This is a genomic window from Bacteroidota bacterium (genome assembly GCA_020402865.1).
Classification (GTDB): Bacteria; Bacteroidota; Bacteroidia; order Palsa-965; family Palsa-965.
The window spans coordinates 173,014-224,266 of sequence record JADBYT010000019.1 but is presented as its reverse complement, the minus strand read 5'-3'; the positions used below and the strand labels follow the sequence as shown (position 1 = coordinate 224,266).

At 49.1% G+C, this 51,253-nt stretch carries 48 protein-coding genes (1 of these 48 cut by a window edge); 35 read left to right on the top strand and 13 right to left on the bottom strand.

Annotation, left to right across the window (positions count from 1 at the left end; translation table 11 throughout):
* Positions 1–197: 197 nt before the first annotated feature.
* Complete coding sequence (locus tag IM638_14205; protein MCA6364186.1) at positions 198–704, bottom strand: transposase; 507 nt, start codon at positions 702–704, stop codon at positions 198–200.
* 247 nt (positions 705–951) lie between these two features.
* On the opposite strand from IM638_14205, the gene mutL reads away from it, so the two are divergent.
* From mutL to IM638_14160, 9 genes are all read left to right on the top strand, one after another.
* Positions 952–2,820, top strand: a complete 1,869-nt coding sequence (gene mutL / locus IM638_14200; protein ID MCA6364185.1) for a DNA mismatch repair endonuclease MutL — start codon at positions 952–954, stop codon at positions 2,818–2,820.
* Positions 2,820–3,479 (top strand): rhomboid family intramembrane serine protease, encoded by a 660-nt coding sequence (locus IM638_14195; protein ID MCA6364184.1) that lies wholly within the window; start codon positions 2,820–2,822, stop codon positions 3,477–3,479. Before mutL ends, IM638_14195 begins: the two co-directional genes overlap by 1 nt.
* Positions 3,480–3,483: 4 nt before the next feature.
* On the top strand, positions 3,484–4,362 hold the full coding sequence (locus IM638_14190; GenBank protein ID MCA6364183.1) for a rhomboid family intramembrane serine protease: 879 nt from the start codon (positions 3,484–3,486) through the stop codon (positions 4,360–4,362).
* 5 nt (positions 4,363–4,367) lie between these two features.
* Positions 4,368–5,519, top strand: coding sequence for an endonuclease/exonuclease/phosphatase family protein (locus tag IM638_14185; GenBank protein MCA6364182.1), 1,152 nt, complete (start codon positions 4,368–4,370; stop codon positions 5,517–5,519).
* Positions 5,520–5,839: 320 nt separating this feature from the next.
* The gene (locus IM638_14180) at positions 5,840–7,189 is read left to right on the top strand and encodes a 2-oxo acid dehydrogenase subunit E2 (protein ID MCA6364181.1); all 1,350 of its coding nucleotides are present in this window, start codon (positions 5,840–5,842) and stop codon (positions 7,187–7,189) included.
* A 131-nt stretch (positions 7,190–7,320) separates the two neighbouring features.
* On the top strand, positions 7,321–9,378 hold the full coding sequence (locus IM638_14175) for an OmpA family protein (GenBank protein MCA6364180.1): 2,058 nt from the start codon (positions 7,321–7,323) through the stop codon (positions 9,376–9,378).
* A gap of 140 nt (positions 9,379–9,518) precedes the next feature.
* Positions 9,519–11,633, top strand: a complete 2,115-nt coding sequence (locus tag IM638_14170) for a PD40 domain-containing protein (GenBank protein MCA6364179.1) — start codon at positions 9,519–9,521, stop codon at positions 11,631–11,633.
* 153 nt (positions 11,634–11,786) lie between these two features.
* Positions 11,787–12,944, top strand: coding sequence for a T9SS type A sorting domain-containing protein (locus IM638_14165; protein ID MCA6364178.1), 1,158 nt, complete (start codon positions 11,787–11,789; stop codon positions 12,942–12,944).
* Positions 12,945–13,122: 178 nt separating this feature from the next.
* On the top strand, positions 13,123–14,688 hold the full coding sequence (locus IM638_14160) for a PD40 domain-containing protein (protein ID MCA6364177.1): 1,566 nt from the start codon (positions 13,123–13,125) through the stop codon (positions 14,686–14,688).
* A 91-nt stretch (positions 14,689–14,779) separates the two neighbouring features.
* On the opposite strand, the gene IM638_14155 is transcribed toward IM638_14160, so the two are convergent.
* Positions 14,780–15,598 (bottom strand): SDR family oxidoreductase, encoded by an 819-nt coding sequence (locus IM638_14155; protein MCA6364176.1) that lies wholly within the window; start codon positions 15,596–15,598, stop codon positions 14,780–14,782.
* A 465-nt stretch (positions 15,599–16,063) separates the two neighbouring features.
* On the opposite strand from IM638_14155, the gene IM638_14150 reads away from it, so the two are divergent.
* Entirely contained in the window at positions 16,064–18,304 is a 2,241-nt protein-coding gene (locus IM638_14150) for a CotH kinase family protein (protein ID MCA6364175.1), read from the top strand.
* 9 nt (positions 18,305–18,313) lie between these two features.
* Here IM638_14150 and recN read toward each other — a convergent pair whose 3' ends face one another.
* Complete coding sequence (gene recN, locus IM638_14145; protein MCA6364174.1) at positions 18,314–19,969, bottom strand: DNA repair protein RecN; 1,656 nt, start codon at positions 19,967–19,969, stop codon at positions 18,314–18,316.
* A gap of 89 nt (positions 19,970–20,058) precedes the next feature.
* Entirely contained in the window at positions 20,059–20,943 is an 885-nt protein-coding gene (gene sucD, locus IM638_14140) for a succinate--CoA ligase subunit alpha (GenBank protein MCA6364173.1), read from the bottom strand.
* Between the two features lie 262 nt (positions 20,944–21,205).
* On the opposite strand from sucD, the gene IM638_14135 reads away from it, so the two are divergent.
* Positions 21,206–22,042 (top strand): T9SS type A sorting domain-containing protein, encoded by an 837-nt coding sequence (locus IM638_14135; protein ID MCA6364172.1) that lies wholly within the window; start codon positions 21,206–21,208, stop codon positions 22,040–22,042.
* A 77-nt stretch (positions 22,043–22,119) separates the two neighbouring features.
* Here the strand turns inward: IM638_14135 and IM638_14130 are convergent, their stop codons facing one another.
* Together IM638_14130 and IM638_14125 are read right to left on the bottom strand one after the other, a co-directional pair.
* Entirely contained in the window at positions 22,120–23,136 is a 1,017-nt protein-coding gene (locus IM638_14130; GenBank protein MCA6364171.1) for an RNA ligase (ATP), read from the bottom strand.
* Positions 23,137–23,170: 34 nt separating this feature from the next.
* The gene (locus IM638_14125; protein ID MCA6364170.1) at positions 23,171–23,521 is read right to left on the bottom strand and encodes a DUF2834 domain-containing protein; all 351 of its coding nucleotides are present in this window, start codon (positions 23,519–23,521) and stop codon (positions 23,171–23,173) included.
* Between the two features lie 357 nt (positions 23,522–23,878).
* Between IM638_14125 and IM638_14120 the strand changes: the two genes are divergently transcribed.
* From IM638_14120 to IM638_14065, 12 genes are all read left to right on the top strand, one after another.
* Positions 23,879–24,247, top strand: coding sequence for a single-stranded DNA-binding protein (locus tag IM638_14120; GenBank protein MCA6364169.1), 369 nt, complete (start codon positions 23,879–23,881; stop codon positions 24,245–24,247).
* A gap of 155 nt (positions 24,248–24,402) precedes the next feature.
* Positions 24,403–24,762: a single-stranded DNA-binding protein gene (locus IM638_14115; GenBank protein MCA6364168.1), complete on the top strand. Its 360-nt coding sequence runs from the start codon at positions 24,403–24,405 to the stop codon at positions 24,760–24,762.
* Positions 24,763–24,835: 73 nt separating this feature from the next.
* Positions 24,836–25,192, top strand: coding sequence for a single-stranded DNA-binding protein (locus IM638_14110; GenBank protein MCA6364167.1), 357 nt, complete (start codon positions 24,836–24,838; stop codon positions 25,190–25,192).
* A 106-nt stretch (positions 25,193–25,298) separates the two neighbouring features.
* Positions 25,299–25,697 (top strand): single-stranded DNA-binding protein, encoded by a 399-nt coding sequence (locus tag IM638_14105; GenBank protein ID MCA6364166.1) that lies wholly within the window; start codon positions 25,299–25,301, stop codon positions 25,695–25,697.
* A 162-nt stretch (positions 25,698–25,859) separates the two neighbouring features.
* Positions 25,860–26,759: an ABC transporter ATP-binding protein gene (locus tag IM638_14100; GenBank protein ID MCA6364165.1), complete on the top strand. Its 900-nt coding sequence runs from the start codon at positions 25,860–25,862 to the stop codon at positions 26,757–26,759.
* A 6-nt stretch (positions 26,760–26,765) separates the two neighbouring features.
* Positions 26,766–27,542: an ABC transporter permease gene (locus tag IM638_14095; GenBank protein MCA6364164.1), complete on the top strand. Its 777-nt coding sequence runs from the start codon at positions 26,766–26,768 to the stop codon at positions 27,540–27,542.
* 9 nt (positions 27,543–27,551) lie between these two features.
* Complete coding sequence (locus IM638_14090) at positions 27,552–28,616, top strand: histidine kinase (protein ID MCA6364163.1); 1,065 nt, start codon at positions 27,552–27,554, stop codon at positions 28,614–28,616.
* Positions 28,613–29,293 carry a response regulator transcription factor gene (locus IM638_14085; GenBank protein ID MCA6364162.1) on the top strand — a complete coding sequence of 227 codons (681 nt, stop codon included), beginning with the start codon at positions 28,613–28,615 and terminating at the stop codon, positions 29,291–29,293. The genes IM638_14090 and IM638_14085 overlap by 4 nt, the downstream gene beginning before the upstream one ends.
* 86 nt (positions 29,294–29,379) lie before the next feature.
* On the top strand, positions 29,380–29,910 hold the full coding sequence (locus IM638_14080) for a hypothetical protein (protein ID MCA6364161.1): 531 nt from the start codon (positions 29,380–29,382) through the stop codon (positions 29,908–29,910).
* 79 nt (positions 29,911–29,989) lie between these two features.
* Positions 29,990–30,700, top strand: a complete 711-nt coding sequence (locus IM638_14075; GenBank protein MCA6364160.1) for a tetratricopeptide repeat protein — start codon at positions 29,990–29,992, stop codon at positions 30,698–30,700.
* 78 nt (positions 30,701–30,778) lie between these two features.
* Entirely contained in the window at positions 30,779–31,180 is a 402-nt protein-coding gene (locus tag IM638_14070) for a hypothetical protein (protein ID MCA6364159.1), read from the top strand.
* 87 nt (positions 31,181–31,267) lie between these two features.
* Positions 31,268–31,987 carry a hypothetical protein gene (locus IM638_14065; protein ID MCA6364158.1) on the top strand — a complete coding sequence of 240 codons (720 nt, stop codon included), beginning with the start codon at positions 31,268–31,270 and terminating at the stop codon, positions 31,985–31,987.
* 610 nt (positions 31,988–32,597) lie between these two features.
* On the opposite strand, the gene IM638_14060 is transcribed toward IM638_14065, so the two are convergent.
* On the bottom strand, positions 32,598–33,422 hold the full coding sequence (locus IM638_14060) for an MBL fold metallo-hydrolase (GenBank protein ID MCA6364157.1): 825 nt from the start codon (positions 33,420–33,422) through the stop codon (positions 32,598–32,600).
* 111 nt (positions 33,423–33,533) lie between these two features.
* Between IM638_14060 and IM638_14055 the strand changes: the two genes are divergently transcribed.
* Complete coding sequence (locus IM638_14055; GenBank protein ID MCA6364156.1) at positions 33,534–34,931, top strand: MBL fold metallo-hydrolase; 1,398 nt, start codon at positions 33,534–33,536, stop codon at positions 34,929–34,931.
* Positions 34,932–34,988: 57 nt separating this feature from the next.
* Here the strand turns inward: IM638_14055 and IM638_14050 are convergent, their stop codons facing one another.
* A complete protein-coding gene (locus IM638_14050; protein MCA6364155.1) occupies positions 34,989–35,567 on the bottom strand; it encodes a hypothetical protein in 579 nt (192 codons plus the stop codon).
* 101 nt (positions 35,568–35,668) lie between these two features.
* Positions 35,669–36,232: a Crp/Fnr family transcriptional regulator gene (locus IM638_14045; GenBank protein ID MCA6364154.1), complete on the bottom strand. Its 564-nt coding sequence runs from the start codon at positions 36,230–36,232 to the stop codon at positions 35,669–35,671.
* A gap of 207 nt (positions 36,233–36,439) precedes the next feature.
* On the opposite strand from IM638_14045, the gene IM638_14040 reads away from it, so the two are divergent.
* From IM638_14040 to IM638_14005, 8 genes are all read left to right on the top strand, one after another.
* The gene (locus tag IM638_14040) at positions 36,440–37,684 is read left to right on the top strand and encodes an aminotransferase class I/II-fold pyridoxal phosphate-dependent enzyme (GenBank protein ID MCA6364153.1); all 1,245 of its coding nucleotides are present in this window, start codon (positions 36,440–36,442) and stop codon (positions 37,682–37,684) included.
* A 322-nt stretch (positions 37,685–38,006) separates the two neighbouring features.
* Complete coding sequence (locus IM638_14035; protein MCA6364152.1) at positions 38,007–39,407, top strand: DEAD/DEAH box helicase; 1,401 nt, start codon at positions 38,007–38,009, stop codon at positions 39,405–39,407.
* A 29-nt stretch (positions 39,408–39,436) separates the two neighbouring features.
* Positions 39,437–41,083, top strand: coding sequence for a DUF4836 family protein (locus tag IM638_14030; protein ID MCA6364151.1), 1,647 nt, complete (start codon positions 39,437–39,439; stop codon positions 41,081–41,083).
* An 8-nt stretch (positions 41,084–41,091) separates the two neighbouring features.
* On the top strand, positions 41,092–41,733 hold the full coding sequence (locus tag IM638_14025) for an ATP-binding cassette domain-containing protein (GenBank protein ID MCA6364150.1): 642 nt from the start codon (positions 41,092–41,094) through the stop codon (positions 41,731–41,733).
* Positions 41,733–42,935, top strand: a complete 1,203-nt coding sequence (locus IM638_14020) for a hypothetical protein (GenBank protein MCA6364149.1) — start codon at positions 41,733–41,735, stop codon at positions 42,933–42,935. Before IM638_14025 ends, IM638_14020 begins: the two co-directional genes overlap by 1 nt.
* 87 nt (positions 42,936–43,022) lie before the next feature.
* A complete protein-coding gene (locus IM638_14015) occupies positions 43,023–44,612 on the top strand; it encodes a DUF5106 domain-containing protein (GenBank protein ID MCA6364148.1) in 1,590 nt (529 codons plus the stop codon).
* Between the two features lie 29 nt (positions 44,613–44,641).
* Positions 44,642–44,875 carry a hypothetical protein gene (locus tag IM638_14010; GenBank protein ID MCA6364147.1) on the top strand — a complete coding sequence of 78 codons (234 nt, stop codon included), beginning with the start codon at positions 44,642–44,644 and terminating at the stop codon, positions 44,873–44,875.
* 70 nt (positions 44,876–44,945) lie between these two features.
* Complete coding sequence (locus IM638_14005; GenBank protein MCA6364146.1) at positions 44,946–45,407, top strand: hypothetical protein; 462 nt, start codon at positions 44,946–44,948, stop codon at positions 45,405–45,407.
* 2 nt (positions 45,408–45,409) lie between these two features.
* On the opposite strand, the gene IM638_14000 is transcribed toward IM638_14005, so the two are convergent.
* Together IM638_14000 and IM638_13995 are read right to left on the bottom strand one after the other, a co-directional pair.
* The gene (locus IM638_14000; GenBank protein MCA6364145.1) at positions 45,410–46,813 is read right to left on the bottom strand and encodes an N-acetylmuramoyl-L-alanine amidase; all 1,404 of its coding nucleotides are present in this window, start codon (positions 46,811–46,813) and stop codon (positions 45,410–45,412) included.
* Positions 46,783–47,202: a hypothetical protein gene (locus IM638_13995; protein ID MCA6364144.1), complete on the bottom strand. Its 420-nt coding sequence runs from the start codon at positions 47,200–47,202 to the stop codon at positions 46,783–46,785. Before IM638_13995 ends, IM638_14000 begins: the two co-directional genes overlap by 31 nt.
* A gap of 58 nt (positions 47,203–47,260) precedes the next feature.
* Here IM638_13995 and arfB point away from each other — a divergent pair, with 58 nt between their 5' ends.
* The 3 genes from arfB to IM638_13980 all read left to right on the top strand — a co-directional run bounded on the left by arfB (position 47,261) and on the right by IM638_13980 (position 49,982).
* The gene (gene arfB, locus IM638_13990; GenBank protein MCA6364143.1) at positions 47,261–47,665 is read left to right on the top strand and encodes an aminoacyl-tRNA hydrolase; all 405 of its coding nucleotides are present in this window, start codon (positions 47,261–47,263) and stop codon (positions 47,663–47,665) included.
* 197 nt (positions 47,666–47,862) lie between these two features.
* Positions 47,863–48,255 (top strand): phage tail protein, encoded by a 393-nt coding sequence (locus IM638_13985; GenBank protein MCA6364142.1) that lies wholly within the window; start codon positions 47,863–47,865, stop codon positions 48,253–48,255.
* A 35-nt stretch (positions 48,256–48,290) separates the two neighbouring features.
* A complete protein-coding gene (locus tag IM638_13980) occupies positions 48,291–49,982 on the top strand; it encodes a hypothetical protein (protein ID MCA6364141.1) in 1,692 nt (563 codons plus the stop codon).
* A 60-nt stretch (positions 49,983–50,042) separates the two neighbouring features.
* Here the strand turns inward: IM638_13980 and IM638_13975 are convergent, their stop codons facing one another.
* Positions 50,043–50,696, bottom strand: a complete 654-nt coding sequence (locus tag IM638_13975; GenBank protein ID MCA6364140.1) for a response regulator transcription factor — start codon at positions 50,694–50,696, stop codon at positions 50,043–50,045.
* Positions 50,689–51,253: the final stretch of a sensor histidine kinase gene (locus tag IM638_13970; GenBank protein MCA6364139.1), read on the bottom strand. 854 nt of this gene lie beyond the right edge of the window; the window shows 565 of its 1,419 coding nt (coding positions 855–1,419); its start codon lies off the right edge, out of view — the gene reads right to left on this strand; its stop codon occupies positions 50,689–50,691. Before IM638_13970 ends, IM638_13975 begins: the two co-directional genes overlap by 8 nt.

The following is a 51,253-nucleotide window of genomic DNA, read 5'->3' as shown; positions in this document are numbered from 1 at the left end:
GCGGGGATTTATCTAGGGCGCGGGGATTTATCTAGGGCGCGGGGATTTATCTAGGGCGCGGGGATTTATCTAGGGCGCGGGGATTTATCTAGGGCGCGGGGATTTATCTAGGGCGCGATGCATCGCGCCCTTACTGAAGATCCCGTCGGGGCGCGATGCGTCGCGCCCATGGTAGAGTGCGCGCCCGCGGCAGGGCGCTACTTTTTATAGTTTCGGGGGTTATTTTCGATATATCGCGCTACGTTTTCGAGATGACGGTTATCCCGGATGATTACATCATAGTAGCCCCGCTGCCACGCGAAGGTGATTCCGAGCTTCTTGGCATGTGTGGTCACAGCAGATTTATATCCGCGAATTACCGAAGCGAGATTCTTTCGCTGAGGACCAAACACATTACGACTATTCTCACTCCTTATGTCGCTGTTTATCTGATTGATCCCAATGCCTATCAGTGCATGCACATGATCAGGCATTACCACAAATTCAAAGAGATGCAGATCCATATCGGGGCGAAGTTCAGGCGATCGAAACCATTCGTGAAATGCAATTTCACCAATTGGCGAAAGTATCATTTCACCATCTTTTACCTGTCCGAAAAAAGGTGCCCTGTTTTCAGTATTCAACGTCAGGAAATAAAGACCGTTTCCGGAATAGTCCCACGTAGAAAGCCGAAGCGAATTGAGGCGTGCCGTATTTTTTGCCATTGCTGCATAAATACATCTTACAGTCTGAAAATCCGAAAGGCTGTTGAAAGAAAAACCTCTGAGAGCTTGTCAGGATTTTTTGCCGGTTGGCGAAGGATTAGCAGGAACAATTGTGGAAATAGCTGTATCGGGGTGAAGCTAAACAAGGTAAACCTGAACCGGGAAGTAATTGATATGCAGTTGGCACAAAATTACCCGATTTTCCTGCGTAAATTTGCGCTATCACGTAAACTGTCTTTTCGCCGGTATGTCTGATATAATCCGCCTGCTCCCCGATGCTGTAGCCAACCAGATTGCTGCAGGCGAAGTAATTCAGCGCCCAGCATCGGCCGTGAAGGAGTTGCTTGAAAATGCAGTTGACGCCGGTGCCACACGCATACAGCTTATTGTGCAGGATGCAGGGCGCACGCTCATTCAGGTGATCGACAACGGGAAGGGAATGACTGATACCGATGCACGTATTTGCTTTGAGCGGCATGCTACCTCTAAAATTTCCTCGGCCGATGATCTGTTCAATCTTCAAACGATGGGTTTCCGCGGTGAGGCACTTGCCTCTATTGCTGCTGTTGCACATGTGGAATTGCGCACCCGCCGGCCCGAAGACGAACTGGGCACCTGCATCCGTACCGAAGGAAGCAAAATACTAAGCCAGGAGCCGGTAAACTGCCCGGCCGGTGCATCGTTCAGCGTAAAAAACCTTTACTTCAACGTACCTGCACGCCGCAACTTCCTCAAGTCAGACGCTGCCGAGTTCCGCCACATTCTCGACGAATTTGAGCGTGTGGCGCTGGCCCATCCCGAAATAGCCTTTGTATTTCACCACAATAGCACTGAAGTGTTTCACCTTCAAACCGGCAACCTGCGCCAGCGCATTACCGGCCTCTGCGGCAATCCTTACAACCAGCGCCTGGTGCCGGTTGACGAGCATACGGACATTGTGCGCATCACCGGCTTTGTGGTGAAGCCCGAATACGCCAAAAAATCGCGCGGGGAGCAGTATTTCTTTCTCAATACCCGCTTCATTAAAAACAGCTACCTGCATCATGCCGTGCAGGGCGCATTCGAACAGCTGCTTCCATCCGAAACACATCCCGGCTATTTCCTCTTCCTCGAAGTCGATCCGAAAACCATCGACGTAAATATTCATCCCACCAAAACGGAGGTGAAGTTTGAAGACGACCGCTCGGTGTATGCCATTCTCCGCTCGGCAGTAAAACGGGCGCTGGGGCAATACAGCATTTCACCCTCGCTCGATTTTGAGCAGGAAATGAGTATCGAAATTCCTTACAAACCCACTGCACCCGTATCGGCACCGGGCATCCATGTGAATCCCGATTACAATCCGTTTGCGGCGGAAGAAAAAAGCGCATCAACACATGGCGGAAAAAGCAGCTACAACGGCAACGGACTTTCCGCACGCGATAAAAACAACCTGCAAAACTGGCAGCAGCTTTATGCCCTGCACACCGGCACGGAAACAGCCACAACGCCGCACAGCGAAACCACCGTGCAGCAGCAAAGTGCGTTTGACGATGAGCCGGAGCAAATAAAAGGTGCACAGGTGTGGCAAATTCACGACCGCTACATTGTAAGCACCATCAAATCGGGTGTAATCATCATCGATCAGCAGCGGGCGCATGAACGGATTTTATTTGAACGCTACCTGCGCGCGCTGGAGCAGCATGCCGCCTCGTGCCAGCAGGTGCTTTTTCCTGAAACGGTTGAGCTTACCCTGCGCGACGCCGCACTGCTTACCCAGTTGCTGGATGCCGTAAACGCCCTCGGATTTGATATTCGTCCGTTCGGACCGCGCAGTTTTGTCATACACGGCATTCCGGCCGGCACCGAAGAAAACGATGCGCAGCAGCTGCTCACAGGCATGCTGGCCGACTATCAGCACGCGCAGCAGGATGTGCAGCTGAACACGCACGAACAACTGGCGCGCGCACTGGCCCGCCAAACCGCCATACGCCCCGGCCGAAGCCTGAGCACCACCGAAATGCAGGCGCTTACCGACGAACTTTTTGCCACTTCCCTGCCCGCGCACGCACCCGACGGAAAACCAGCCGTAATTACCTTTGGATTGGATGAACTGGATAAACGATTTAAACGCTGATGTATAACCAACGTTCGCTCATACCGCCCGGTATTGTCGGTCATCTGATGATAATCAACATTATCCTCTTTGTGGGCTTCAATCTTATCTTTCGGATGAAGGGCGTTGATTTGAGCGAAAACCTCATGCTCTACAATCCGCTCCGCCCTGAATTCAAATTCTGGCAGCCGCTTACGTCCATGTTTCTACATGGCGATCTGGGGCATCTGGCAATGAACATGATTGGTTTATACTTTACCGGAATTATTCTGGAACGGGAGTTCGGCTCGTCGCGTTTTCTGGTATTTTACCTGAGCTGCGGACTCGGCTCGGCGTTTATTTATATGGGGTGGACGGCTTTAGGACTTCAGCAGGCGGTAAATGCAGGCGATTTGGATAAATTTATTCAGTTCGTCACCCCTAGTCTGGGTGCTTCGGGCGCTATATACGGATTACTGGTGGCGGTAGCCATTTTGTATCCGAAACTCCAGGTTCAGCCCTGGGGGCTTTTTTCCATGCCGCTGGGCATGCTGGTAATTATTTACGGAGCAATAGATGTGTTAATGGTTATTCTGAATACGCCCAACGACCGTATTGCACGTATGGCCCATATCGGTGGCCTGATAATTGGAGCCATTCTGACAGAAATTTACAGACGCAAAAGTCGTTTTTCAAAGTAAGTATATGAGTATAGTAGCTGACATCAAACGCGGAATGAGCGGGGTTTACAGTTCGGTAAACCGAATCCTGCTCATTAATGTGCTGGTGTTTCTGGTAGTGAATATTTCGGTCAATCTGCTTGCGCTGAATGATAAAGGTGAGCTGGCCGAAAGCATTATCAGCGCCATTAGTTTACCCGGTGCACCGCTAAAGGCCGTGATGTTTGTGTGGACATTCATCACCTATTCATTTGTGCATATTGATTTCTGGCATATACTGGGAAATATGCTGCTGTTCTGGTATCTGGGCCGCATGTTTTCCGATCATCTGGGCGGAGCGCGGCTTTGGGGGACTTATCTGCTTGGCGGTATTGCAGGCGGGTTGTTGTTTATTGTGGTTTCGCTGTTTATGAAGGGGGGCGACAATTTTATACTCTTTGGCGCATCGGCGGCTACAACGGCAGTGGTTGTGGGTATTGCAGCATTTACACCTGAATCGCTCGTGTATCCGTTTGGTATTCCGGTAAAGCTGAAATGGTTTGCGCTCATATCGTTTCTGCTGAGTTCTTTGCTCGAATTATCGGCCAACACCGGTGGTAAAGTATCGCACATAGGCGGTGCACTGCTGGGCTTCTGGTACGGCACACAACTCCGGCTGGGTAAACGCCCGCTCGAAAGTATGATGCACTGGTTTGCCCCGCGCCGCGAACGACGCAGCCGCAGCAAACTACGTGTAGAGCATGTACAACGCCCGCGCGGCATGAGCGATGAGCAATTCAACCAGAACAAAACCGTAATCCGCCGCCGTATTGATGAAATTCTCGACAAGATTTCACGTTCAGGTTACGACAGTCTGAGCCGCGAGGAGCGGGAGTTTCTGCAAAACAACCACGATAAAACCTGATAAGGTTGGAAACCACCACCACAGCAGTTGATCTGTCAGCCACACCGCCAGCCGCACGCAGAGGCTGGTTCGGCCGTGTGCTGCTTGGCTTAAACTGGCTGGCTATCGGTTTGCTGGCGGGCAGTTATCTCTCGCCTTACGTAAGTCCGGCCGTGTTCTGGCCGCTGGCTTTTCTCGGACTAATTCACCCTGCACTTATTCTGGTAAACCTGCTGTTTTTGTGCTTGTGGGCTTTGCTGCGCCGCAAACAGTTTATTTATCCCGCGGCTATACTGCTGCTGGGCTGGCCGCTGAATGGGCGCGAACTGCAACTGCGCAGTGAACACATAACCGAGCCGCGCAACACTTACAAATTCATGAGCTGGAACACCAAACTTTTTGATTTGTACAACTGGTCGAAAAACAACGAAACGCGCAACCGCATGCTCGAACTGCTGCATTTCGAACAGCCGGATATACTTTGTTTGCAGGAATTTTTCAACGAAGACCGGGGCAATTTCCGCAACCTCGACTCTGTAAAACGCCTGCTCAAAATGCCGTATGTGCATGTGGAATATACCTACACCCGCCGCAAAGACGATCATTGGGGTGTGGCTACATTCAGCCGCTTCCCGGTAATCAATCAGGGCCGTATTGTATTTAACAACCGCAGCAACAACATTTGCATTTATTCCGATTTACTGATACGCCGCGACACCGTGCGCGTATATAACATGCACCTGCAATCGATTCACTTTGGCTACGATGATTATGAATTTATTGAAAAAGTAAAAGCGGGAGAGGATGCAGGCGATGAAGTAGCTGCATCGCGCAATATTCTGCGTCGTTTCAAACGTGCTTATACCAAACGCGCCGGGCAGGCCGATGCCATTGCCGAACACATTGCCAACTGTCCGCATCCGGTTATTGTATGCGGCGATTTTAACGACACACCGGTTTCATACACCTACGAAACCATAAGCCACAACCTTAAAGATGCATTCATGGTTTCGGGAAGCGGTTTTGGCAAAACCTACGAAAACCGCAGCCCTTTTCCGCGTATTGATTACATTTTGCATAGTCAGGTGCTTTCCTCCTTTGGCTTTCGCACACTCCGCACGCAAAATATGTCGGATCATTACCCGGTAGTATGTCGTTTGTCGTATGCCGCACAATAACCACACATTCAAAACTTTCGACACGCTGTTTCCGCACTAATTTTATTTGCCTGAGCGCGTGTTAGGATTTTTTTGTTGCGCTTTGATTTTGCATGATTTTTTGGCCGATTGAGGCGCTTTTTGAGTCAATACCTGGAGGGTCAAGCAACGAAGAGCGGTCAAAAAAGACGCAAAATCATTAATAGAAAAAATCCTAACACGCTCTGATACAGCAAGTGGCTCACCACCCGCATTTTAACATCAAGTAGGCATTCGCAGGCATCTCATACACTCAAAAAAATGCTACTTTTGCGCCTACTGAACTTTTACCAACTCGCATTATGGCACAGGTTGAACTGATTATGCCGAAAATGGGTGAGAGCGTTGCAGAAGCAACCATCATCAAATGGCTGAAAAACGAAGGGGATAAAATTGCGCTCGATGAGCCGGTTTTGGAAATTGCTACCGATAAGGTGGATTCTGAAATTCCCTCTCCGTTTGAAGGCTTTCTGGCCAAAAAGCTGTTCAATGAAGGCGATGTGGTGCAGGTAGGCAAGGCGGTGGCGCTCATCAGCACAGAAGCCGTGGCTGCAGCTCCCGCTGCTCCGCAGGCACCTGCGGCCACAACTACGGCTCCCGCAGCACAAACCGCTGTGGCGGCTGCCACCGTGGCAGCTCCGGCCGGCGAACTTGCCAAAACAGGCGACAGCGGCCGCTTCTACTCGCCGCTGGTGCGCAACATTGCCAAAGAAGAAGGCATCAGCATGGCCGAACTCGAATCCATTGCAGGCAGCGGCTTGCACGGACGGGTAACCAAAAACGATATTCTGGGCTACCTGCCCAATAAGGGAAAACTCCACACGCAGGTGCAGGAACAAGTGGCTGCCACGGTTTCGGCCAACGGTAATGGTGTGGCTCAAACCGTTACCGCTGCCCCGCAAACGCAGGCTCCGGCAGCAAAACCCGCAGTACCGCTCATGCCCGGCGACGAAATTGTGGAAATGGACCGCATGCGCAAAATCATTGCCGATCACATGGTAATGAGCAAGCAAACATCGCCTCACGTAACTTCTTACGTGGAAGCCGATGTAACCAACCTCGTACAATGGCGCGACCGTATTAAGAAAGACTTTGAAAAGCGTGAAGGCGAGAAAATCACTTTCACACCCGTGTTTGTGGAAGCCGTAGTGCGCGCCATCAAAGATTTCCCGGGCGTAAACGTATCGGTTGACGGCCAGAAAATCATCATGCGTAAGAACATCAACATCGGCATGGCGGCTGCACTGCCCAGCGGCAACCTCATTGTGCCGGTGATCAAAAACGCCGACCGCATGAATCTGGTAGGCCTTACCAAAACGGTAAATGATCTTGCCAACCGCGCCCGTGCCAATAAACTCCAGCCCGATGAAATTCAGGGCGGTACATTTACCATTACCAACGTAGGCAGCTTTGGCAACGTAATGGGTACACCCATTATCAACCAGCCGCAGGTAGCCATTCTGGCGGTGGGTGCAATACGCAAACGCCCCGCAGTACTCGAAACACCGCAGGGCGACGTAATTGCCATCCGCCACATGATGTTCCTCTCCCTTTCCTATGATCACCGCGTGGTGGACGGCATGCTGGGCGGCAGTTTCCTGCGCCGTGTGGCCGACTATCTTGAGCAGTTTGACCCGAAACGTGAACTCTGATCGGGTAAATCCTATACTTTTAGAAGAGGCTGTCTCAAAAGGTAGAGACAGCCTCTTTCGTTTTTCTTAACAACTGATTTTATGCATTATTTTAGCTTTCACGCCCTGTCCCTATCGCCTATATTTGCAATGTGAAGCATACCAACACCCTCAAACTACTGCCGGCAGTATTGCTTGTCTCCCTCCTGCTGAGTGCATTTACCATTAAGCTGCCCCAACGCAGTGCATACCGTAAAATGCAGGCCAAAGCCGATGAACTTTTCATTAACGAAGAGTATGAAAAGGCTATTCCGCTTTACACGCAGTTGTATCAAATGGATACAACCAACGGCAGTGTGGCTTACCGCCTCGGCTTTTCATGCCTGAATGTACAGGGCCAGAAGAAAAATGCCGAACAATACCTGCGTAATGCAGTAAACACGGCATCGCCCAAAGCCCGTGAAGGCCGCCTCAAGGAACGCCGCGCGCCCGTAGGCGCTTACTATGCCTACGCTCAGTCGCTGCAATACAACCTGCATTTCGATTCAGCCTCTTTCTACTACACACTTTACAAAACCAACTACGCCGACAGCGCAAATAAGCTCGAACAGCGCGACCTGAATCTCTTTCTGGCCCAATGCCGCACCGGTAAACAACTTGTTGAGTCGCCGGTAAATATCAGCGTTACAAACCTCGGGAGTAATGTTAACTCTCAATATCCCGAATACTCGCCTGTGCTTTCGGCCGATGAAAAAGTGCTCATTTTCACCACTCGCCGACCCGGTTTTAACAACACCATTGACCAACGCGACGGGATGTATTTTGAAGACATTTACATGTGTGAGAAAAACGGCGACAGCTGGTCGGAAGCCCGGCCGCTGGCGGTGTTGAATACGCCCGGACATGAAGCCACCATGGGCATCAGCGCCGATGGTCAGCAGTTGTTTATTTACAAAGATTTTAACGGCGACGGAAATATTTACACCAGTTTGCTGAATGGTAACGAATGGGCCCAGCCGGTAAAAATGTCTGACAATGTGAACTCCAAAAGCTGGGAGCCGAGCGCATCGCTTTCGCCCGATGGGAATACGCTTTATTTTGTAAGTAACCGCGAAGGTGGATTTGGCGGACGCGACATCTGGCGCTCGGTAAAACTACCCAACGGCGATTGGTCGAAACCCACCAACCTCGGGCCCGAAATCAATTCGCCGTTTGATGAAGATGCGCCCTCCATTCAGGCCGACGGAATTACACTGTACTACGCCTCAAACGGTCCGCGTTCAATGGGCGGGTTTGATATTCTGTTTTCAACCTGGAACGAAGACAACGGCTGGAGCGAACCGGTAAACATTGGTTACCCGGTAAATTCGAGCGACGATGACCTGTTTTTTATTCCCACTGCAGATAATACCCACGCTTACTATTCAACCGCAACCGGCCCTGATGGTAATGGTGAAAAAGACATCTGCTTCCTTACCTTCCCCGATAAAGAACAAACCCCGCTTACCGTTCTTACAGGTGAAATTACAAGCATATTCGGCGGCGCGGCTCCCGGTGCAATAATTACCGTAACCGATGTGGAAACAGGCGAACTGATTGGCAGTTATAAACCAAACAGCGCAACCGGCCGATACGTAATTATTCTCCCGCCCGGTAAAAACTACGCAGTTACCTACGAAGCCGAAGATTTCCTGTTCCAGTCAGACAATATCAACATTGTTGATTCAATGGCTTACCAGCAAATTGAACGCCCGGTAGAACTTGCACCACTTCAGGTTGGACAGAAAATTGTGGTGCGCAATATCTTCTTCGACTCAGGTAAATCAGTACTGAAGCCCGAATCAAAAGCTGAACTCGATAAACTGGTTAACCTCATGAAACGCTACCCGCAACTCATTATTGAAATTGACGGCCACACAGATGCCAGCGGCAGCGACGAGCTTAACCAGCGCCTCTCTGAACAACGTGCCGAAAGCGTGGCCAACTATTTAGTGGAAAACGGCATTGAACGAAGCCGACTGCGCACAAAAGGCTTTGGCGAAAAAACGCCAATTGCCATCAACTACAATCCAAACGGCTCTCCCAACCGTCCGGGAATGGCACTCAACCGCCGCTTTGAGTTTGTAATCCTAAGTACCGACGGAAAATTGAAAGATCTGGTACAGCCCATAGAAGTACCGGAAAACCTGAAAGACAAAAAGAAAAAGTAAAGGTTTACACGTAGATCAAACGCCTTCGGCCAAACCGGAGGCGTTTTCATTTTAAAGGGTGCGGCTAAGTTTATTCAGATTGCTTATTTTTGTTTTTTAACCATTGTGCTCCGTTTGCCAAATAATTCCTGAACCAGATTATGAATAAACTGCGTTTCTGTTTTATACTGTTGATGTTTGCCGTTACGTACAAAGCGCAGGCGCAGGATCCTGTTCCCGGCGATTTCAGGCAAAACTTCAATCAGGGCAATTTATTGATTGGCGAGGAAAACTATCCGGCTGCGCTGCGTTTCTTTCGTGAAGCCTACACCAGCGATTCTTCAGGTGCCAATATTCACTGGAAAGTAGGCTTGTGCATTCTCAAAGCGTCAAACGACAAGCGTTCGTCGCTGTTTTACCTCCGCCGCGCTGCGCAGGATGTTACCCGCAATTACGATGAATATGATTACCGCCAGAAAAAAGCACCCGAAATGTGCTATTACTTTCTTGGACAGGCCTATCATCTCAACTACCAGTTCGACTCGGCCGAAATTTATCTGAATAAATACAAAAGCATAATCGGTACACGCAATGCGCAGCTTGCAGCCGATATTGACAACCGCCTGCGCTGGTGCAATCAGGCACGGCTGCAGGTGTCCTCTCCCCTGCCGGTTAAAATCTCCTCTTTGCCCGATAGCATTAACTCAGAAGGCAGTGAGTACAGTCCGGTTTTCTCGCTCGACGAAAACACCATTTATTTTACATCACGTCGCGAAGGTGCACGGGCTATCGACGGTGATTTTTACGAAGATATTTATGTGTGCGAACGCAAGCCCGACAGTTCGTGGAGTTCACCCCGCACAATTGCTTACCTGCAAACGCCTACCAACGAAGCCACCATTTCGCTTTCGGCCGACGGGCAAACACTTTTCATTTACAAAGACGATAACGGCGGCGATATTTACGCCAGTACAAACGACGGTAAAGAATGGTCACAACCCATTCCGCTTGGATCCGACATCAACACCAAATACTGGGAACCTCACGCCTGCCTCTCGGCCGACGGGGAAACACTTTATTTTGTAAGTGATCGTCCGGGCGGATTTGGCGGACGAGACATTTACCGGTGCGTGAAACTTCCCAACGGCCGTTGGAGTAAAGCCCTCAACCTGGGCCCGAAAGTAAATACGCCTTTCAACGAAGATGCTCCGTTTATTCACCCTGATCAGGTTACACTCTTCTTTGCATCCGAAGGTCACAGCTCAATGGGGGGCTTTGATATTTTCTTTACCACAAAAGACGACGAAGGTGTGTGGGCTGAACCTACAAACGCCGGATACCCGATCAATACGGCCGAAGATGATGTGTTTTTTATCACTTCCGTTGATGGCAAACGCGGTTATTTTTCATCCGAACGCGCTGGCAGCAAAGGCGGCAAAGACATATTCATTGCCAACCTTGAGCAACCTAAATCACAACCGCTGACCCTGCTCAAAGGCCGTATTTACAATATAGACGGATCGCCGCTGACACAGTTCATTGAAATAAACGTAACCAACACACAAACCAGTGAGCTTGAAGGCATTTACCGCCCTAACATGCGCACCGGTTCGTTTATGGTTATTCTGCCGCCCGGATCAACCTATCTGGTAAGTTATTTTGTAGATGGCAAAGAATACACGAATGAAATTATTGATGTGCCGGTAGGATCAGAGTTTGATGTGATTGAACGCGGTGTGGATTTGCGCGATCTGGTACTTGGCAACATTCGTCCTGATCTTCCGCTTGATACAACCCGCATACGCAATACAGGCATCAACATACCCGGCGATACACTGAACCCTGTAGCTGTGCGCCCCAAACGCAATGTGCGCGATGTAAGGGCCGAACTCACATCAACAAAGAATCTTAGCTTTGAGATGCATTTTAAATACAACATCTCGGGTATTGATCCGCAGGATGAAGACTTCAAAAAATTCATCGACAGCTGTGTTGCGCACATCAATAAATACGGCAGCATCAGATTCCGTGTTACTGCAGCCGCTTCACAAGTCCCTACCCGCCGTTTTGAAAGCAACAAGGCCCTTGCAGAAGACCGAGCCGCCAAGGCACAGAAAGTAATAAACAGTGCGCTCGAAGCACGCGGCGTGGACATGTCGAAAGTGAAATGGGTAAAAGTGAATGCATACGTACTCGGCCCCACCTATCGTTCTGATTTTGAAAAAAAACGTGAGGTCTATGAGAAGTACCAGTATGTGAAAATCAGAGGATATTAATCACACTTTAGTGAACTTAAACAGATACGGCTGCTTTGTTTCGAAGCAGCCGTATTTATTTACCGTGCAGAATGCTGCGACTACACGTGAAGATCCATTTGACAAGTTCATCAAAAAGACTAAATTTATTAGCTCATTAATCCCTCCAAACCAATGAAACATATTTATTTTCTGGCATTAACGCTGGGGCTTTCCGTTCATGTGCACGCGCAGGTGGCTTCAACCTATGTATTCTCACAGGATACAGCACCATTCAGTTTCATTAATGCAGGCTCTTTAATTATTGCAGGTACAGCTGATGATGCTACTTTTTCACTTAATAATATTGGCTTCACGTTCAACTACAATAATGTGAACTATACGCAGTTTGCGGTAAGCTCAAATGGCTACATTACAATGGGTAATTCTAATCCCCCAAGTGCGTATTTCCCAATTTCAGGCTTGAGTACGGGTAACATTATTTCGGCCTTAGGTTCAGATTTAAGGCTGGGCTTTACCTTTACCGCTTCCACAACCAGTGGTTCTGACCAGATGGTTTGTACCCAATTACCTCCGGGAATTTATGTGGGTTGCATTATTAGTGCAACAAATCTTCCTGCCGGCACAACAGTTACCGCAATTAACGGAAATACGCTGATTCTGAGTCAGAATGCCCTGTCAACCACAACTGCTTTTACTTACACCTGCCTTGGCGAAATACGTGTGGAAACCGTGGGGATTGCCCCCAACCGGCAGTGTGTAATTCAGTGGCGCAATGTGGGGCGTTTTGCAAACAACGGATTTATTGATTGTTTTAACTTTCAAATTATTCTTCACGAAACCAGCAACACGGTGGAAATGGCTTATGATGTGCTTTCGGCCTCCGCAAACGCTTATACCTATCAGGTTGGATTGCGCGGCATACTGAATAGCGATTTTAATTCGCGCACATCAACCACAAGCTGGCAGCAAAGCACCGCATCAATCAGCAACAACGGATCACTTACAATGACCTCCTCCATAAAACCCATATCCGGCCTGCGTTTTATATGGGTAAATACTGCGGTGGGGGTAGCAGAAAATGAACAGTCATTCTCATTTAACGTATTTCCCAACCCGGCAAATGATGCGGTGTTTGTACAAATGCCTGCCACTGATGAAAACGGCCTTGTAGAAATTATGGATGTAAGCGGACGTGTATGCATGAGCTGGTCAGCAGGCAGGGGCACCTCCTTGCTTTCCATGAATATTGAAACATTGCCAGCAGGCGCATATGTAATACGTGTGACAACAACCGCCGGCCGTGGTTCACAACGCCTTATGATTCAGTAACTGTGCAAAAAACTGATCGGTTTTCAGGAATTTTTATCCTGATTTCTGTTTACAAACCTATAAAAACGGGCTTCAAAAAGCCCGTTTTTTCTATCTTTGAACAGTACGGTATGGCATTTGCTTAACAACTACCAAACCTACCCAACTGAGACCAATTCAACACACTGCTATCTACCCCGTGAGAACGATTCTGCTGCGTTCTGTTTTGCTGATTATTTGCATTAGCCTGACGGCAGTTTTGCGCGCACAGCCCAAAACGGCTGTTGATCCTGCGCTTGCGGCCGAACATTTCTCGCACGGGAACTTCGTGATGGCACTTCCGCTGTATGTGGCGCTGGCCAAAAAAGAATATAAACACACCGAGTACAATCAGCGCGCCGGCATTTGTTACCTGCGCACCAACATTGCCAAAAAAGAAGCCATCCCGTTTTTCGAATACCTCACCAAACAGCCCAATACCGATATAGAGAACTGGTATTATCTCGGCCAGGCCTACCATTTCGATTACAAGTTTGATGATGCGATAAAAGCCTATCAGACCTACAGCGCCAAAGTGAGTGCGGCCAAAGACAAAGCCAAAGCACAAATGGGTATTTCCCAATGTCAGAATGCCAAACTGCTGGTGAAACGTCCGCTGAATGTGACCTTTGAAAACGCCGGTAAGGAAGTGAATTCTGAATTTCCCGACTACTATCCGTTTGTTACCTCCGATGAGTCGATGCTCGTTTATACTTCGCGTCGCAAGGGGAATTTAGGCGCAGGCTCGGTAGAGATGGATGGTTACTATGCGTCTGACATCTGGATTACCCGCTCGCAAAACGGATTGTTTCAAAAGGCAAAAAATGCCGGCGGGCAGGTAAACGGCACGTATGATGAGCAAACCACCGGACTTTCGGCCGATGGAAGCTGGATGACGGTTTATATCGACAACATCAGCACGGCGGGCGATATTTACCTTTCGCCCTGCGGTAAATCGCCGGGCAAGCCTGTAAAGATGGCCACCAGCATTAACGAAGGCTTTGAAACGGCCGCCAGCCTCTCGCCCGATGGCAACCAGATTTACTTTGCCAGCCGCCGTGAAGGTGGCGAAGGGGAAACCGACATCTGGATTTGCCGCAAACTACCTAACGGTGAATGGAGCAAGGCGCAAAACCTGAGCGCACTTAACACCCCCTACCGCGAAGACTTCCCGTTTATGTCGCCCGACGGACACACCTTGTATTTTGCCTCCGAAGGGCACAACAGCATGGGCGGTTTCGATTTATTTATGAGCGTATGGAACGAGGAAGAAAACACCTGGAGCACGCCGCAAAACCTCGGCTATCCGCTTAACACGCCCGAAGACAACCGCACCATTTCGTTTACCGAAAACAACCGTGTGGCCTATGTTTCGGCTGCGAGAGAAGGTGGCATGGGCGACCTCGACATCTGGCGCGTAGTGTTTAACGAAGTACAGCAGGAAAGCTTTACAGCCGTGGTTGGCACCATTCTTCCGCCCGATTCGGCGTTTGATTTTTCGAAGGTAGTAATGAGTGTAACCAATGTTAAAACACAGGAAATGGTGGGCGATTACAAACCCAATGCCCGCACCGGCCGTTTTGTACTGGCCCTGCCACCCGGTAAATATGTAATGACCGTAGATGCACCCGGCTGCAAACAGCTTATCGAAACAATAATTGTATTTGATATTGGCGCCATGAGCGAACAGCGCAAGGATATTAAACTGCTTAAGCAGTCGCCCTGACGGGTTTACGCAATACAACCACAAAAGAAAAAGCGGCAGGTATTTCTATCTGCCGCTTTTTTGTGTAAAGTATTCAATGAATGGAAACCGCTCATGCTTTTTTGCCAAACATATCCATTACCTCGCTGCTGATGCCGGTCATTGAGTAGCCGCCATCATGGAAGAGGTTTTGCATGGTTACCATACGGGTAAAATCAGAGAAGAGTGTAACGCAGTAATCAGCGCAGGCATCGGCACTGGCGTTGCCCAGGGGCGACATCTGATCAGCGAAACCGAAGAAGTCTTCAAAACCGGCAATACCGCCACCCGCCGTGGTTTTGGTGGGCGACTGCGAAATGGTGTTTATACGCACTTTGCGGTGTTTGCCATAGTGGTAGCCAAAACTGCGGGTGATGGATTCGAGCAGTGCTTTGGCATCAGCCATATCGGTATAAAACGGAAAGGTGCGCTGTGCGGCAATGTACGAAAGCGCAACCACCGAGCCCCATTCGGCAATGGCATCCATCTGGTAAGCCACCTGCAGCATTTTATGCAGCGAAAGTGCGCTCACATCCAGACTTTTATTGAAGAATTCGTAATTAAGATCACTGTAAGGCTTGCCTTTGCGGATGTTGGGCGACATGCCGATGGAATGCAGCACAAAATCAATTTTACCGCCCAGCGCCTCCTGCGATTGTTCAAAGAGCGCCTTCAGATCGTCCACACTGGTAGCATCAGCCGGAATGATTTTGGAGCCGGTTGCCTCAGCCAGTTTGTTGATTTCGCCCATGCGCATGGCAATGGGGGCATTGGTCAGTGTAAACTGAGCGCCTTCGGCATGCGCGCGTTCAGCCACTTTCCAGGCAATCGAGTTATGATCAAGCGCACCTGAAATGATGCCGCGTTTTCCTTTAAGCAGGTTGTTAGCCATAAAGTTAGTTTCTGGTTCTTTTTGACGGGGTAAATATACGATTTGCGGGAGAATGGCAGTTCCCGGACACGTTTATCACCTAACCACATTTTTATATCCGGTATAGCCGATGCTCCGGGTTATCTTCCCAATTTTTCTGTTCCAATTTTACACCGTTGCCACAAAAAAGGCTTTTAAGTAATATGCCCGGCTCAACACGTTTACCCCGATAGCACATAAAATTTCTCCCCCTAACTTCCACCCTATTCTTATTCCGCTGAAATACAGTACATTTGAAAAACACTAAATCGTTACACCCATACTTATTTCAGGTTGGTAAACGATACCCGTTTCAAGCCATTGTTCCTCTAAGTGCAGCTATATCCAGCCATGAAAAGTATCCGCATCCGCTTTCTTTTGCTCGTTTGTTTGTTGAGCCTTCAATTTGAAGTCCTTCATGCACAATGCTGCAATTACCGGTTAACGATGAACGACAGTTATGGCGACGGCTGGAATGGAGCCTCCCTTCAGGTTTTCGTGAATAATACACTAACCGGAACATACAGCGCCGTCAACTTTGGAAGTGCTGCCGTTTTTTCTGTATGCAACGGCGATAGCCTTACTGTAGTTTACACAGCAGGAGCTTATGAAAACGAGAACTCGTACACGCTTCAGGACTCTTCCTGGAATATTGTTTTTCAGGATGGGCCAAACCCGGATACAGGCAATGTATTTTCTTCCATAGGCAATTGCAATACACCGCTTCTGCAAGGCAGCCATCCGTGCACGGCAATTCCGATTGATACCGGACAGTGCATCTTTACCAGCAATATTGGTTTTCCGGGCAGCGGACTAAATCCAAACTGCGCCAATTATCAGGGAGGCGATGTGTGGTTTACCATGCTTGTTCCGGCTTCGGGCAATCTGGCTATTGAAACCGACAGCGGTACTATCAATGATACCGGGCTCGCCATCTGGACAGATACATCCTGCACTGTTCCGCAGTTTACGGCTTGTGATGATGACGGAGGAAACGGCTATTATTCCTATCTGCTTGCCTACGACCTGACTCCCGGTTCAAGAATTTACATTCAGGCTTTTGGCTGGAACGGAGCTTCGGGCAGTTTTGAAATTTGTGTAACTGATCTTGGCACTGTGCGGCTTGATAGTTCTGAATTACCCATAGTGATCATTCACACTCTGAATCAAACCATTATTGAAGACACGAAGATTAGCTGTTTGATGGAAATCAAATACAATGGTCCGAATACGATTACTTATATCAACGACAGTGCCAATATATACAACGGTCACGTGGGTATCGAAATTCGCGGACTGACCTCTGCGGGTTATCCGCAAAGTCCGTATGGGTTTGAAACAAGAGATTCGGCCGGAGGAAATAACAATGTGCCGATACTGGGCATGCCGCCCGAAAACGACTGGGTGCTGTTATCAAATTACAATGACCGTTCGCTGGTAAAAAATCTTATTTCATATCATTTGTTTGGTGAAATGGGAAACTACACACCGCGTGCACAATTGTGCGAAGTGCTTGTGGACAGTTCCTATAAAGGTATTTATGTAATTGGTGAAAAGATAAAACGTGATGCCAACCGTGTAAACATTGCGCGTTTGAATCCGCAGGATACGCTGGGCGATGAGCTGACCGGCGGGTATATTTTGCAGCAGAACTACTGGAATGCAAACAACAGCTTCCAGTCCAATTATTCGCCCATTGATCATCCTGGTTTTGATGTGCATTTTGTGTATGAATACCCTGATCAGTTTGCCATTATGCCCGCTCAGAAAACGTATATCGCCGCGTTTATCGACAGTTTGGAAACGGCGCTTTACAGCAGCAATTTTGCCGATACAGCTACCGGATACCGCAACTACATGGACACAAAGTCGTTTATCGACTATTTTATTGTAAATGAAGTGGCGCGCAGTGCCGACGGGTTTAAGAAGAGTGTATTCTTTCACAAGGATAAATTCTCGAATGGCGGCAAACTGCAGGCCGGGCCGGTTTGGGATTTCGACTGGGCTTGGAAAAATATGGCGATCTGTTCCATTTTTCAGGCCAACAACGGAGCCGGCTGGGCGCATAAGATAAATGACTGTTTTACTGACAACTATTCAACCGGCTGGTATGTACGTTTGTTGCAGGACAGCACGTTTGCCAATGAACTGCGCTGCACCTATGAGCAATACCGGCAAACAATTCTGGACACGACCTATCTTTTTGCGTATATCGACAGTATCGGGCAACTTGTGCAGCATGCGCAGGCCCGGCATTTTCAGAAATGGCCGATATTAGGCATAAGCGGCCCCGCACCAGACGACGGACCGGTTGCCACTACATACTATGGCGAACTGGATTCGCTCAAAAACTGGATCCGTATTCGTTTGCAGTGGCTTGACGATAGTATTCCGGGGCTTTGCACGCCGTTAAGCGTTCAAACAAATGCGGCATCCGCTACATTTAAATGTTATCCCAATCCGGCCACTCATTTTCTGAATGTGGAGTATTCTCTGCCAGCCGCAGTTCATGTTTCGTATCAACTGTATAATTACCTGGGTGCTGAAGTGGCGAATGTGCAGCAAGGCTTACAAACTCCCGGTGCTCGTTCGTTCAAACTCGATACGTCAAACTTAGCACCGGGCATTTATATACTTCGCCTGCAATGCGGCTCAGTGATGTACAATGAAAAAGTAATTATTCAGTAATGTACTTCACTACTTCCCCAACAACTCCTTTGCGTTCTTCAGCGCGGCTTCGCCGGGCTTGCCGGTGCTGAGCATTTTGGCTATTTCCTGCACGCGTTCATCGCCGTTGAGGGTGCGGATACTGGTTTCGGTGCGTTGTTTGCCTTCCTGCTTATATACAAACAAATGATTTTTGCCACGGCTTGCTACCTGTGGCAAGTGGGTGATGGCAATGACCTGCAGGTTTTTGCCCATTTGTTCCATAATGAGTCCGGTACGTGCGGCAATATCGCCCGAAATGCCGGTGTCAATTTCATCGAAGATGATGGTGGGCAGCGCGGTGTGTTTGGCCAGCAGGGCTTTGAGGCTGAGCATGAGGCGCGAGAGTTCGCCGCCCGAAGCTACTTTGCTCAGCGGCTGTGCGGCCATGCCTTTGTTGGCGCTGAACAGGAAGTTTACCTTATCGGTGCCGCTTTCACGAAGGGTAGTTTCTTCGCTCATGTGTACTTCCAGCGTGGCGTTGGGCATGCCCAGTTCGTGCAGCATTTCCTGCACCGACTTTACTAATTTGGGCGCTACGGTTTGCCGCTTTTTGCTGAGCTGCGCAGCCAGCAGTTGAAGTTTGGTTTGCAGTGCAGCCAGCGCCGTTGCTGCATTGTTAATCTGTTCTTCGAGCGAGCCGGCTGCTACAATTTTCGCATCGAGCTCGTTTTTTATGGCAAGCAGTTCTTCTACCGTTTTCACACCGTGCTTTTGACCGAGTCGGTAAATCAGATCAAGCCGTTCACTCAGGTGTGCAATGCGGGCCGGATCATGCTGTACGCTGCCATCAAGATCTTCGAGCTCGGCGGCAATGTCTTTGAGTTCGATGTGGCTTACGTGAAGGCGCTCGTGCAGCGCAGCAATAGCCGGATTGAACCGCGCCAGCTGCCCCACGGTATTCCGCACATCGGCCAGCGCCTGCAGCAGCGATTGCTCTGCACCATCTAAGGTGTAAACCGCTTTGCTCAGTCCGCTTTTAATGGTCTCCGCATTTTCCAGCGTTTGCAGTTCTTCTTCGGCGGTGGTTTGTTCGCCGGGCTGGAGCTGGGCTTTATCCAGTTCGTCGAACTGAAAGCGGTTAAACTCCAGTTCGCGGCGCGAAGCAGCTTCCTGCTCGCGGAGTTCGTCGAGCTGTTTGCCCAGTTTTTTGTACTGTACAAACTGTGTGCGGTAGTCGTTCAGCAGTGCTTCATGCCCGGCCAGTGAGTCGAGCAGGGAAAGCTGAAAATCGGAATCATTGAGCGTAAGTGTTTCGTGCTGCGAGTGAATATCAACCAGCTTTTCAGTAATGGCGCGCAGCACGGTAAGATTAACCGGCGTATCATTAATAAACGCGCGCGATTTTCCTTCGGGATTTACTTCACGGCGAATGATGGTGGTGGACGCATAATCGAGATCATGTTGCTGAAAAAGCGGTTGCAGCGAAAAATCCTTTACTTCGAAATGCCCTTCCACCACACACTTAGTGGCTTTATCGGAAAGCGCGGCCGCATCGGCCCGCTGGCCAAGCAACAAGCCAAGCGCACCGAGGAGAATGGATTTTCCGGCGCCGGTTTCGCCGGTAATAATGGTAAGGCCGGGCTGGAATTCAATATCCAGCTTAGTAATAAGTGCGTAGTTGAGTACAGATAAATGGCGAAGCATAAGCAGGTGTAAAGTTACCGCCGGGAGCAAAAGAAAAGAAGAGCAGTTTGCGGCTGCTCTTCTTTGTTTTTCAACAATTGTTGATTGTGTTATGCGGTAACCTTGCCCAGCACCTGCGCCATGGTTTTACCAATCTGCGCGGGCGATTCAACCACGTGCAGGCCGCATTCGCGCATAATGGCCATTTTGGCTTCGGCTGTATCTTCTGCGCCGCCTACAATGGCACCGGCGTGGCCCATGGTGCGGCCTTTGGGTGCGGTGCGGCCGGCAATAAAGCCAACCACAGGCTTTTTGTTACCGTTTTCCTTAATCCAGCGTGCTGCTTCGGCTTCGAGTCCGCCGCCAATTTCGCCGATCATTACAATGCCTTCGGTTTCGGGATCGTTCATGAGCAGTTCCACAGCTTCGCGGGTTGTGGTGCCAATAATCGGATCGCCGCCAATACCAATTGCGGTGGTAACGCCAAGACCGGCTTTGGCAATCTGGTCGGCCGCTTCATATGTAAGTGTGCCTGATTTAGACACGATACCCACAGTTCCTTTCTTAAATACGAAGCCGGGCATGATGCCTACTTTGGCTTCGCCGGCAGTAATTACGCCGGGACAGTTGGGCCCGATCAGGCGCACATCGCGGCCACGGAGGTATTCTTTTGCAGCCACCATGTCTTTCACGGCAATGCCTTCGGTGATGCACACAATTACTTTTATACCTGCATCGGCAGCTTCCATAATTGCATCGGCAGCAAAAGCCGGGGGCACGAAAATGATAGACACATCGGCTCCGGTTGCCTTTACGGCATCAGATACCGTATTAAATACCGGACGATCGAGGTGCGAGGTGCCGCCTTTGCCCGGCGTAACGCCGCCTACCACATTGGTACCGAATTCAATCATCTGTCCGGCATGAAAAGTACCTTCGCTTCCGGTGAAGCCCTGTACAATAACTTTCGAGTTTTTGCTGACGAGAACGCCCATATCTGAAGTTTGGTTAAGTGCTTTGTTAAAACTGAACGGGCAAAAATAACAAATGCCCGCTGATCTGTGTTTTATTTCTGTACGAAATAAAAACGAGGAAGCTAAAATCCGCTTCCGGCAAGGCTTTAGTTCTTTTCATAGCGGTTATTAACAGCAAATTAATACCTGGCTGACCAAATAAATACCAGTAAAACATTCATTTGTCCATGTAGATACAAATAAATCTGCCTATTTTTGGTCAGCTCAACAAAAAAACGTCGCTATGATAAAAAAAGTACTTCTCCTATCTACCGCTCTTGTTTGTGGTATCGTGGCATTTGTAGGCATACAGCCGGCCATTTCCAATACCAGTGGTTCACCCATTGGTCGTTCCGGTGCTCCGGGCGATAATAATGGCGGCACCTGCACAGGCTGCCACTCGGGTACGCCTTCCAACCAGCAGGGGATTATTACCCACAACATTCCGGCTACCGGTTACACACCCGGATCTACTTATCAGATCACCGCCACATTTGCCGCTTCAAACAGCATAAAATACGGCTTTCAGGCTACTCCGCAGGATGGTAACGGCACGCAGGTGGGTAGCTTTACGGCTACCAATGCAACCGAAACGCAAACACAGAGTTCGGGAAAATACATCACCCACCGCGCTGCCGGCACATCTGCACCTTCAAATACCAAAACCTGGACATGGAACTGGACCGCTCCTGCCTCAGCTAGCGGCCCGGTTACTATTTACGGTGCATTCAACGCCACCAATAACCAAACCAACAGCAGCGGCGATCTGGTTACACTCAGCAACACCGGTCCCATCCAGCCCGATCTTTCATCAGTAACCGAGGCTCCTGAACTGGCTGCGCTGGTTGTTTATCCTGTACCTGCCCAAACCGAAATTACCGTAAATGCAGGCCGCAGTTTTGGTGCCACCACCCTCACACTCATCAGCCTTGATGGCCGCCGTGTGAATGAAATCAAGTTCGACGAGTTTACAAACTCAGGCACAAGCATCGACATCAGCACTTTGCCGCAGGGCGTATATTTCCTGCAGTTTGAAAGCGACGGAAAAACAGCCATCCGCCGCTTTATGAAGATGAATTAAGATTCTCCGCACACCAATAACGAAAAGCCCGCGCTCAGGTTTCTGAGGCGGGCTTTTTAGTGGAAGTAAATCGCGGCTTACTCGCCAAACTTAATCAAAAATTCAGGGTTGATGGCTTTGAATGTAAAGCGGCCACCCTGCATTTTCTCATTCGCCAGAAAGGAATTGCAGGTTTCGGTAAGCGGACGGATCACAATTCCTTCGGCCCACACATCGGGAGCTATTCTGCTTTTTACGGTGGCCATTTTTACAATGGCATCAATGTCGTTTTCGAGCGTATAGTTTTCGGAAAGTACAGGAACCATTTCAAGTTCAAGTTGTTTGAACAAATGAGTAAGTTCCTGAAAACTAAGGTAGCTGTGCGTGTCTATATCAAACGCATTGAAAAAGCGAACGGTTTGCCCTCGCAGACGAAGTTTATTACTCTGAATGCTTTCGCCGATAAGCTCGCCCTGAAGCGCAAAGTTTTTGCCCAGCGAACGGATTTTCTGCTCAATATTCAATTCACGCGCTACTTTCCAAAAACTATTTGTAGCATCTTCGAGCAATTCGAGGTTTTTGCTGCATACACCAAACTCACCGTTGTTAACAAAGTACGTAGCCGAACTGCCGTCCAGCTTTTCGGTAATGTAGCATGACGTTCCCTTGCAGGTATTCAGCATGTTTTGCAACACCTGCACGCGGGTTTCGTCGGTTTTGGGAATAAACGAAGGGAAACGTCCTTTGGCCACACCACCCAGACAGGCTGGAATGGGTGGTTCGTATTTCGTTATTCCAAGCACATCGGTACAATCTGCATCTTCGGTAATTTCAAATCCCTCTGGCAATATCGAAAGCGGAAAGCATATACCTTGAGAAATCTGTCCGCGCAAACGCACGGTTCTGATGCGCATACCGCGCGGACGCAGAAACTCAAATTCCGGACGGTTAGGCATCTGACTGTCAATTTCGCAATATACCATCAGATCACCGGGATTGAATTCGCCCTTTTTTACAACTAATTGCCAGCCGAGTACGGTGGCTTTTTCAATGGCATCAGCGCCATCAATCGGTTCCAGCGCTTTAATGCGCTGGATACTTGCAAGTTTTCTCACAATAATAATAGATTGGGGGTTAGTACTGAATTAATTATGCGTTTTCGGGGTTGCGCAGCCGTAACAACCGCTCACGCGAGTACAAAAATAAGGGAAATCCGAATGCAAATCCTACTCCAAATATAAGTAGCACAAAAATCCACCAGCGCCTCATCTTTAAACGCATGCCTTCAACCATAACAAAAAACGTACCTGCCACTGCCCCCGTCCAGAAATCAAACGTAAGGCTGCGCGCGTAAGGATTGTCTGTCCACGTGCTGCGCACAAACTCCGCCACATCAAATTTTCCGTGGTGCTCCATCATACCCTGCAACACGAAATAAAATGTAATGCCGCCGCCAGCCAGTGCTAACAGCAAATAGAAATATTGAAGGTATTGACGCATGTGAAGATGAAAATTGAGTGGAACTGATCCCTTATTTTCCCAAAGTTATCGTCTCAACATGCATCTTTTTCCATACACAGCTATTTTTTTCAATAAAAAACGCTGCCCCACAAAAAATCATATACACCTGTATTTCAACAAAATAAATATCGTACAATCGTTTACAAACGTTTATTGTCGAAAGTAAACGCTTAAAACTTGCATTCACTCAAAAACCCGCCACACCTTTGCACCGTCGAAACAATCGGACTGCTTTCCGGAACAGTACAGGCAGCAGGTTTGCAAGACACACGGATTCAACGTTCTTTTTTTCTGTTACTTATTTTTTCACGTTACATTTTTTCAAGCAAGCATCGTATGAACAAGATCACAAGCGAAAATGAAGTTACAATTACCGGATTTGCAGCGATTGTACCGGTAATCAAAAAACTCGAAAACGGACAGCAGGTAGCAAGGCTTCCGATTGCACACCACACGGTAGCACCCAACGGACAGCGCCGCACACACTGGTACACCATTGTACTCTGGAATGAACTGGCGGCTGTGGCGGTACAGAAAATCAGTAAAGGCGATTTTGTAGGCTTTCGCGGTAAACTCAATACCCGTGAGTTTGAAGGAAAACACAACATTACGTATCGTGTTACCGAAATTCTGGCCGATCAGTTCTGGCTGAAAAAGGAAAATCCCGAACATCCCGACCAGCTTCAACTGCGCTGGGCCAGCTGACAGAGGCGGATAACGCCCGATACACAAACCACATTTACATTCACCCATTCAATGCTGCCAAGTGCGGCACAGTGTTTCTCACCCTTAACTTTTCAATTCACCCGTTTATTCATTTACTCTTTTCAATTATTCATCCTTTCACACTTACAATTTACATGGACACTCAAACCAAAACAGGCTTTACCCGCATCAACAACGTAGAAATTAACGGTCATCTGGGCAGCGATCCTGAACTGATTACCACCAAAAGCGGTCACAAAAAAGTGCGTGTTTCGCTGGCACAAAACACCTATACCAGCAACGGAAAACAGGTAAGCTGGTATTATGTAATTGGCTGGGAAGATCTGGCTGAAAGCATGGTGAACCAGCTTCGCAAAGGCGATATGGTTACGTTTAAAGGCCGCCTCCAAAGCCGCGAGTATCCTGACCCGGCAGGCAAAACACGCTATGCACTTGAAATTGTGGCAAGCAGTTTCACTACCGCTAATGTGCACGAACTTCAGCAGGCCGGTTAATTCCGGCTGCTGCACACTGAAATCTAATTTTATTCATTCATTTTCACTCTTAGAGCCTCTTACACTTACACAAATGGAAAATCAAGCAAAAGCCAAAGTAAAACGCATCAATTACATTGAAATTAACGGTCACCTGGGCAACGATCCCGAACTGATTGAAACCAAAAACGGAAAAAAAGTAGTGCGCTTTTCAATGGCACAGCATTACTTCCGCAATTCAGCCAAAAACACCAGCTGGTACACCGTGCTGGCCTGGGAAGAAATGGCGGTGCAAATGATGGAAGTGCTGCAAAAAGGCACACTGGTAAACGTAAAAGGCAAACTCATCAACCGCGTTTATACCGATCCTGGCGGCAAGACCCATCAGGTTTATGAAATTGTGGCAAAGGAGTTTTTCACCGAACCCGCATCCGTGAAACAGGCCGGTTAATTTTCCGGCCTTTAACTCAGCAAGCACGTTTACATTTTTATCTGTTTCATTTTTTCACTTTACTCGTTTACTCTTTTCTTATTCATTATTTATATCATTTCTTAACATGAACACTCACTTACCCAACACACAGCCCCGAATTTCGCCCGTTATTCACAATACCGCTATCCTTTCGGGCAATCTCTCGGCCGATCCGCGTCCGATGGCACTGCGCGACGGTACACAGATTGTGTGCCTCACTATTGTACAGCACCACATGATAAACGGCCGCAAGGAACGCTACTGGTTCCGCATTCATATTCAGGGCGATATGGTGAATGATGTGGTAAGTATGCTCCGCAAAGGCGACCGCGCCGGTTTCAGCGGTATGCTGGTAAGCCGCAACTATGTGCGTGATGATAACCGTATGTTTCACATCATGGAAATGGAAGCGCACGAATTCTGGGTGGAGAAAAAATGCAGCCGTCCGCGTACAAACGAAGACATGATTGAGCTGATGGATTAACCCACCTCAACCGTACATGCAAACCGCAAAAATTGCCCCGAAGCCTCCCGGGGCAATTTTTGTTTTTGGCCCGACCGGCATTTTGCAGACAAAAACACCCGGTTGGCTGATTAGAGTTGCTGCAGCGCGAACCTGTGTCTTACTTTGCACAAAACACAAGCGATGGAGTTTGCCATTGAAACACATGCCCTCACACACCGGTTTGGTAAAGGGATATGTATTCCCGACCAGCTCAACCTGCGTGTGCCGGCAGGAAGCATATACGGCTTTCTGGGGCAGAACGGTGCCGGCAAAACCACCGTGCTGCGCCTGTTGCTGGGCCTTGTAAACCGTTACAGCGGCAGCATACGCGTGCTGGGCGATGAGTTGAAACAACACCGGTTGAAGGTTTTGCAGCACACCGGCGCGTTGATAGAATCGCCGGCGTATTATCCCCGGCTCACGGCAGCCGAAAACCTGCGTGTGCTGCAGCAACTGCGCCGCGTGCCGCAAAGCAGCATTGCCGAAGTGCTTGAAATTACCGGCCTTGCACACACCGGCCACAAGAAAGTGTCGCAGTTTTCGCTGGGCATGAAACAACGACTGGGCATTGCCGCCGCGCTGCTGCACAATCCGCAGCTTCTTATTTTAGACGAGCCTACAAACGGGCTCGATCCAGGCGGCATTATTGACCTGCGCGGCCTGCTGCGGCAACTGAACCGCGAAACCGGCATTACCATTGTGGTTTCAAGCCATTTGCTGGCCGAAATAGACAAATTAGCCACACACGCCGGTGTACTGCATCAGGGCAAACTGCTTTTTCAGGGACCGGTGAGTGAGCTGCACAGCCGCAGCAGCAACCACGCCATAGCCGAAACATCAGACAACCGCCGCGCGCTGGAAATTGCCGCCGCTGCCGGACTTACAGCCACACAGCAGGGCGAAATACTGCAACTAACCCACTGCCCCCGCGAACAACTTGCCGCCTTCAACGCGCAGCTGCATGCGGCCGGCATAAGCGTATTTCACCTCGCCCCCGCCCCCGGCGATCTCGAATCGGTTTTCATCCAACTCACACAGTAAGCAACTATGGCCGCACTCTTTTTCCACACCCTCGCCGCCGAATGGCTTAAACTGCGCCGTAGTCCCGCACTTTGGCTCACCATAGCCGGAGCGCTGTTTATACCGGTTATTAAACTGATTGAAGCCTTTGTGCAAAGCAAAAATTTCGCAGCGCACACCCATTCAGCTCAGTTCTGGCAGGGCTATTCGGAAAATTGCTGGCAGTTTATGAATATGTTTTTGCTTCCGCTCGGCATCATTTTTATCATCAGCATGCTTTTTCAAACCGAACACGGAAACGGCGGCTGGCGGCTCATGCACTGGCAACCGGTGCCGCTGCTCATGCTGTTTACAGGCAAACTGCTGGTGGTATTGTTTCTGGCGGCGCTGTTCTGGCTGGTGTTTACGGCGGGCATCTGGCTGAGTGCTGTTTTACCGGTGGGCATTATAGAGGATGCTATTGTGCCGGAAGACAGTTTGTTTACCGCCCGTTATGTTGCCCGCAGCGGCAAACTCATGCTGGCTGCCTTACCGGTAATTTCGCTGCAGTTTGTGCTGAGTATGCTGCTCCGCAATTTTCTTGTACCGGCCGGAATTGGCATCGCATTGTTTGTATCGGCACTCATTGCCTTGCAGTGGGAGTATGGCGCATTTCTTCCCTACACGTGGCCGGCACTCGAATTTGTGCAGGAGCAGGTAAGTGCAGGAAAATATTTTCACCTGCATGCGCTTCCCTATTTGTTTTCGGCTGGCTTCCTGCTTGGCGGATTTGCGTGGTACAAGTGGAAAGCGATTAAAGATTAATTTCGGGACATGCGTAAACCGGTTATTATACTTCTGCATGTTGGCTACTGGCTGATGTTTTTTCTGCTGCTGGCGTTAATGCTTGGTTTGCTCCTGCCCACATTTACCGAAATGCGCGGGCCGGGTCCGCATGATTTGGGGAAGATTGCCCGGCAATGGTTCACGCTTATGCTGGGCATGATGATTGTGCCCGGCGTGCTGGGGTTTTACATCAATTACTTCCTGCTGTTTAACCGCCTGGTAAAAAAGCGGCGCTGGTGGCTGCTGCTGGCTGTGAAAATTGCAGTAGCTGCGGTGTGCGGATTAACAGGGCTGGGAATTATGTTTTTGCTGAAAATAAGCATCATGAATAATCAGCCTATCAGCGGGCTTTTGTTTATTATTCTGCTGATCAGTTTTGAGGCCCTGATAAGCGGAATAATTGGTTTGGTAATGCGAGGTTTTATTGGCTGGTTTGATGAGTTCAAACGCAACGAGGAACAGCAGCGCCGCAATACTGAAATGGAACTTGCGCTTATCCGCGCGCAGCTTAATCCGCACTTTTTGTTCAATACAATCAACAATATCGACGTGCTGATAAACAAGGAACCCGAAACCGCTTCGGCTTATCTCAACCAGCTTTCGGGCATATTGCGTTACCTGCTTTACGAATCGCCGCAGGAACTTACGCCGCTCGACAATGAGCTGAAGCATCTGGAAAATTACATTGCATTGCAGCGCATCCGTTCGGCCAATCCGCAGTTTATACATTGCGTGGTAACCGGCAGCACGGCGGGCCTGCGCATTGCGCCTATGGTGCTGTTGCCGTTTGTGGAAAATGCGTTTAAGTATGCCACCAACAAAAAGCAGAACGAAGCCGTGCGCATTGAAATTGACATCACAAACCGGCAGCTCAGTTTCAGGTGCAGCAATTTTATTGACACACAACGCCCGGCAGAAAGCAATGGCGGGCTGGGCAACAAACTCATCAGCCGCCGCCTCGAACTGCTTTACCCGCACACGCACACGTTGCACATTGCGCAAACCGGCACGCAATACACCGTACATTTACAACTCACACTCACCGGCGCATGAAATGCATCATTGTAGAAGACGAGCCGCTGGCGCTTGAACGTACACGCGAATTTGTGCAGAAGCTTCCGCACCTGCAGCTCATTGCCGCGTTCGACAACAGCCTTGATGCACTTGCATTTCTGCGCACACACAATGTCGATCTGCTTTTCCTCGATATTCAAATGGATGAGCTCACCGGCATTCAGCTGCTCGAAGCCGTGGACGTGCAGGCGCAGATTATCATTACCAGCGCCTACAGCGAATACGCCCTTAAAGGCTACGAACTCCGCGTAACCGATTACCTGCTCAAGCCATTTACATTTGCCCGCTTCGTGCAGGCCGTGGAACGCGCACATGAAAATCATTCGCGCCACACACAGGCCGAAAAGAAATTCATCTTCGTAAAAACCGAATACCGCCTCGAAAAAATCATGCTCGATGAGCTGCTTTATATCGAAGGCATGCGCGACTACCGCCGCATACACACCACCAAAACCCGTATCATGACCCTGCAAACCTTCGGTGAGCTGGAGCAGGAAATTCCCCCGCACATTGCGCTGAGGGTGCATAAATCGTACATGGTGGCGCTGGGCAGGATAGATTCGGTGGAGCGCGAACGGATTCGTATCGGGGAAGTGTTGATTCCCATTTCAGATACCTACCGCGAAACCTTCTGGCAGGCAATAGGCACAAAGTAAACTGATCATTTCAATACATTTTTTCACCAGCCAAACGAGCCGGCAAATCTGTTGCGCCCGGCAGTTTCATTCAATCCAAAACGCACATGAACGTTCTCATCCGACTGGCACTTACCGCATTGCTCATGGCCTGGGCTGTATGGCCGTATTTTGAAAGCACAACCAGCCAAAGCGCGCTGGGCGGAGTATTGGCTATTGATATTGGATGGACTGTATTCATTGTTACAGCCTTTTTTGGCATGGTGGCCTGCTATTGCCTCACCCTGCAAAAATGCCTCAGCCGCATAAAGCCCGAAAACCGCAAAGCAGGTCCGGCTTCGGTATGGTATATGTTTGCGCTGCCGTTCAATTTTGTGGAAGATTTTTTCATTGTCATTCACCTCGCCCATTCGCTGGAAGAAGAGAAAAAATCAAATGCTGCATTGCGTAATGTAAATGATTTCGGGCTGGTATCGGGTATCGGCTGGTGCGTGGCGCAGCTGCTTTCGTTTATTCCGAATGTTGTGGGACAGGTAGCCGGTTTGGCGGGGATGGTGCTGGTGGTGTATCATTGGATGTCTATAGTGAAGATAAACAAGTTGTTAAGGGAGAATTTGACTCCCCAAAAAAGTCATTGAATTTAATCTTTGTATATTACCGATGTATTGCACACTACACTAACCTTCATCAGAAATAAATCTTTACAGTACCCCGAAAATGAGCTTCCTCAAAAACCTTTTCTCAGGAAAAAACCAGCCCCAAAAAACCAACTCATTTAAAGCCGGTGACATTTTTTATACAAAAAACGATTCGAAATTTTCACTCTTCAAACTTCTTGTGCATGATGCGGAGTTTGACTGCTACCATGTATTAGTCTATATGCCTGTTGATCGCTTACCAGATACCACACAGGTAAACGGGTTGAAAGTTATGGTATATCATTCGCCATTTGCCACATCGGCATTCAGTGGTGCTGTTTTGCTGGTAAACACCGGTGTAAAATCGGATGACTTAATCGGCTACCACGAATATTTGCGTCAGACACAGGCTCCCGAGCACTATGTGCCGTTGGCCAACAAGTACTACCAAACCGCCTACGAACTTACCAACGAAAAAAAATATCACGAAGCCATTGACGAGTATTCAAAAGCAGTAGATCTTTTCCCTGCGTTTTTTGAGGCAATAGACAATCGCGCATTTTGCAAAATGGATTTGGGGCTTTGGAATGAGGCCATTGAAGATTTCAAGCTCTCACTGATGCAGAACCCCGGAACTGTTTTGGCTGAGTTTTCGATTGGCGAATGCTATTTCAAAATGCGCGATTATGAAAACGCCAGAAAGCAATTCGAAAAAGCACATCAGATTGATCCTGATGATCCGATGCCGATAAAATTCCTTGCAAAAGTAAATGAGTTGTTGGGACGCTAACGACAATAATCCATCAAGGTTTATTCAACAGATATTCAAGTACAGAATAATAACGGCGAAGGCAATTATTTTTCTCGTATGAAAAAATTCTCGTTAAAAAAGACCAACGGTCACACCCTCGAACAAATACACGCCGAAATTAACGCAGGGGGTAAATTTGTCACTTATGGGTATTGCATTTCTGTTATAGCTTTTACTTACCGGCTTATTTCCTCGCCACACTTCATAAAAGCCGGTGAAACCAATTCGAAATACCGGTTGAAGTATAATTTGCTTTCGTTAATTTTTGGCTGGTGGGGATTTCCCTGGGGACCGATACATACCATAGAAATGGTGCGGGTAAATATGAAAACTGGCGGTGTGGACATTACAGATGAAATTATGGAAAAGATAAATTTCCAGCATCAAAATAGCAACCAGAAAGAAGTGCTTGCGTTTGATCTAACCGTTGAATATGCCCCGGAAGAACTCATCAGTTAGTATTTTTCAGCCGGCAGATATTCGCTTTTGTATCGCATTTATTCAATCAGAGCCCATAAACATCATTTCTGGTATCTATTTTTGAGTATGCAAATCGGATATTGGGTTTCAATAACTCTGGTGCTTACCTTTTTCTCGTGTAATTATCTGCGTCAGAAAAGTAACACTTCTGATAAACAAGTTTCTGATCACATACAATATAAATCAGAAAACTTAACTCAGGCAGTTTCCTTTATCAACTCTGGAGATACTGTCAAGAGACTGAAAAAGGATGATTATCCGGTAACAGAAGATATGATAAACGCCCTGAGAGTGAATAATTCTGACCGGGTTTTCTTCAAGAATGATTCACTGCAACAATGCCTCATCTTTGATATGTACACCGATGGACATCGTCTGGCTATTTATCATTTCAATTCTGCTGAAATTCCATATCAGCTAATTGAAATTATTGAACTGTACGATGAGCAAGGAAATCCGATTCCCAACGACAAGAAATTACCTGAATTAAACAGATTAATTAAAAAATCGTTTGACCTGCCTCAATCATACTTCACTTCCCAAAAAGGATTAAAAATTGGTTGTTCCAAAGAAAGTGCAACCGCTATCTATGGTTTGCCTGATAAAAAATTAATGGAAAATGGTACTGAAAAATATGAATGGGCTTATACAGGCGACATACTGTACGATGGAAAAACAGATTTAAAAGGTAAACCGCTCGCACTGCATAGTTACGGTCATAAAGTAACCATGTTGTTCAAAAACAATACACTTACCGGCTACATTCTGCACAATGATATTCCCTGAAAAGGTTTTACTTAAATAGGTAACCTGTACTTTGTCATTCTCTATCCCTTCCGCTCTGAAAAACCATTCTCGCTCTCACTCTATTTTTTCACTCTCATTCTCGCTCTCACTCTATTTTTTCACTCTCATTCTCGCTCTCACTCTATTTTTTCACTCTCACTCTCATTCTCGCTCTCACTCTATTTTTTCATTCTCACTCTCATTCTCACTCTCATTCTATTTTTTCACTCTCATTCTCACTCTCATTCTCGCTCTCACTCTATTTTTTCACTCTCACTCTCATTCTCGCTCTCACTCTCATTCTCACTCTATTTTTTCACTCTCATTCTCACTCTCATTCTATTTTTTCACTCTCATTCTCACTCTCATTCTCGCTCTCACTCTATTTTTTCACTCTCATTCTCACTCTCACTCTCATTCTCGCTCTATTTTTTCACTCTCACTCTCATTCTCGCTCTCACTCTCATTCTCGCTCTCACTCTCATTCTCACTCTATTTTTTCACTCTCATTCTCACTCTCATTCTCGCTCTCACTCTATTTTTTCATTCTCACTCTCATTCTCGCTCTCACTCTATTTTTTCACTCTCATTCTCATTCTCATTCTCGCTCTCACTCTATTTTTTCACTCTCACTCTCATTCTCACTCTCGCTCTCATTCTCATTCTCACTCTCGCTCTGAGTAACCACCAACCCGTCAAACGCAATAAACACTCCTTCCGGCAATTCCCCCTGCACATCCTCATGCATCCCCATCTGATGCGAAATATGCGTGAAATAAGCCTTCTCCGGCCGTAAATCACGCACCACATCTAAGGCTTCATTCAGCGTAAAATGCGAAATATGTGTTTCACGCCGCAGGGCGTTGAGCACAAGTACCTTGCAGCCGCGTATTTTTTTGCGTTCCTCCTCCTCTATCCGGTTGGCATCAGTGATATATACAAAATCGCCCACGCGGAAGCCGAAGACCTGCAGCTTGTGGTGAAATACTTCCACCGGCAGAAACGGTACTCCGGCTACGTGAAAAGGCGCATTGCCAAATTCAATAAGTTCAATTTGCGGGATGCCGGGATATTTCGGCTCTTCGAAAATGTAGGCAAACTCGCGGCGGATGGCCTGCTGCACGCGCGTTGTAGCGTACACGGGCATCACCATTTCGTTGAGAAAATTGTAGGCGCGCACTTCGTCGAGGCCGGCCAGATGATCCTTGTGCTCGTGTGTAAACACGACCGCATCAAGTTTGCGCACATCGTGGCGGAGCATTTGCTGACGAAAATCAGGGCCGGTATCGATGACAATGGTTTTGCCCTGTGTTTCGATGAGTACCGAAGTACGCAGGCGTTTATCGCGCACATCGGCCGACTGGCATACGGGACAGGGGCAGCCAATAATTGGAACGCCCATAGAAGTGCCGGTACCGAGGAATGTAATGCGCAAAGTTGGTTGGGTTACTGCCGTAAAGTTACGTGTTGCCTGCATACGTGCGTTGTGTGTATGTGGCTTAATTGTACATTTATATCGGCAGGACATTTATTCCGGCCTCAGCGTATGAACATCCGATTTATGGGCGCAGCCCGCACCGTTACCGGCAGCCGGCACCTGCTTACGGTAAACAACCACCAGATCCTGCTCGACTGCGGCCTGTTTCAGGGCAAAAATGAAGGCGGCGCCGATCGCAATATCCATTTTGGCTTTGATCCGCATCAGGTGCATTGCGTAATCCTTTCGCACGCCCACATCGACCACAGCGGGATGCTGCCGCGCTTAGTGCGTGAAGGATTCAGCGGAAAAGTATATTGCACACCGGCAACTGCCGATCTATGCGAAATCATGCTGCTCGACAGCGCCCGCATTCAGGAAAATGATGTGCGTTTTGTAAACAAGCGCCGGCAAAAACGCGGACAAAAATTAATAGCACCGCTCTACAGCGAAGACGATGTGCGCGAACTTCTGCGACTGCTTGTGAAAGTGCCGTATGATACCGACTGGACCGTGAGCAAAGGTGTGAGTTTCCGCTTTACCGATGCCGGCCATATTTTGGGAAGCGCAGCAGTAAGTTTAACGCTGACCGAAAACGAACGCACTGTAAAACTGGCCTTTACCGGCGATGTGGGACGCTTTCACGACCTTATTTTGCGCGAGCCGCAACCGTTTCCGCAAGCCGACATTATTCTCTGCGAATCGACCTACGGCAACCGCCTGCACGACAGCACCGAAGACTCGGCCGCACAGCTGCTGGAAGTAGTGCGCCACACCTGCGTGGAGAAAAAAGGCCGGCTGCTGATTCCCAGTTTCAGCCTCGGGCGCACTCAGGAGATTGTTTACACCCTCGACCGCATGAAAAGCGCCGGACTCCTGCCCCCGATTCCGGTGTTTGTGGATAGTCCGCTTTCTACAAACGCTACAGACATTATGCGCAAGCATCCTGAGAATTTCAACCAAGACATTTTGAAATACATGGAAACCGACCCCGATCCGTTCGGGTTCAACGGTCTCGAATACATCCAGGAAAAAGAAGCCTCGCAGGCACTCAACTACGAAGAACGTCCGTGCATTATCATTTCGGCATCGGGCATGCTCGAAGCCGGACGTATCAAGCACCACGTTAAGCACGGCATCAGTGACGAGCGCAACACGATATTAATTGTTGGCTATTGCTCGCCCGGCACATTAGGTTCGGCATTAGTTGGCGGCGCAAAAGAAGTCCGTATTTTCGGCGAACCGCACGAAGTTAAAGCCGAAGTAGTTCGCATCGGTTCCTACAGCGCCCACGCCGACCGCAACGAGCTGATTGACTTTCTGAAATGCCAGGATCCGGGAAAAGTAAAACACGTTTATCTCGTACACGGCGAAACCGAAGCGCAGAACGAGTTTTCGAAATACCTGATTGAAACCGGTTTCAGAAGTGTTTCGGCGCCGGAGTTTGGGGAGAAAATTGAATTGTAATTCAATCTTCAACACGAGCATTTCAGGCACATTGAACTTTTGACGGAAAAATAGCAGTTAAAACTTAACACCAAAATTTAGCGTCCCTACATAAAACGGAGCTTCACCATCAAAATTCCGAATCGGATGCGGGTTAGTTTGTGCCGCCAGGTAGTAAAAGCCATGCTGTGAGCTGATGTACGGGCTGATTCTGAGTTTATCACGTTTTTCTTTTTTAATAAATTCCCAACGATAACCGGCCAATAAACCTAATTCATAATCCCAGCTGGTATAATTTTTCCCATCAATTACATTGTTCCGGTTACAGCCCGGCCCGAATGCCTGATACACTTCGGCATGCAGGCCTTTCCAGAAAAACTGCCGGTAACCGAATGTAAGTGCATAATTGGCAAAATCGCCTTCATCTTCCCTGAATTCAAACGGCCTGATGTGAAAACCCGCATACACATCGCCCGCCAGTTCATTTCGTCGCCAGGTTTCATAAGTAAACTGCCCTTTATAAATATTGCCCGGAAAGATGGGCCAGAGTAAATTCACTTCGGCTCCCCATTTCTTTACCGCTACATTTTCAGGCTGCGCAAAAACTGTGGTAAATGCGCTGAGCAACATTGTAACAAGTATTCCTGCCTTTTTCATTGAACCATTTTTTTGATTGTGAATAATGGCCCAAAATTGAGCAGGCAGTCAGCCAAAACTCATTGACTCTGATCAATAAATAAATTAAAACGTAAACCGGCTTACTGTCGTGCCCTGATGCGGCTCAGTGTTTCGGGTTTTACGCCGAGGTAGGAAGCCAGCATATACTGCGGCACATCCTGCAACAGGCGCGAATTGCGGGTGAGGAGTTCCTTGTAGCGGTCTTCGGGTGTGCTGTACAAAAAGGAATCGAGTCTTTTGGCAACCAGCAGATACAGGTTTTCGGCAATGAGCCGGCCCAGGCGTTCGATGCTTTTGTAACGTGCATAAAGCGCATGCAGATCGCTCCTGTGAATTTTATACACTACCGAATCACTCATCGACTCGATATAATGATCGGATGGTTGATGCGTGAGAAAGCTCCGGTAGTTTGATACAAAATCGCCCGGAAAAAAGAATGCGGTTACTTTTTCCTCGCCCTCCTGCATGTAGTAAAAACGAAACATGCCCTCGCCGATGAATGCAATAAAATCGCAGTGCTGCCCTTCCTCAAGCAAAAACTGTTTTTTGCGGCAGGTTTCTTTTACAATTACTGCCGAAAAAGCCTGCCACTCCTCTTCATTCAGTTCAATAAATCTGGAAAAGTAAGTTCTGATCTGCTCCATTTGCTGGCGTTAGGTAAATGTATTTGGGCCGTTTTCTAAGTTATGTGTTACGGTGCAACCGGAGTATTAATCTTCAATGGCAATAAATTTCACAGTTCGGGCTAACATTTACGTGTTCGTTTAAACAAAAACAACATTCCCGCAGAATTAACCAAAACCCTTACCTTTGTCTATCCATTTAGCCTTAAACACCAGTTCATACCCGATATGAGAGACCTGTTCGACAAGATCAGAGAGAACCGCGGCCCGCTCGGCAAACATGCCAAAGAGTCGCATGGCTATTTCACTTTCCCCAAGCTGGAAGGCGATATCAGCAACCGTATGATTTTCCGCGGCAAAGAGCGTTTGGTCTGGAGCCTGAACAACTACCTCGGTCTGGCCAACCACCCGGAAGTGCGTAAGGCCGATGCCGACGCCGCTGCCCAGTATGGTTTTGCCCAGCCCATGGGCGCCCGCATGATGTCGGGCAACTCAAACTTCCACGAACAGCTGGAAGCCGGCCTGAGCGAACTGGTGAAAAAAGAAGATACCATCCTCTGCAATTTCGGCTATCAGGCCATGGTTTCGGCCATCGACTGTTTGGTTGACCGCCACGATGTGATTGTGTATGATGCTGAGTCGCACGCCTGCATTATCGACGGTGTGCGCCTGCACATGGGCAAGCGTTTTGTGTATCCGCACAACGACATAGCCAACCTCGAGAAGCAGCTTGAGCGCGCTACCAAACTGGTAGAAGGCACCAACGGTTCCATCCTCGTGCTTACCGAAGGCGTGTTTGGCATGAGCGGCAACCAGGGCAAGCTGAAAGAGATTGTAGCACTGAAAAATAAATTCAATTTCCGTCTGTTTGTTGACGATGCGCACGGCTGCGGTACCATGGGCCCCACAGGCGGCGGCACCGGCGAAGCACAGGGCTGTCAGGACGGAATAGACATTTACTTCGGCACCTTTGCCAAGTCGTTTGCCCTCATCGGCGGCTACATTTCATCAACCGAAGACGTGGTAGAATACCTGCGCTACAACATGCGTTCGCAGATTTTCGCCAAATCGCTGCCGCTGCCGCTGGTGGTTGGCCTGCTCAAGCGTCTGGAGCTGATGAACAAACACCCCGAACTGCGCGAACAGCTCTGGACAATAACCAACGCCCTGCAAAGCGGGCTGAAAGAAGCCGGTTTCAACATCGGCACCACTTCATCGCCCGTTACGCCGGTGTACCTCAACGGTTCTATTCCTGAGGCCACCAACCTCATCCTCGATCTGCGCGAAAACTACAACATCTTCTGCTCCATGGTGGTTTATCCGGTTATTCCGAAAGGCCAGATCATTCTGCGCCTCATTCCCACCGCCGTACATACGCTCGACGATGTGAAATACACCGTTGATGCGTTTTCTGCCATCCGCAACAAACTTGTGTCGGGCCAGTACCAGAGCGAGAAAATTGCCGCTTTTTAATTTTTTCACACACATGCACACACAGGCTGCCCGCAAAGGCAGCCTGTTTTTTTCTGCCAAGCCCGCAGCCCGCAGGCCAAAGGCCCAAAGGCTGCGGAAAGTTTTCTTCGGCAAAGCCGAATAAACTTTCCGCTACACTTAAACAAGTCTCCAGACTTGTTTAAGTGTAGCACACGAAGAAATACAGGTTCACACATCCGCAAGTCCATTACCCATACATTACCTTCCCTTCACAATTTTTACAAGTCGCCATAGCCGCGAAATGCGTATCTTCACCGGAGTTTTACGCAGTACACCTGCATTTATTTCTGTAACCTAATCAATGGCCACTTTTTACGAATTCGATCTGAACGACGCGGTGCTCGACGGCATAGAGGCAATGGGCTATGAACAGGCCACGCCGATTCAGGAACTCACCATTCCGATCACCCTCAGCGGGCGCGACCTGATAGCCTGTGCGCAAACCGGCACCGGCAAAACGGCCGCCTATCTGCTGCCCACCCTGCACCGCATTCTCGAACAGCCGCAGCACAGCAAAATACACACCCTCATCGTGTCGCCCACGCGCGAACTGGCTTTGCAAATTGACAATGCACTTACCGGCTTTGCCTACTTTGCCAATGTGAGCAGCATTGCCGTGTATGGCGGCGGCACCGGCGAAAGCTTCGACCGCGAGAAAAAAGCCCTGCAAACCGGCACCGACATTATTGTGGCCACACCCGGCCGCCTGCTGGCGCACCTCAATCTGGGCTATGTGGACTTCAGCAGCATCAAAACCCTCATTCTCGACGAGGCCGACCGCATGCTCGACATGGGCTTTTACGACGACATTATGCGTATCGTATCGCACCTGCCCAAAGAGCGGCAAACGCTCATGTTTTCGGCCACCATGCCGCCGCGTATCCGCCAGATGGCCGCGCAGATTCTGCAAACTCCTGAGCAGGTAAACATAGCCATTTCAAAACCGGCCGAGGGTATTAAGCAAACGGCTTACTGCACCTACAACACACAAAAACTGCCGCTGCTCGAACACATCCTGCAAGCGCAGGAGCTGCTTAGTGTGATCGTGTTTTCGTCCACCAAGCAGAATGTGAAAAACATGGAGCGCGAGCTGAAAAAGCTCGGCCTTTCAGTAGCCGCCATTCACAGCGACCTTGAGCAAAACGAGCGCGAGGAAACCCTGCGCCTTTTCCGCAACCGCGAAATCCGCATCATTGTAGCTACCGACGTGCTTTCGCGCGGTATAGACATTGAAAACATAAGCATGGTGGTGAACTACGACGTGCCCGGCGACGGTGCCGACTATGTACACCGCGTTGGCCGTACAGCCCGCGCCGAATCAACCGGACAGGCGGTTACGTTTATTAATCCCGAAGACATGCGCCGCTTTGGCGCCATTGAACAGCTCATTGGCTACGAAGTAGAAAAAGGCATATTGCCCGAAGCACTTGGCGAAGGCCCGCCCTACACACCCGGAAAATCGGCCCCGCGCGGCGACCGTGGCGGACGTGGCGACAGAGGCGGACGCAGCGGAAAACCGGGCGGAAACCGCAACCGCAATAAAACCCGAAACAACAACGCCAAACCTGCGCAACCCGGACAGGCACAACCCGCTGCCGAAGCCGCTTCGGAAAACACCGAAAAGAAAAAACGTAAAAAACGCCGCCGCAAACCGGGAGGCGAAAACAAACCCGCCCCCGTGGCTCCCGCCCCCGTTAGCTGATTCTTCCCAATCCCCTATTTTTCTATACCATGAACAAAGGACTTAAAATTGGTCTCATTGCCGGCGGCAGCGTAATGGCGCTGGGCGCTGCGGCGTTATTTGTGTGGATGAAATTTGGCAAAACCGATGCACATCTGCGCCTTATCCCCAAAGAAGCCACTACCGTGGCCGTAATTAATGTGCGCAGCCTGTTTACAAAAGCCGATCCGAAAAAACTCATGCTCCTGCCCGTGTTCCAGAAAGCAATGGGAAAAGGCACCATGAGCCCCGAAATGAAACAGGTGCTCGACGACCCGATGAACCTTGGCGCTGATATTACCCAGAACATTGCCGGATTTGTCAATCAGCAGGACGGTGTAACCACAACCGGGCTCGTGTTTAAAATAAACGATGGCGGACAGTTTGCCTCCAACATCGCCAAAATTGGCGGCTACACCCGTCCGAATAAAGTGGATGGCCTTTGGTACATTGCCATTGAACGTTATGTAGGTTTATGCTGGAACGATGAAGCCGGTGTGCTGTTTCTGGGCAATCCGCTTATTGACGAAAGCAACCAGAAACAGGCCGAACGTTTGATGCGTCAGCCCCAGGAATATTCCATTCTCGACAATCCAAACTACAAGGCCTTTGCCGCGCAGGATTTTGATATCGGGCTGATGGTGGATAACAATGTGGTACAGCGCACGGCTGATGCCCGCGACTGGATGGGCATTTACAACATGTTTGGTTCGTCAACAGGATGGACTGATTTGCTGGTGAACTTTGAAGACGAAAGCGTGGATTTTCTCTCTACGGTTCACCATGCCGATGGAACACAGGAAGTATTGCGCACTTCGGGACCCGAGGCCGGGCACCTGGATGCACTGGCCGATAAAAATCCGATTGGTTTCATCAGCCTTGCACTCGACCTTAAAGCGATGCTCGGACAGCTCAGGGCTGATGCCAATACCAAACGCGGGATTGAAGAAATTGAAGATGAAATGGGGATGCCCATGGAAGATATGCTGCGCAGCTTTAACGGCGATATATCACTTGCGCTGACCGATTACCGCAATATTGTGGATGAAGATCCGGTGCTGAAGGAAAAGATGGAAGCCATGCGCAAAATGTATGAGCAGTTCAACAGCCGTTTCGACGGGTTTGAGAGCGATGAATATACTTCTCCGGCCGCCATTGAAGTACCCGTGTTTGTGCTCAATGTGGGAATTACCGATACCGCGTTTCCGGGTAAAATGCTGCGCGAAAAGATTCACATGCAACCTGTAAGCAGCGGACTTTACAGTGCGTCGTCAGGTTTTGGGGCCAATGTGTATGTGGCGATGAAAGGCAAACACATGATTGTAACCAACAGCTACGCCGCCGCAAACGAACTCATCCGCACCGGCCGTTTACAGGGCAAAGCACCTGCCGATACAGATATCAAAGGCGCACTTGCAGGCCGTTTTGAACTCATTCCCGAAAAAATGCCGGCTACTTTTACCGACATGCTGAAAAAGGAAATGGGCAACCGCGACTACATGAACATGGTGCGCTTTGGCAAACCGCTGCAATATGTAAGTCTGAGCGGAAAAGGCAACAGCAACCTGCTACAGGTTCATCTTGTGCCGGCTACCGATGGTTCAAACTCGCTGTACCGCCTGCTGGCGCACACTGCCGAAACCATGAACACATTTTAAGCAGCGCCATGCAAATTACGCTCAGTCAGGTGCTGCCCCATCCGCTGGCCGATTCGCCGCTGGTGCAGGGCAGTGTGTGGAAATCGGAATGCACGGTAAGCAGCGGCGAGTATTTGCTGGTGCAGGCTCCTTCGGGCACAGGCAAAACCACGCTGGTGTCATTGCTCTACGGCCTGCGCAACGATTACAACGGCACGGTTAGTATTGACGGCACCGACATCCGCCGCATTTCGCTCAACGACTGGGCTGCACTGCGCCGCCGCAAGCTTTCGGCTGTGTTTCAGGACATGCGCCTGTTCGGGCAGCTTACGGCGCTTGAAAACATTCAGCTGAAAAACAACCTCACCTCCGCACTCACCGAACAGGAGATTAAACAAATGGCCGAAATGCTTGGCGTGGATCACCGCCTCAACCAAAGCTGCGGCACGCTATCGCTGGGGCAGCAGCAGCGCGTGGCCATTATACGCGCACTGGCACAGCCGTTTGAACTTTTGCTGCTCGACGAGCCTTTCAGTCACCTCGACGATGCAAACGCCGGTATTGCGGCCAAACTGATTACCGAACACTGCACCCGCCACCACGCCGGACTTATGCTTACCAGCCTCGGCGGCTCGGCTCCTTTCTCGTTCACCCGTCAACTCATTATCTGATGCTGCGCCGCCTCCTTTTCCAGCACCGCCAGACCGGCACGCTGATTGTGGCCGTTACCGGCGCATTTATCGGCATGTTTTTGTTGCTCGCTGCCCTGCAACTTTACACCGATGTGGCCAAAGTATTCGGCAGTGAGCAAAACCTCAACGGCACGCAATACCTGGTCATCAACAAAAAAGTAAACCTGCTCAATACGCTTTTCGGCGGCAAAAAAGGCTTTGAACAGGCCGATATTGAAGCACTCAAAGGCATTGAAGGCGTGCAAAACGCCGCACCGCTTACTACCAGCCGCTTCAAAGTAAGCGTAAGCACGCAGGCCGGTGAAGGTTTGCCGGGCATGTACACCCAGCTTTTCTTTGAAGCGGTGCCCGACGGCTTTATGGATGTGAAAACAGCAAGCTGGCGCTGGCGCGAAGGCGACAGTGAAGTGCCCATCATCATCCCGCGCGATTACATGCGGCTGTACAACTTCGGCTTTGCCCCCACGCAGGGCCTGCCGCAGCTTACCGAAGAAGTGGTGGGGCTGATGAGCTTTGAAGTGAAAGTGAGCGGCGCCAAAGGCTCGGCCACCTTCAAAGGCAGGCTGGCCGGTTTCAGCGACAGGATAAACAGCATTCTGGCTCCGCAAAGCTTTATTGATTATGCCAACCAGCAGTACGCCGGCATTGCGCCCGGCAGCGAGGTGCCCAGCCGCGTAATTGTGGCCTGCGAAGGCCGCGGCATGGGCAAACTGGCCGCCTACTTTGCCGATAACGGCTACGAAACCAATGTGGAAAACATGCGCAGCGGACGGCTGCAGGCCGCACTCAATGTGCTTATGACCATTGTGTCGGGCGTGGGCATACTTATTGTGCTGCTTGCCCTGCTCAGTTTTTTGCTGTATGCGCAGCTGCTGCTCAGCAAATCGGCGTGGGAACTGCAAACGCTTATCCGCATTGGCTATACGCCGGGGCAGCTTTGCAAACGCTACATCCGCTTTTATGCCTTGCTGTATGCCGGTGTGCTGGCGCTGGCGCTGGTATGCCTGCTGCTGGGTAAACCTGTGCTGGCCAGTTATCTCGCCTCGCAAAGTCCCGATTTGCAGCTCGACAGCGGCATCAGCCTTAGTGTTGTGCTGGCCGGTTTTGCCTGTGCGGCACTGTTTACAGGTGCCAATTTGCTGGCTATCTGGCGCGGATTGGTAAAACTGGCCCGCAGCTGACAAGGCATTTTCTGGCTCAGTTTTTGCTGGTATGCCGGAGAATTTGTCCCTTCCCAATTTGCTATCTTTACCCGGCAAACCACACGTATGAAACAGCTTCTTACACTTGCATGGCTTGGAATTTCTGCGCTGGCAATGGCGCAGACTCCCGCTCAAAAACCGGCTCAGAAACCTGCACAAAAACCGCAAGCTGCGGCAGCAAAACCGGCAGCCACACAATCGGCAGCGGCAAAACCTGCCGCTAAACCCGCGCCGGCTAAACCCACCGTACCGCCCGCCAAACAGCTCAACCTCAAAGTGCGCGTAAAAGGCGCCTCAGAAGGCAGTGCCGTGCTGGCAAACTACTTTGGCGATAAACAATACATTCAGGACAGCGCCAGAGTAGATGCGAACGGGAATATGCTCTTCAAAAGCACCGAAAAGCATGATGCCGGCATTTATATTATTCAATTTCCCACCGCTTCGGGCCCCAAATACTTTGAAGTTATTCTCCTCGACGGGCAAATGAACTTTGCCATGGAAACCGACACCGCTGATCTGGTAGGCAAAATGAAAATTACCGGCTCGCGCGAGAATGAAATCTTCCAGGAACACAACCTCTATCTCTCCAAAAAATCAAAAGAGATGGAAAAGCTGCAGGCTGAAATGAAAAAAGCCACCGAAGCCAAAGACACGGCCGAGGAAAAGAAAGCGCGCGAAAAAATTACCACACTCGACAGTGAAGTGAAAGCCTACAAGCGCGAGTTTTACCAGAAAAAATACCCCGACAGCTTCTTCTCCAAAGTGCTGCGCGCCATGGACGAACCCGACCTGCTGCCCTACGATAAATGTCCCCGACTGGCAAACGGCAACATCGACTCGGCATACAACAACCGCAACTATAAACTGCACTACTGGGATGGTTTTGATTTCAGCGACGGACGCATGCTGCGCACACCGGTGTATCACAACAAAATCAAATTCTATTTAGAGAAAATTACCGCGCCGGACCCGGATTCAATAATCAAAGCGGCACACTGGATTATTGCACAAACCCACGACAGTGATTTGTTTAAATATGCAGTGCATTATGTAACTTATACCTACGAGGTATCAAAGGTAATGGGCTACGATGCCATTTTTGTGAATATGGTGCAAACCTATCACATGAAAGGTAAAGTGTGGTGGCTGAATGAAACACAACTCAAGAAAATTATTGACCGTGCAGAAAAACTGAAATACACCTTAATTGGTGCCAGCGCAGTAAATATTCAACTGCCTGATGCCAATGGTGTGATCCGCCAGCTGCAGTATGTAAATGCCGATTATACGATTGTAATTTTCTGGGAACCCACCTGCGGCCACTGCAAACATGATATTCCCATTATCAAAACCTATTACGATTCGTTGCGGGCAGCGGGTGTATCGGTTGAAGTGTATGCAATTAATGCAGAATACGATTCGCTTTCTTGGAAAAAGTTTATAGCCGATAATAAACTTACCTGGGTAAACGTAATGTCAACCGATGCGCAGAAAGTAGCCAACTATAAATATTTTTACGATGTATATAGCACGCCTACGCTCTACATTCTCGACAAGAACAAGAAAATTTTTGCCAAACGTCTGGATGCAAAAGGTGTGGAAACCTTCCTAAACCGCCGCATCAACGACGATCGTAAAAAGGCCTCGCCGAAATAATTTTTACCGCCCAGCGTTTAGCATATACTATGAACCGCATTCTCATTCTTACCGCAGCCGTTTCGCTGGCCATTTTTACCTCCTGCCGCTCACGCCGCGACGGGCCTACGAATGAATACAAGAATGCCAAAACGCACACCAGCGAAACCATACTGAAAGATCATCAGAAAGCGCAGAAACGTGCCGAGAAGGCCGCTAAGAAACAGGGCAAGCGGGCACGCAAGAAAATGAATAAACGCAACAGCGATTTCTTTAAAGGATAAAAATCGAAGCGGCTCTTCTGTAAAGTTGAGCCGCTTTGCTTTGGCAATCATTTAGTTTTATTTGAAACGTATGATTACGCAACACATACAGCAAACCCTTCATTTAATGCGTCAAGAAATAAACTGGCATAACTGGCGTTCGGGCGAAATAATACTGGAAGTTATTGAACGACCTGCGCAGTTGCATACGTTTGATGAACTGTTTGCTCATCTCTCTGCAGAATGTGGAATTGACCGCCATCCTGACAAGGAAAAATTTTATTCGCACACTCGAGATGAAGCAATGACGGCGATTGATTACGGATTGTCCATCAAACAGAATTATACCTGGCTTGATTATCCATTTGAAAATTATCAGCGTAAATTTCTTGCACAACAGTTCTTTTCTCTCTTTGTAAATCCTGTTTATTTTACCATTCAAACCGGACTGAAACAAAAGAGAAAAGTGTTTGCTGATTTCACGAATCAGCATGGCACATTTGCGGCGGATGAAGCACACATTGGTATTTTCTGGATTTACGATGTGTATTGAAATTACTCCCCCGGCTGCGCCTTCGCCCAATCCAAAATTCCGTTGTAATACGCCATTGCCACCTGAAACGTGCGCGCATCGGGGCCGGGATTGCTGCTTTGCGCGGCCTGCATGAGCAGTGTGCATTCCTGCGCATTGTCCTGATACAATGTTTCGCCATACACCAATGTGCCCTGCACCAAACGGCAAAGCGAAAGGTTGCGGCAATACACACCCGGCTGCCCGGTGGTGATGCAGCTGGTTTGTAAATACGTGGCATCTTTGGGTGTAGCCAGCGGCACATTCAGCTCCGACTCAAAACGACGTGTTACAGCGCCTGAAAACGTAATGCTGTTCACCAGTTCCTCCGTAAGCAGGAGGCGGAGAAAATCGAAACGTTTTTCGCTGTCTGAAAGTTCGCCGCTGTGGAAGCTGCCGGGTGCAAACGCCATGTTGTAATTGCGCACGGTGGTTTGCTTCCAGTCGGTGTTGGTTTCGTCCACGTTGTAGTGGATAATTACCGTAAGGTCGGGGCGGAATGCGTTGATGCGTTCGGCACGTTTGCGCAGTTCAGCATCGCGGAAAACGTAGCGGAAAATGAGGCGGTCGTCGCCCGTGAGGCGCGGCTGTTTCAGCTTTTTCAGGTTGGCATCGCCGGGCCTTACTTTAAGCAGCGAGTCGAGTGTGCGCGGATAATCGTCTTTCTTCCACTGCTCATACGTTTTACCGAAAGCCGTAACGCCGTATTCGCGTGTGAACATCACTTCGGCACCGGCGCTGCGCAGTTGCAGGGCCAGCAGCGTGGCGGTTTGCCAGGTAAGCTTTGATTCGAAGAAGTTGATGCGCACACTGTCGGCGCCGGTGCCGGCCACGTAAAAATCGAGGTACTTATCCTCTACCCGGCTGCTGGCCGAGTCGTGTGCAAAATGACCGGGGTCGAGTGCGATGCGCAGTCCGTTGAGCGGCAATGTAGCCGTGGGGGCAAAATCGCCATGCTTGTGCGTACCCAGCTGGTAGTAGGTTTTGGTGATTTCGGGCGGAAACGGGCCATTGCCTTTTTCGAGCATGATGCGCCGTGCTTCTTCGCGCGGGGCGTGAGCGAGAATGGCTTTGTAAATGGGCAGTTCGTTCCAGCTTACGCGGTATTCGGCCTTTCCGGCGGCTTTGGCGGCTGCATCGGCGTAAATATTTACACCGAATAAATCAATGTGGTAATGCGCGCCCAATGCCCCGCTGCGGTCGAGCAGCAGTTTTGTGCGTTGCGTGTAATGCTTCATCAGGCTGTCGGCCCCGAAAACGGGTATTTGTGCATGCAGTGTGGTGCAGGCAAGCAGCAGAAACGTAATGCAAAAACGTGTAAGCATAAGTGTATCGGAGTGAGAAATAATCGTGCCGTTTATGTGCGTTTTGGCCGGCGGTTTATACATTTTGAAATCCTACGGCCATTGGCATATTCGCGCACCACAGTCCGGCGGCCGTCGCAGCGGCTTTTCTCAAAACGGATGCGCCTGCCCTGGCTGTAAAGCGTTTGTTTCATGCGTAAATCGCGGCAGGGGCGGCCTTCGCGGGTAAACTGCCGCACTAATTTGTAGGTTTCCGTTTTGCGTCCGGCTGAGTCGAATGCCGTGCGCACAATTTTTTCTTTTTTGTACGGGCTGCCCGGATCGGGCCGGCGGCGTGTGGTAGTGTACGTTGTTGTGCGTGTGCTGACTTTTCCGTTAGCGTGATGAACAACCTCTGTTTTGTGTACGGTGCGCAGCTGCGCGTGAAGCGGGAAAGCAGCGCAAAACAGAAGAAGGGTTAGTAACACTCTCACGCCATAAAGATAAGCATTGACAGTTGCAATGCGTGACGGCGCTGCTTACCTTTGCGGCATGACACTGCGCGAACGCAACCTGCTTACCGAATGCACTTTCCGCGCCACCCGTTCGGGCGGTAAAGGCGGGCAGCACGTTAATAAAGTCTCGTCGCGCATGGAGCTTACGTTTGATATTCCCGCCTCGCAACTGCTGAGCGACGAAGAAAAAATCCGCCTGCAGGAAAAACTCGCCTCCAAACTCACCACCGAAGGTATTCTGCGCATTACCGAAGACAGCGACCGCTCGCAGCACGAAAACAAAGAGCGCATTGGTAAAAAATTTTACCGCCTGCTCGAAGCCGCACTGAAACCGGAAAAAAAGCGCCTTAAAACCAAAGTGCCCAAAGCCGTAAAAGCTAAACGCCGCGAAGATAAGGCCAAACGTTCGGAAGTGAAGGCATTGCGCAGAGAGAAAATGTAACCTGCTTATCTCCTTCATACGTTGTACTGACCGGATGGAGGTAACACCGGAATCCAATTCCCTGTTTCTCCATTACGCACACAGGTATTTCTACGCCCTTTTTTTCCACTCACAACAAAAAGCTGTCGTTTACTACAATTTCCTGCTGCTGCCTGACCGGGCTGCTACTTTCGTGTCATCACTAAAACAAAAAACCTATGACACCAAATCCAAATCTTCCGGTAGGCAGCATCGTAATGTTCTATGGCGATATTGACCATCTTCCCATTGGATGGGAATACTGCGATGGTACAAGCGGCACACCTGATCTTCGCGATCTGTTTATTGTTGGCGCAGGCAGAACTTACAATCTGGGAGCAAGTGGCGGACAAAACACCGTAACACTTACAACCGATCAAATTCCGGCCCACTCGCACAAATACCAGCAGTTCAATCTGGTTAACATTGACTGGAAATCAGGCGGAGATCTCTCTCCGATGAATGGTACAGGCAGTAATCTTCCCGGCATCACAGAGAGCACCGGTGGTGGAATGCCGCATGAAAACCGGCCTCCTTTTTATGCGCTGTTCTACATTATGAAAGTTAGCTGAACAGTACAGCATTCTTAACCTAAAAAACAATACATATGGGATTCGATTTCAGCAAAGCCGTCAGTGTGATCAGGGCACTCAAAGGGTTATACAGCAACCAGAATAATGAAGTTTCCTATATCATAGGTTGCATTCTCGGCAATAAAGAGGGACTTGAAAATCTGTTGACCACGATCGGCGAAAGCATAATTACCGATTTGCAGAATATTTATGCAGCAATGCAACAAAATAATCTGATCAAGGAATGGTCGGGAATTGCCAGTACGCTGAATTACACACACGATCTGCTCAAAACCTATCACAGCGATCTTAGCTCGGTTTCCAGCAAAAACGGCACGTTCAACGGCATGATAACTGTGGATGCCGGCGCAAAACAAATTAAGTTCAGCGACTGGTGTCTGGGATGTGTGGATTCAAACGGAACTGTTCGCCCTTCGGCATTGAAGCAGCTCGACGAATTGATCAATTCGTCGGTAATCACTAATCCATCGATATCCAGTCTGAGCGGAATTTTTTCAACCGCCACACCGGCCGGTGGTTCCGGTACGCTGGGCGCAGATGCTGTATCAACCTGGGCATCGATGGTGTTACTTGCAAAGGAAAACAACAATGTAACCAGTCTTTCCGGTTCGTTCAAAGACGAAACTCAGTACGAGTCGATGATACGGCTGATGGACTATACCTTCGCGCTGGTATCAATGACACTTTACCTGCACGATACGGCGCTGCTGTTGCTCATCGCTTCTACCGGTTCAAACAGCAATAACCTCAGCCTGATTAAAGGTATTCAAACGAATTTCGGCAGTTATTCCGACACTTCCAGCGTGTGGGGAACCTTTGCAAGCGAGTTTAACGAACTTTCTACCGGTAATATTAACCAGCAGGCCTTCAACAATCAGTCTGCTTACACGGTAGATCCGGCTACACGCACCGACTACAATCAGGTAACCCGCCACATTGCCAGCTATCCCACTGACTCCATCATTCCGGAATACGATCAGTATGCATGGGCCCTTTGTTCAAATCAAATCAGTATTGCGGGCAATCAGAATTATCCCAATTCCTTTTTCGGCTCACTTGGTTTAACCAACCTCAATCCGGAGGGCAGCCCCAATTTCGGCGAATGGCTGTACCTCGCTGTACAGGGCACGGTGGTTAGCATAAACGATAACATGCAGCTCAGTACAAACGGGCTTTATCCTTCACTCGATTTTTATAATAACCCGTGGAACTGGGGAGGAACAACTTATACTCCTGCAATATATGATATAGGCACGTTTGAAGGCAGCTATGTAACTCCGCCGGTACATGAAAATCCGGACCATATAAGCGTAATTACAGGGTTTCAGCTTGTATGTATCAACAACGGTGCGGGAGCTTTCAACCTTGCGCTTGCGCTGCAATTCGGTGTGCTTGATGTAAGTGATCCCACACAGCCTGTAGTATCCACACCCGATACCACATTCTATGCACCATCCTACACGCAGGCGCTCGGCTTTCAGGATTACGTGTGTACAAACCAGTCGGGCAACTACGACAATACTGCACAGGAAATCAGGCCGGCAATACTCACTAATGCTGCGCTCTGCAGGCTTACCAATGGTATTAATGCGATTAATGTACAGGCTGCTCCGCAAATTTATAAAGCCGGATTCTTACAGCCGGCATCGCTCAAGTCGCCGCTGCCTAATGAATATGTAAGTCCACAGACACCAGTGGCAAGCTGATTTTTTGAAAAGATGCTTTAAAACGTGCCCGTCAAACATGCGGGCACGTTTTGTTTTACCTTAACGAAGATTATTCCGAAAACTACGCGATACCGGAATTTCATGTCCGTGTACAATTAATGCTGCCGAGGATCGCTGCGCGATATAATCAGAATTAACAATATACGAGCGGTGTACACGAATAAATGAATCAGGTAATTCATGCGCAATATCTTTAAGCAGCTTACGCTGCACAAGTGTTTCGCGGAGTGTCACAATTTCGATATATACGCCGTCGGAGCGAATGAAAAGGATGTCTGCGGGATGCAGATCTTCAAAGCCACGCAGTACTTTTACCTGCAACTTGGGAACAAGGCCGAGTGCAATGATTTCCAGCGCGGCCTGCACATCGCTTTGCCGGAATGGTTTGGTGATATAGGCTCTTGGAGCCAGCCGTGCAGCCGCTTTCAGCGTTTGGGCGTCCTGATTGGCAGTAAGAAAAATAAATGGTTTTTGCCGCCCGTGTAATTCCTCCGCCAGATCGAGACCACTGAGTTTATCGGCAAGAAAGATATCCACGATTGCCGCATCAAAACGCCAGTCTGTTTTATGCAGAAAGTCCTCGCCGCTGTAAAAAATTCCTTTCACACGATAGCCCAATGTATCAAGCAATTCACTAAGATGATTTGCTGCGAAGAACTCGTCTTCAATGATTACCAGTTCAATTTTAGCCATGAAAGTAAAATTGATAATGACCGTTCGACAGATTGACATTGAATTCCGTTCCGCCGATACGATCGACAAGACCACGAATCAGACGGCTTCCGGTGCCTTTGGCAGTAAGCGGATTGTGTACGGAATTATCGCGGTAATCAAAACGGTATCTGTCTCCCAGTTTTACTACCTCAACCTGAATGTCACCTGTCTGCCCGGTGCGGTGTTCGATTGTATTGGCCAGCATTTCGTTAAGAATTAAACCAAAATACACAATGCGTTCACTGCGTATTGGTGCAGGTTCAATAGTACAACGTACAGCGGGAAAATCAGCGGCTATATCAGCATAAAGTCCGGCTATAGCCACGAAGTATTTGTCGAGCGCCACAAACTCGTTGTGTTCATCGGCAGAAAGATGTTCGTGCAGCGCGCCGATAGTGCGTATTTTCTGAGCCATTCGCTGAAAAGCGGCAGATGTATCATGCTGCATTTCGGTTTTGGAATAATGCAGCAGGGAAATTACCATTTGCAGGTTGTTCTTGATTCGGTGATTGCTTTCAATCATCAGAAGCCTGTAT

Bases quoted from the DNA above. Each gene is read 5' to 3' on its own strand.
- IM638_14205 (MCA6364186.1), bottom strand. From the start codon at position 704: ATGGCAAAAAATACGGCACGCCTCAATTCGCTTCGGCTTTCTACGTGG.
- mutL (MCA6364185.1), top strand. From the start codon at position 952: ATGTCTGATATAATCCGCCTGCTCCCCGATGCTGTAGCCAACCAGATT.
- IM638_14195 (MCA6364184.1), top strand. From the start codon at position 2,820: ATGTATAACCAACGTTCGCTCATACCGCCCGGTATTGTCGGTCATCTG.
- IM638_14190 (MCA6364183.1), top strand. From the start codon at position 3,484: ATGAGTATAGTAGCTGACATCAAACGCGGAATGAGCGGGGTTTACAGT.
- IM638_14180 (MCA6364181.1), top strand. From the start codon at position 5,840: ATGGCACAGGTTGAACTGATTATGCCGAAAATGGGTGAGAGCGTTGCA.
- IM638_14170 (MCA6364179.1), top strand. From the start codon at position 9,519: ATGAATAAACTGCGTTTCTGTTTTATACTGTTGATGTTTGCCGTTACG.
- IM638_14165 (MCA6364178.1), top strand. From the start codon at position 11,787: ATGAAACATATTTATTTTCTGGCATTAACGCTGGGGCTTTCCGTTCAT.
- IM638_14155 (MCA6364176.1), bottom strand. From the start codon at position 15,598: ATGGCTAACAACCTGCTTAAAGGAAAACGCGGCATCATTTCAGGTGCG.
- IM638_14150 (MCA6364175.1), top strand. From the start codon at position 16,064: ATGAACGACAGTTATGGCGACGGCTGGAATGGAGCCTCCCTTCAGGTT.
- recN (MCA6364174.1), bottom strand. From the start codon at position 19,969: ATGCTTCGCCATTTATCTGTACTCAACTACGCACTTATTACTAAGCTG.
- sucD (MCA6364173.1), bottom strand. From the start codon at position 20,943: ATGGGCGTTCTCGTCAGCAAAAACTCGAAAGTTATTGTACAGGGCTTC.
- IM638_14135 (MCA6364172.1), top strand. From the start codon at position 21,206: ATGATAAAAAAAGTACTTCTCCTATCTACCGCTCTTGTTTGTGGTATC.
- IM638_14125 (MCA6364170.1), bottom strand. From the start codon at position 23,521: ATGCGTCAATACCTTCAATATTTCTATTTGCTGTTAGCACTGGCTGGC.
- IM638_14120 (MCA6364169.1), top strand. From the start codon at position 23,879: ATGAACAAGATCACAAGCGAAAATGAAGTTACAATTACCGGATTTGCA.
- IM638_14115 (MCA6364168.1), top strand. From the start codon at position 24,403: ATGGACACTCAAACCAAAACAGGCTTTACCCGCATCAACAACGTAGAA.
- IM638_14110 (MCA6364167.1), top strand. From the start codon at position 24,836: ATGGAAAATCAAGCAAAAGCCAAAGTAAAACGCATCAATTACATTGAA.
- IM638_14105 (MCA6364166.1), top strand. From the start codon at position 25,299: ATGAACACTCACTTACCCAACACACAGCCCCGAATTTCGCCCGTTATT.
- IM638_14100 (MCA6364165.1), top strand. From the start codon at position 25,860: ATGGAGTTTGCCATTGAAACACATGCCCTCACACACCGGTTTGGTAAA.
- IM638_14095 (MCA6364164.1), top strand. From the start codon at position 26,766: ATGGCCGCACTCTTTTTCCACACCCTCGCCGCCGAATGGCTTAAACTG.
- IM638_14090 (MCA6364163.1), top strand. From the start codon at position 27,552: ATGCGTAAACCGGTTATTATACTTCTGCATGTTGGCTACTGGCTGATG.
- IM638_14085 (MCA6364162.1), top strand. From the start codon at position 28,613: ATGAAATGCATCATTGTAGAAGACGAGCCGCTGGCGCTTGAACGTACA.
- IM638_14080 (MCA6364161.1), top strand. From the start codon at position 29,380: ATGAACGTTCTCATCCGACTGGCACTTACCGCATTGCTCATGGCCTGG.
- IM638_14075 (MCA6364160.1), top strand. From the start codon at position 29,990: ATGAGCTTCCTCAAAAACCTTTTCTCAGGAAAAAACCAGCCCCAAAAA.
- IM638_14070 (MCA6364159.1), top strand. From the start codon at position 30,779: ATGAAAAAATTCTCGTTAAAAAAGACCAACGGTCACACCCTCGAACAA.
- IM638_14065 (MCA6364158.1), top strand. From the start codon at position 31,268: ATGCAAATCGGATATTGGGTTTCAATAACTCTGGTGCTTACCTTTTTC.
- IM638_14055 (MCA6364156.1), top strand. From the start codon at position 33,534: ATGAACATCCGATTTATGGGCGCAGCCCGCACCGTTACCGGCAGCCGG.
- IM638_14050 (MCA6364155.1), bottom strand. From the start codon at position 35,567: ATGAAAAAGGCAGGAATACTTGTTACAATGTTGCTCAGCGCATTTACC.
- IM638_14045 (MCA6364154.1), bottom strand. From the start codon at position 36,232: ATGGAGCAGATCAGAACTTACTTTTCCAGATTTATTGAACTGAATGAA.
- IM638_14040 (MCA6364153.1), top strand. From the start codon at position 36,440: ATGAGAGACCTGTTCGACAAGATCAGAGAGAACCGCGGCCCGCTCGGC.
- IM638_14035 (MCA6364152.1), top strand. From the start codon at position 38,007: ATGGCCACTTTTTACGAATTCGATCTGAACGACGCGGTGCTCGACGGC.
- IM638_14030 (MCA6364151.1), top strand. From the start codon at position 39,437: ATGAACAAAGGACTTAAAATTGGTCTCATTGCCGGCGGCAGCGTAATG.
- IM638_14025 (MCA6364150.1), top strand. From the start codon at position 41,092: ATGCAAATTACGCTCAGTCAGGTGCTGCCCCATCCGCTGGCCGATTCG.
- IM638_14020 (MCA6364149.1), top strand. From the start codon at position 41,733: ATGCTGCGCCGCCTCCTTTTCCAGCACCGCCAGACCGGCACGCTGATT.
- IM638_14015 (MCA6364148.1), top strand. From the start codon at position 43,023: ATGAAACAGCTTCTTACACTTGCATGGCTTGGAATTTCTGCGCTGGCA.
- IM638_14010 (MCA6364147.1), top strand. From the start codon at position 44,642: ATGAACCGCATTCTCATTCTTACCGCAGCCGTTTCGCTGGCCATTTTT.
- IM638_14005 (MCA6364146.1), top strand. From the start codon at position 44,946: ATGATTACGCAACACATACAGCAAACCCTTCATTTAATGCGTCAAGAA.
- IM638_14000 (MCA6364145.1), bottom strand. From the start codon at position 46,813: ATGTATAAACCGCCGGCCAAAACGCACATAAACGGCACGATTATTTCT.
- arfB (MCA6364143.1), top strand. From the start codon at position 47,261: ATGACACTGCGCGAACGCAACCTGCTTACCGAATGCACTTTCCGCGCC.
- IM638_13985 (MCA6364142.1), top strand. From the start codon at position 47,863: ATGACACCAAATCCAAATCTTCCGGTAGGCAGCATCGTAATGTTCTAT.
- IM638_13980 (MCA6364141.1), top strand. From the start codon at position 48,291: ATGGGATTCGATTTCAGCAAAGCCGTCAGTGTGATCAGGGCACTCAAA.
- IM638_13975 (MCA6364140.1), bottom strand. From the start codon at position 50,696: ATGGCTAAAATTGAACTGGTAATCATTGAAGACGAGTTCTTCGCAGCA.